This is a genomic window from Rhodococcus sp. KRD197 (assembly GCF_017168235.1).
GTDB lineage: Bacteria > Actinomycetota > Actinomycetes > Mycobacteriales > Mycobacteriaceae > Rhodococcoides.
Window position 1 is genome coordinate 764,975 of the sequence record NZ_JABFAO010000011.1, and the last position, 49,721, is coordinate 814,695.

Here is a 49,721-nt window from a genome sequence, read left to right on the forward strand (position 1 = left end):
CCCACCGGCCTGGGTGGTCGGTCGAGTATTCACGGTGCGCGGCCGCGAAACCCACCAGCGCATCCTTCTTCGAGCGACCGGCTATGGCGTCGCCGATATTCGCTGCGAGTTCACCGAGGGCCAGGGCGGTAATGCCATCCCGTAGGTCAGCGAGGTCCTTGACGTGCGAGTAGAGGCTGGGGGTTTGGACGCCGAACGATCGAGCAAGGGCGGCGAGGCTCAACGAATCGAAACCGGTCGCGTCGGCGAGTTGCGCACCGCGCTCGGTCACCACGGATCGATTGAGAGGAACCCTGTCCATGGCAAGAGCCTATCACCATTAGGTATCTACCTATGGCCATTAAGTGAGACCATGCGCGATCCGCACTCGACCGCAATTGTCTTAACATTCAGACATGCGGTGCTGTAGCCTTCAAGTACATAGTGACACAGCACACACGACGGCCCGCACACCGGACGTCCCGAACGTGGAAGGACACACCCATGTCCGCGTCCAACACACCCGAACTCACACCGGCGCTCGCACAACGAGTTCACCGGCACCGCGTCGTCATTGTCGGCTCCGGGTTCGGCGGACTGTTCGCAGCCAAGCAACTTCGCAAGGCCAATGTCGACGTCACCTTGATAGCCAAGACCACCCACCACCTGTTCCAACCCCTGCTCTACCAGGTGGCGACGGGCATCCTGTCCGAGGGCGAGATCGCGCCGTCGACCCGCCTCATCCTCAAAGATCAGCACAACGCCTCCGTCATCCTCGGCGAGGTGGGTGCCATCGACCTCGAGTCGAAAACCGTCACCTCTCAGTTCCTCGAACGCGTCACCGAAACCCCTTACGACAGCCTCATCGTCGCCGCAGGCGCGGGCCAGTCCTACTTCGGCAACGACCACTTCGCCGAGTTCGCGCCCGGCATGAAGACCATCGACGACGCCCTCGAGCTACGCGGTCGCATCATCGGCGCCTTCGACCAGGCGGAACTCGCCACAGATGAGGACGAGATCGCTCGGCTGCTCACCTTCGTCGTCGTTGGCGCCGGACCCACGGGTGTCGAAATGGCCGGCCAGATCGCCGAACTCGCGAACAAGACACTCGACGGTGCCTACCGCCATATCGATAGTCGCAGCGCACGCGTCGTACTGCTCGATGCGGCACCGAAGGTGCTTCCGCCGTTCGCCGACTCCCTCGGCGAGGCGGCCGCCCGACGCTTGAGAAAGATGGGCGTCGACATCCAACTCGGCGCGATGGTCACCGACGTCGACCTCGGTGGCCTGTCGGTCAAGGATGCCGACGGCACCATCCGGCGCATCGATGCCCGGACCAAGGTGTGGTCCGCGGGCGTCGCCGCCAGCCCTCTCGGAAGAACGCTCGCCGAGCAGTCCGGTGCCGAGATCGACCGCGCTGGTCGCGTCCTCGTTGGACCGGACCTCTCGCTCCCCGGCCATCCCGAGGTATTCGTCGTCGGCGACATGATGGCACTGGACAATCTGCCCGGCGTCGCGCAGGTCGCCATCCAGGGTGGACGCTACGCAGCCCGTGTTATCGAAGACGGTGTCGAAGCCGTGCGGTCCGGTAGATCCGCACCCGAACGTAAACCCTTCCGGTACTTCGACAAGGGATCCATGGCGACTGTCTCGCGGTTCAGCGCGGTTGCGCAGATCGGGCCGATCAAGATCACCGGTTTCATCGCCTGGATCATGTGGCTGCTCGTCCACCTGCTCTACATCGTCGGCTTCCGTAGCCGCCTGACCACGGTGATCTCCTGGCTCACGGCATTCTTCAGCCGTGGTCGCGGTCAGCTGGCCATCACCGAGCAACAGGTCGACGCCCGGAGAGCCATGTTCTACTTCACTGCCCCCGAGGCCAGTGTCGATGTCACTGCACCGGAGCCAGAATCCGCCACGCGCCCAGTGCAAGACATCCGAGCGTGACCAGCAGGAACAGGCCCACCCAGACGATTCCCGGTAGAAACGTCAACCGGGCCAGCTGATCGGCGTCGGAGTCGCGTGCCCGTCCCGCGCTGCGCGAGCGTTGCAGTTCGAGGACGGGACGCGGGCCCGCAATCAGCAGAAAAAGGGTGATGAAGTACGCCGCAGCAACTTGTTGCTCACCGGTGCCCCACCACGACACGACGAACAGCACGGCGCCGACCACCACCAGCGACAACAATCCGTAGAGGTTGCGAATCATCAACAGCATCAGCGCAATCGAGACGATACCGATCCACAGCACCGCCGACGCACGTTGCGTGCCGAGCACGAAGGCCGCCCCGAGTCCCAGGAGCGACGGGCCGACGTAGCCCGCAAAGGTCATGACGATGACGCCGAGGCCCGTCGGCTTGCCCTTGGAAATCGCCACACCCGAGGTGTCCGAGTGCAGGCGCAGTCCCATCAGCTGCCTACCCGTGATCAGCGCGACGAACAGGTGCGCACCCTCGTGCGCGATGGTCACCACGTTGCGCGCGATACGCCACGTCTGCGGGATCAGCACTATCGCCAGCGCGGCCAGCGCTGCTACTTGGACGATCCACACCGGTGGATCAGGACTCACCGCGGATATGCGGTCCCAGAATTCGCTCACACCCGAAGTATGGCGGCTTCGCCGCATGTGAGTGAAACTACATAGAGGGCTATGTATTTCCACTCACATGCGGCGGAGGCGCCTACACCGGTCGTAGCAGCGAGCGCCGGCGTGGCGGCAGCGGTTCCGGGGTCTTGTCTGCCAGCAGTTTGAGCGCACGACGGATCTCCAGCCGCGTCTGCGAAGGCTCGATCACCGCGTCGATGTAACCCCGCTCAGCAGCGGTGTACGGCGTCGCGACATGCTCGTTGTAGAAGTCGATGAACTGCTGCCGCACGCGCGGACCATCGGCCCCCGCCGCCTCGATCTCGCGACGCCGCAGCAATCCGACGGCCCCCTCCGCTCCCATGACCGCAATTCTCGCGGTAGGCCACGCGAAGTTCAGGTCGGCACCGAGATTCTTCGAACCCATCACCGCGTAGCCGCCCCCGTACGCCTTCCGAATAACAACGGTCACCTTGGGTACGGTCGATTCGATCACGGCCGCCAACAGTTTCGCGCCGCGGTAGATGACGCCGGCGCGTTCCTGCTCGAGACCTGGAAGGTATCCGGGGATGTCGACGAGAAACACGACCGGGATGGCGAACGCGTCACAGATGTAGATGAAGCGAGCTGCCTTCTCCGAGCTTGCGATGTCCAACGCCCCACTCAGATACGTGGGCTGGTTTGCGACAACGCCCACTGTCCGGCCGTCCACACGCGTGAACGCCGTGATGACGTTGGGCGCGTACAGCTCACCTATCTCGTGGAAGTCTCCGTCGTCGAACACCCTCATGATGATGTCGTGCATGTCGTATGCGGTGTTGTCCGAGTCCGGCAGGAACGTGTCGAGACCGAGATCGGACTCGGTGATCGCCGGCTCGAGCCCGGGATTGACGAGCGGGGCTTGCTCATGGCAGTTGCTCGGCAAGTATCCGAGCAACGTTTTCACCCACTCGAACGCGTCGGACTCGGACTTCGAGACGTGATGCACGGTTCCGTAGCTTGCCTGCTTCGTCGCTCCACCGAGATCCTCCGCCGAAATGGCCTCTCCGGTAACCGCTTTGAGCACGTCCGGCCCGGTGACGAACATGAAGGACTGATCCTGGACGGCGACGACGAAATCGGTGCACGCAGGTGAATATGCCGCTCCTCCAGCGCATTTACCCAGCATGATGGAGATCTGGGGAACGAGGCCGGAGAGCAACCGCTGCCGTCGGCCGATCTCGGAGTAGAAAGCCAGCGAGGTCACGGCGTCCTGAATACGGGCACCACCGGAGTCATTGATCCCGATGAGCGGGCACGCCGTCCTGGCCGCAAGTTCCATCATCGAGACCACTTTGCGCCCGAACATCTCACCGAGCGACCCCCCGAAGACGGTGTTGTCGTGCGAGTAGACGATCACCGGCCGCCCACCGACCGTCCCTCTGCCCGTCACGATACCGTCGCCGAGCGGATTATCCGGGCTGCCAGGCGCTTTCATCAATGCGCCGTACTCGATGAAGCTACCCGGATCGAGAAGTGCGTCGATCCGGTCTCGTGGGCCCGGCAACCCGGCAGCAGCGCGCTTGGCTATCGCGCGGTCACTGCCCGGACTGCGGGCCGCCTCCAATTTGTCGGTCAGTTCGGCGAGCTTGGTGGCCGTGGTAGTCAGTTCGAACTCCAGTTTTCAGACGAGGCACCCGAGCAACTGCTCTAGGACGCCTGGCGTTCCAGCTTCTTGGCTTCGCGGGCGAGAGAGCGGTCGCGCATCTCCTCGAACTTGGTTGCTTGGCGCTCGAGGTCTTCGAGGAATGCAGCGAGCTCCTCGCGCGTGTTCTCACCGCGAGCGGTGAAGTCCTCACGCTCGAAGATGCGCCACTTGCGCAGGACCGGCCAGACGACGTCCTCGAGGTGCTGACGCAGATCGTAGATGCCGTGCTTGGCCATGAGTACACCGTTGCGACGGAAGTTCGGCATACCGGCACCGGGCATCTGGAAGTTCGTCACGATGTGACTGACCGCCTCGAGCGTCTGGTCCGGTGCGATATCGAGCGCCGCGCCGCAGATATTGCGGTAGAACATCATGTGCAGGTTCTCGTCGGCAGCGATGCGCTGAAGCATCCGGTCCGCGATCGGGTCGTCGCACACCTTGCCGGTGTTGCGGTGTGAGACGCGCGTCGCCAATTCCTGGAACGTCACGTACGACACCGAATGCAGCAACCCACTGTGCGAACCGATGGGCGAGGCGAACCCGTTGGTCATATGGATCATGCGGGCCTGCTCGAGCGCGACGGGGTCGACGCCGCGGGTGACGACGAGGTAGTCGCGCATCACGATGCCGTGGCGGTTCTCCTCCGCTGTCCACCGTCCCACCCAGGTGCCCCACGCACCGTCCCGCGAGAAGTTCTCCGCGATCTCACGGTGGTAGGAGGGCAGATTGTCCTCGGTGAGCAGGTTGGTGATCATCGCGGCCTTGGCGACATCGGAGAGCTTGCTCTGCTCCGGGTCGTAGTCCACCCCACCCAGCGCGGCGAAGTTGCGGCCCTCGTCCCACGGCACGTAGTCGTGGGGGTGCCACTCCTTCGCGGCGGCGATGTGCCGGTTCACGTTGTCCTCCGCAACCGGTACGAGCTCCGTTAGCAGCTCCAGCTGTGTCAGATCCCTGACCATGGACATGCCTCCTCGAATCGAATACCTACGTCAGCGTAGGTCCGCTCGACCGGCTCACAGCGAGATCTGTCGATCTCTGTTAGATGTAGCAAGACCGCCGCGGGAGCTATTGGGGGCGTTCACATGACCGCGGTGTCGCCAACCTGCGCAACGGAGTGAGCCCAGTCCGCGAGCAGCGTGAGCAGCCCGGATACGAGCGGCAACGGCTGATCCAGCATCACATGATGGCCCGCGAGCGGTAGTTCGATCACCGGAGCTGATCTGCCGAACAACTCGTACATGTCCGAAGCCACATCCGTGGTCACCAAGCCCCGCTCGGCGCGGAACACCGCAGCCCGGCAACGCACGGAGCGCAGCAGATCCGGCGTCGGACGGGCACTACCGAAGATCCTCGGGTCGAACTTCCACGACCAGCCGCCGTCGACCTCGCGCAGCGACCCGCGCGCCACATGGTCCATCACGTACGGCAAGGAACCGGATTGATCAGGAACGGTCCGAAAATGCGACACGGCCTCGTCCTGCGTGGCATAGACCTTCAGCGGGCCGAACGCGCGTTTGTCGCGTGCGGCAACCTGCTCCGGCGACAACGATCGCAGCGGCGTGTCGATGGCCGCCACACCGGCGACCCGCGCGGCGTCCGTCGCCGACGCCATCGCGACCCACCCGCCCATGCTGTGACCGATCAACACCGGCGGACGGGCGAAGTTCGCGTGTTCCACCGTCGCGAGCACCTCCGCCGACCACACCTCGAAGCCGTACTCCTCGCGTCGCCCCGAGTCACCGTGACCAGTCAGATCGAGCGCCGCGACGCGATAGTGCCGCGCAAGAAACGGCGCGATGTGATCCCACCACCCCGAATGCGCAGCACCGCCGTGCACCAACACGACGCCAGGCGCATCCTCGGCTCCCGGCGCCGCGCGATCCCAGATACGCACCCGCACCGATGCACCGAGAACGTCGATGTCCGACTCGACCGGTCTCGAACCGACCGCGTCGCAGAACCACTGGGGCGCAGCCGCCGATACAGAATCCGAAGTCACACCGATCAGTCTCACACAGCCACCACACAACCGAAGCAAGTCATTCCGCAGGCTCCACTCCCAGCTTCAATACGGTCATTCCGCAGGCTCCACTCCCAGCCTGAATACGGTCATTCCGCAGGCTCCACTCCCAGCACAAGGGGGTGGGTTCGGCCGGAGGAACCCTGCTCCGAACCGAGCCCCTGCGGATCGGCGGCGCCGGCGAGCGCAATGTCGAGTTCGCCCTCCCATTCCCGCTGGACCTGGGCGTCGAGCGCGTCGAGTCGGGTTGTCAGCGGAGGGTGCTGATCGGGCGGGCACGCGTTGAGCAACGTGAGCAGCAACGATCGCAATCGTCGTTGGACCTGGGTGGAACCCGAGCTGTAGTGCCGAATTTCGTCGGTGGCCACGGTGACATAGTCAGCCCAGGTCCGGCGGGTGCCCCTGATACGAGTCGTTGCCGATCGGTCCGACTCGTGCTGAATCCGAGGGGCGATGATCATCAGTAGGTCTTCGATGTGATCGATGGCCTGCACCGCACGTCCCGGGTCGTTGATGGACGGCGAGAGCGCCTTGAGTGCGATATCGACCAGTGCCTGCAGGGCAGCCGCTGGGCTCACCGTCGGGCTGTGCGTGTCGCCGAAGATCAGGCATGTCATCAACTGATGCGGTCGCACGCGAAGGTGCGGGCCATGCACCTCGAAAAGGACGGCATCCTGTGCGACGAACTCTCCGATGGTCGGTTTCATTTCCACCGTCACACCCCACTTGGTGGTCAGACGTTGGATGCGATCCAGATCCACGGCCAGCAATATCCGCCCGTCCGGAGAAAGGCGTGTCAGCCGCACCGTCGACGATGTCTCCAGTGGACCGGGCTCGCGCGGATCAGCCGCCGGTTCGGAGCTGCCCTCGATTCTCCGCACCACCTGCGGATACATGCGGATGATCGAGGTTCGGCCCTGGGCGGCGATCCACCGGAGCAGACGTGAGGAGTCGAGCACCATCCCCACGCGCGCCACGAGCCCCACGAACAGGAACGCGCTGACGAACGAGAGCAGAATTGCAATCGAGGTGGACAGCACCGGCGCCGTCCATTCACCGGACAGTGCGAGATCCGAGGTGACTATCACCGCGAAGACGAAGGTGGACAGAAACATTCCGATCGACCACCGCATGATCGCATCCTGCTGCAGCATCGGCACCACACGCACGGAAATCTGCGAGGCACCGAATTGCATGGCGAGGGTGATAGCAGTGAACACCAAACCGGTCAGGGTGATCATGCCGCCGGCAATCACTGCGAGCAGCGTCGCTGTCGCACCGATATCGAGGTCGGACTCGAGCGTGACCGATCCGTCTCCCTCTGCGAATTCGGCGTCGAGGATCACCACTGTGATCGCCGATACGATCGACAACGAGACCAGGAGCATCGGCAACCGCCACAACGGGGTTCGCCGCAACCGCCGCCGCGTGCGGTTCCACCGCAGCCGGGAGAGCAACCGGTTGGGCAGTTTCGGCGACGACGCCGCTGTGTGCGCCACGGGTTCGACTGCCGCGGGTATCTCGACGGGAACTCCGAACCGTCCGGACAGCGCCTCCTGCAAGACGATCTTGGCGCGAACGACCGGTTCACGGAGCCGCACTTCGCGTCCCCAGGCTTTGGCCTGCTTCGCAGGCTTGTCGGCGTACCTCCACCGTGCCCACGGGGAGTTGGGGCGTCCCAGCCTGATTGCCCCGACGATCAGCAGCGGGACGACGAACAACCCCACCAGCCCGGTCCACAGTTTTCCTTTGAGCAGGGTGATCGCCGCGAGCGCGAGTTGGACCGCCAGACCGCCGAGTACCAGCGCCAATGTTCCCAGTGAACCGTCCTGCTGGTAGGCGTCGAAATCACCGGTGAAGCCGATGGGGTGCACGCCGAGCAGGTACAGCCCGGTGATCGCGATCGCGGCGAAGACCGCGTCGATCGACGCACGCCCTTCCTCGGCCCAGTAGACGTCGCGCAGATGCAGGATCAGAGCGAACTCGTCGAGCATCAGTGCACTTCCGATGCCGAAGATGCTCGCCAGAATGCAATTGGCCACCGGTGTGTCGTAGTCGGCGATCGCCACGAGCGCCAGACCCGAGATGAGCACCATCACCAAGCCGAACATGACGTGATGAATGTGCATGCCGCCGGGCGTGACATTGCCCGGCCACCACGACACTTCGGCACGAATCATGCGGACGCTGAACCTGATGAACAAGAACGCAAGCAGGAAGGACACGAGCAGAAAGAACAGTGGCAGACGTCCGTTGTCGACGACGGTCTCGGTGAACCACCTACCCATCACAGGCCTCCTCGCTGCTCACGAGCGAGGCCAGCCTATCGCCGCATCGGCACGGGCGGGCGGAGATGCGTTGGGCGAAGACGGGTGGGGTCAGAACACCCAACCGCGTAGGGCGAGGAATCTCATCGCACCGGTGACTGCGCTGACCGCGACGACAGCGAATATCTGCATCAGCGACGACGCTTCTGGCAGGGCGATGTTGACCACCGCGAGGGCGGTGGTGCCGAGCACGAGGGCCGCGAGTGCGAGGCCGCCGGCTTCCCACTGCGTCTGGAGGAAACCGACACGCTCGACGGCGTGGAATGTGACGCGCCGGTGCAGTTCGTTGGCCAGGACGGTGCTGGCAGCGATACCGACGATGTTGGCGACGAAGGAGCCGAGACCGGCGAGGGTGAGGAAGAGGCCGCCGTAGAGGACGTTGCTCGATCCACCTACGAGTACGAAGCGGATGAACTGTGCGGGGAGCGATTCACCTCGCAGGCGTGCCTTGATGGGTTCACGGCCCGCGCAGCGGGGAGGCCGCGTATCAACCGAACCGCTCACGATGTCTCCAGTTGCCCGTCGCCGACGAAGTCGTCCGCGAGGTCCGTGTTACTGCGGAATCGGGACTGATCGTCCCGAACTAAATCCTGTCGCTCTGAGTCGACGAGTCGTTCTCGACCTTCTTGCGAGAGCGACGAGTGAGGTCGAAGTTCATCAAGTCGGGCTTGATCGACGCCAGGAACAGCATCGTGCACCCGATGACAACCACGACGATGGTCAGAACCACCACGACGATTCCGATGAACGCGCCGATACTTTCCATAACTGCAAACCTCCCGTGTCGTCCCTTACCGTACTGGGCTGCCGAAGATCCGGTCGAATCCACCCCGAAACGGACGTTGACGACGGTGTCGCGACGGTAGCGTCCATCCTATGACGTCACGTTTCGAGGGCAAAGTCGCGTTCATCACAGGTGCAGCTCGCGGCCAGGGCCGCGCCGAGGCGGTCAGGCTGGCTTCGGAGGGAGCCGACATCATCGCCGTCGACGTGTGCGAAGAATTCGAATCCACGTCCTACGCCGGTGCGACCGCAGCCGACCTGGCCGAGACCGTCGCGGCTGTCGAAGGACTCGACCGTCGCATAGTCGCCTCGAAGACCGACATCCGCGATTTCGACGCTCTGTCGTCCGCGCTCGAAGCTGGGGTGGCCGAGTTGGGCCGGTTGGATGTGGTGATCGCCAACGCCGGCATCTGCTCGGCGGCGATGTCCTGGAAGATCACGCCCGAGCAGTGGCGGGAGACGCTCGATGTCAATCTGACGGGAACATTCTTCACGGTCAAGGCCGCAGTTCCGATTCTGCTCGAACAGGGCACCGGTGGCTCAATTGTGATGACCAGTTCGGTGGCAGGTTTGCGTGGACTGCCGTTCCTCGCGCACTACGCAGCCAGCAAGCACGGGATCGTCGGACTGTGCAGGTCGATGGCGAACGAGCTCGGCCAGTTCGGCATACGCGTCAATTCGATTCATCCGCACGGCGTCGAGACAGGGATGCAGCCGAACGACATGATGGCTCTCCTCGGCGAATACGGCGCGACGCTGGGGCCGATCTTCATGGGTACGTTGCCCGACCCGATGAGCCAGCCGGAGGACATCGCAGCCGCGGTGGCATGGCTCGCATCCGACGAGGCCCGGCACGTCACGGGGATTCAGTTGCCGGTGGACCTCGGGACGCTGACCCGGTAGCACCGAGAGCCGATAGCGCTGGGCCGGGCAGCGATGCGAGCAGGGCTGTCGCTGGGAATACCTGATCGGGCGCGCTGTTGTATCGAAGGTAGTTGATCAGTCAATCAACTTGAGACTTCGAGGAGATCGATATGCCCGCTGTAACGGTCGAAAACATCCTTGCCCTTCCCCGCCTACCCCTTCCCGACGCCACCGCGGTGGCCCGGCCGGTCCGGTCGGTCACCACGGCCCCCGCAGGGTTCGAGGGTGAGGGTTTCCCGGTTCGGCGAGCATTCGCCGGTATAGACCTCACCTTGCTCGACCCGTTCATTCACATGGATCAAATGGGCGAGGTCGAATACGCACCCGGTGAGCCGAAGGGAACGTCGTGGCATCCGCACCGCGGATTCGAGACGGTGACCTACATGATCGACGGGATCATGGAGCACAAGGATTCGGGCGGCGGCGGTGGCACCATCAGCGGCGGAGACACGCAGTGGATGACCGCGGGCGCCGGGATCTTGCACATCGAGGCTCCGCCGGAGCACCTCGTCCAGTCGGGTGGACTGTTCCACGGTGTGCAACTGTGGGTGAACCTGCCGCGTGAGAACAAGCTGGCGCATCCGCGCTACCAGGACATCACCGGCAGCAAGGTCGCGCTGCTCTCGAGCAACGACGGTGGCGCGCTGGTGCGCGTCATCGCAGGTGAGGTCGCGGGACACCAGGGGCCGGGCTCGACGTACACCCCGATCGCACTGTCCCATACGACGGTCGCGCCGGGGGCTGCGCTGTCGCTGCCGTGGAACCCGAGCTTCAATGCCATCGTGTACGTCCTCGCTGGTTCCGGCACCGTCGGCCCCGAACGTCGACCCGTCGAGAAGGGCCAGACCGTTGTGCTCGGTCGCGGCGACACAATCGAGCTCGCAGCGTCGGAACGGCGGACCGAACCACTGGAGGTGTTCGTGCTCGGCGGCCAGCCGATCCGCGAGCCCATCGCCATGGCCGGACCGTTCGTGATGAACACCAGGTCCGAGGTGATGCAGGCTTTCGAGGACTTCCAGGCCGGCCGACTCGGATCCATTCCCCCCGAATACGCCTGAGATGTGCGGCTAGGCCAGCCTCCTGATGGCGCGCATCGGGATCTCCAGCCAGGTCGGACGGTTTCGGGCCTCGTAGACGGCCTCGTACACAGCCTTGTCCAGCTCGTAGGCGGCGAGCAGGTCCGCCGCAGACCGCGGGTCCCCTCCCGCCACCGAGGCGTAGCCGTCGCAGAACGCGTCCGAGTTGCGCTGTACCCAGCGTGCAGCGCGCTCGTACGTCTGCGTCGAGGCGTCGGCGCTGCCGAGGAGCAGGTGATGGGCGGCGTAGTCGAAGGACCGAAGCATCCCGGCGACGTCCCGCAGAGCGCTGTCCGGCTGCCTGCGTTCCTCCAGAGTCTTTGCCGGTTCGCCTTCGAAATCGATGAGCAACCACTTCGACGGTGTGCGGAGCACCTGGCCCAGATGCAGGTCTCCGTGGATGCGCTGCACTGTGGTGGTGCCCGCAGCCTCCGCACGGGCGATCAGCTCACGGGCGGCGGGAAGGTGATCGGCAAGGGCGGGCACCACGTCGACGGCTGCCTCCACGCGAGCGAGGATCTCGTCCACGGACTTCGCCGAGGGTCGTTCGGACGTGCCGAGCTGCCGCGCGAGGTCGGCGTGGACCTGCGCAACCGCAGCGCCGAGCGCGTGTGCCTCGCTCGCGAAATCCGCCGCCGCGTCCTGCGGTTCGCGATCGCCGGCAAGCAGGTCACGCACCGAGGCCAATGCGGTGGTCCAGCCTTCCGCCGAGTCGGCGACGAAGTCCTGCGCCATACCCAGCATCGTCAGCTCACCGTCCTGCTCCGTCTCCAGCCACCCGCGCAGCGGAGCGACGTTCTCGCAGCCTGTCTCGGCCAGCGCTCGATGCAGCTCGATATCAGGATTGACCCCCGGTGAGACCTGGCGAAAGAGCTTGAGCAGCAGCACTTCGCCCAGAATCACCGAGGTGTTCGACTGTTCCGCGCCGAGGACCCGTCCGAGCATCCCGTGATCGATGGAGTGTGCGACGACGTTCCGAAAGTCGATCGATTCGACGGACTCGGCAGCGGCGAGCGCCTCGCCGTACAGAGCTATGATCTCCGGGTCGCGCAGGCCATCGAAAACAACCGAGACTTCCGAGTCGACCGATGCCAGCGGAAGTTGCCAGCGCACGAGATCGTCGACGGCGTTCGTGCGAAAGCCCAGCGGCACCTGGTATCGCTGCATCCGAACTCCGTTGCCGCCGGGCGAGTCCAATCCGATGTCTACCAGCAGATGTTCCGCCGACACCCCGGGCCGCGAGCCCAGGGGCACTCGGGCAACTACTGCCAGAGAAACAACCCGCGAGCCCTTTGCTGCAAACCATCGTTGCTGCGGAACCCACGCCAGCAGGGCCGCTTCCAGATCGGTCGTTCTCACGCGCGTGGAATCGGTCATAAGAAAGTATCTCGCCTCCGCTTGTTGCTCGGTCTGCTCACACTATCGATCCGGCGCCTGGTCCCGCGCCGGCGAAGCCGAACCGTGTGGCGGTTACCCGAGCAACGACCCCCACACACATTTTCTTTCGTCGCGCGAAAGTTATCCGACCGGGCACCAGCCCCGACCGCCGACTCGTACAGTGGACACATGCCCGCTCCAACTCCCCTCCCACACGACCCGTCGGGGTACACGCCGATGCCCCACATCGACATCCACCGCGCTGGCGATCGCCTCAAAACCCGTGTGGCATGGTTGGACTCGAAGCATTCGTTCTCTTTCGGCCAGCATTACGATCCGGACAACACCCACCACGGCGTCCTCCTCGTCAACAACGACGACATCGTCTCGCCCGGTCAAGGTTTCGACACGCACGGGCACCGGGACATGGAGATCGTCACGTGGGTGACGAAGGGGTCACTGGTCCACCAGGATTCGATCGGAAACTCGGGTGTGATCTATCCGGGACTCGCGCAGCGCATGAGCGCCGGTAAGGGCATCATGCATTCGGAGAAGAACGATTCCTGGCGACTGAACGGGCAAAGCCACCAGGAGCCGGTCAGATTCGTCCAGATGTGGGTCGTGCCCGACTCGCCCGGGCTGGACCCCGGTTACGAGCAACTCGAGATCGACGACGAGTTGATCCGCGGGGGACTCGTTCCCGTCGCCTCGGGCATGAAGAAACATCACGGCCAGTCCGCTATTCGCATCTCCCAGAAATCCGCGGCCCTGCACGTTGCCCGCCTACAACCCGGCGTCGCGGTCACCCTTCCGGAAGCACCGTTCGTGCACGTGTTCGTCGCCCAGGGCACGGTGCAGATGGAGGGAGCGGGCGAACTGTACGAGGGCGATGCAGTTCGGTTGACTTCGTCGGGCGGGCAACGCATTCACTCGGACAGTCCCGCCGAGATCCTGGTGTGGGAAATGCATACCAAGCTCGGACCGTAGATCGCAGCGCTAAACTCGCACGCACTTCGTTCACGCAGAATACGGGGGTAACAGCAGTGTCCGATCAGAATCCGCCGCAAAATCCGCCGCAGAATCCGTCCGGCGACTACCCACCACCCAGCGGCGGCAATCCGCCTCCCGGCGGCGACTACCCACCTCCGGGTAACTATCCCCCACCGGGCGGTTACCAACAGGGCGGTTACCAACAGGGCGGCTACCAACAAGGTGGCCAGCCGGGCGGTTATCCCCAGGGCGGACAGTATCCGCAGGGGCAGCCGGGCGGTTACCAACAGGGCGGCTACCCGCAGGGTGGGCAGTATCCGCCGGCGAGCCCGAACAACACGATGGGCATCGTCGCGCTCGTACTGGGAATTGCGGGCATCCTGTCGAGTTGGACGGTGGTCGGTGGCATCGTCCTCGGCCTGGCCGCGATCATCCTCGGAATCCTCGCGCGATCGAAGTACAAGAAGGGCACGGCCACGAACGGCACGATGGCGATCGTGTCGATCGTTCTGGGTGCGATCGCCGTCGTAATATCCGCCGTCGTCATAGTTATCGGCGTCGGCGTGTTCAACCAGGTCGGTGGCAGCGACTTCATCGACTGCATGAACAACGCCGGCAACAACCAAACACTGCAGCAGCAGTGCGCCGACCAGTTCGAACGCAACGTCGACGACCAATTCGGCGTCACCCCAGGCGGCTACTGACACAGGGGCAACCAGGTCGGTCACCAGTCGGCTGCGATCACCACCTGGTTGCCCCCGCGCCGCTTCGCCTCGTACATCGCCACGTCCGCTCGACGGAGCAGCCCGGTCAGCGCCGTGCCGGTGTCATTGTCGACACCGTGGGTGTGGGCCAGGCCGATGCTGACAGTCAGCGGACACATGTCCTGCGCTGAGTACAACCGCGTGCGCAGCCACTCGGCGACGGACTCTGCCCGCTCGACCCCCACCTTGGCCACCACGGCGAATTCCTCCCCGCCTGTCCTGGCCACGAGCAGATCGTCGACGATCAGGCGTCGCGCCATCAGCTGCAGGGCGACGTCGCCGCACTGATGGCCGAAGCGGTCGTTGATGGACTTGAACCGGTCCACGTCGAGGACCATCACCGACACGTCGGTGGCGCCCCTCAGAAAGCGCGAAAGCTCCTCGTCGAGACCCCGGCGATTATGCAGGCCCGTCAGCGGGTCGATTTTTGCGCCATCGGCATCGACACGCAGGCTGAGCAGCAACGACTGCAGCAGCACCGGGAAAGAGAACATCACCGGGAGCAGCACCGCGAGCTGCGAGACCGCGAGTCCGCGGTCGGACTCTGCGGAGAAGATGATCAATCCGAACATCAGAGCAACCGTGCCCGCCGACCACGCGAGGTGCGCCAGGAGCACCCTGGGGCCGTGGAGGATCTGGACGTACACCCCGACCACCGCAAGGAGTGCGCACCCGGGAAACGACATCTGGGTCGATCCGTAGGCCAGCAGGGACATGGTGGTGCCGACCTCTGCGTACACGATGAACAGCAGAGACGTCCGTTCACTCGGCCACGGGCCGCGGAGCCACCGGGCACCGACGACGAAGGCCGACACCGTGCCCGCTGCGATGAAAACATCGGCGAGTATCGACGTGGGCGGAACTGCGGTGATGTAGGTGGTGACGGCGGCCATTCCGAAGCAGATGCAGCAAACGCCGATACAGACGCGAAGCGCGGACAGCACACCGTGGGTACGGAGATACTGAACCATCCAGTCGTAGCTGAACGACTGATTCCACCAGCTGCGCAGAAATGTCACCGACTGCGCCTTTCCTACGCGTGAATTGCCACGGCAACCCGAAGCGCGACCAAACCTCACGGTCGGGTTGTCGTGGCCATGCTAACCGACAGCGGTCAGCTTCGAAGGTCTCGCCGTCGAAACCCGGCAACGCCCACCACGCACCCCAGCGCCGCGATGGCCACCAGAACCACCAACGGCGTCGGCGCAACCGATCCGCCCGGCAAGTGCGGTAGGTGCGTGAACGGCGACAGGTCGAGCCAGATCTGAGGCAGACCCATGACCGCGCCGACCTGACCCAGCATCACACACGCGGCGAGCACGCCCCACACCATCGGCGCATACTGCGGGAGCAGCCCGAACAAGAGAACTCCCGTCGCGGTGAACACCCACACTGCAGGAATCTGAACCAGCGCGCCACCGAGTACACCCGGCAGAACCGAGCCGATGTCTCCGACGGCCAAGCCGTACGGGATACCGGCCGCAAGACCCACCACCAGCATCGCCGACGCCGGGCCGGCGGTGGCCCAGAGCAGATGGCTCCCCAGCCACCGGGAGCGGCTCACGCCCGTGGCCAACACGGGCTCGGCGAGCGACGCCTCCTCCTCGGCGTGAGCTCGCAGGATGGCCGAGATCGAGTACGCTGCAGCCCCGATGCCGAGCAGGCTGATCGAGCTCGCCAGGTAGGACTCGACCAGCGTCGTTCCACCGAATGTGCTCAATATGTCCGACACGGCTTCGCTACCCCCGAGTTGCCCGCCGACGCTGTCGGCCGCCGCCCCGAGAACCAGCGCAGTCACGCCGAGGCCGATGGTCCAGGCCAGGAACGAACCGCGGTGGGTACGCCAGGCGAGACCGAACACTCCACCGAGCGACACCGAGGCGTACGCGGGTCCGAGGCGTTCCGCGACGAGTCCGGACCCGAGGTCGCGTCGAGCAGCCAGAGCGAACGCCAGTGAGATGAACATCGCCGACGCGGCGGCCGAGAGCACGAGAACCCACCATCGCTCGTCGGCGAACGGCCTCAGCTGCGCCGACCACCCGATGGGCGAGAACCAGGACAGCATCGAGTACCCGGTGGAGGACACGGCGTCGCCGATTGCCCTGAGCACGAAGGCACCCGCCAAAACAGCCAACGCGTATCCGCGCGCGCTGCGTGCTCCCGACCCCAGCTGGGCAGTGACGGCGGCGATACCGGCGAACACCGTCCCAGCGGCAAGGATCGACAGCCCGAATGCGATGCTCCCCGCCGCCGCCAGCCCGAAGGCCATGAGAGTGACCGCACCGAGGACCGAGGTGATCACCGTCCCGCCGACGGCGACGACGAGCGCGGCAGCGAGGCCGGCGCTGCGCCCGACTGCGGTCGAGCCCACCAGCTCGGTCCGCCCTGCGTCTTCCTCGACTCGCGTGTGACGGATGACGGTCAGGATCACGGCGAGGGGAACGATCGTCAGCAAGACGCCCGAACGCCAGGTGACGAGTGCGCCGAGGTCGCTGCCGAAGATGGGCCCGACCATGGCCAGTTGGGCCGGGATCTGGCTCGTCGCCGCGTAGAAGCTCTCACGTTGCTGGTCGGTGGCGTAGAGACCGTCGAAACTCACTGCGTACAGCAGCGGAAGCAGGCCGATCACCACAACCCACAGGGGAAGGACTACGCGATCCTTGCGGAGGTAAAGGCGTACCAGTCCGAGTGTGCCGGTCATGTCGGGCTCGCGTAATACTTCAGGAACAGATCCTCGAGCGTCGGCGGCGCGCTGACGAGACTGTTGATGCCGGCGGCGGCGAGCATGTTCATCAGTCGCGGCAGCTCGGCCCGCTCGACGCGGCAGGTGATGGTGTTTCCGACGACGGTGGTCTCCCCAGGCAGCGTGGACACATCCACCGGAACACGCTCGACCTCGGCGGTGACTGTGGTGTACGTCAGATGTCGCATCTGCGAGATCGCGCCGGACTCGACGGCCCGGCCCTCACGCACCACCGTGACCCGCTCGCAGAGCCTCTCGACCTCCGACAGGATGTGCGAGGACAGCAACACGGTTGTTCCGCGCGCCGCGGCGTCGGTGACGCAGGCCGAGAAGACGTGCTCCTTCAGAGGGTCGAGTCCCGAGGTCGGCTCGTCGAGCAGAAGCAGTTCGGCGTTGGACGACAGCGCGGAGATCAACGCGACTTTCTGACGATTGCCCTTCGAGTAGGTGCGGGCTTTCTTGCGCGGGTCGAGCGAGAACCGCTCGATCAACTCGTCGCGTCTGCCGGTGTCGATCCCCCCGCGCATGCGTCCGAGGAGATCGATGACCTCGCCACCGGTCAACGACGGCCACAGGGTGACATCGCCTGGTACGTAGGCCAGCCGCCGATGCAGTGCGACGGCATCGTTCCACGGGTCTGCGCCGAGCATTTCGATCCGGCCGGACGTGGCTTTGATGAGCCCGAGCAGAATGCGAAGCGTCGTCGACTTTCCTGCGCCGTTCGGACCGAGGAAGCCGTGTATCTCACCTGCTTCGACGGTCAGGTCCAGTCTGTCGAGGGCGGTGACCTGGCCGAACTTTTTCGTCAGTCCCCGGATCTCTATGGCGCTCATGTCGTCTCCCGGTGGTGAAGGTAGGCGGTGAGGGTGGCGTCGTCGGTGAACAGTCCTTCGGTGTAGAGCTCGAGGGCGGGGAGGGTGATGCTCTCGGCCAGGTCACGCAGCGCGCTCTTGAAGTCGGTGCCCCCCGGAGCCATGCGCATGTGCAGAAGCATTCCGCCGACGTTCTGCTGCGTCAGGAATTTTGCGCGCGCCCGAGGGTCACGGCTGGGCTTCAGGCGTCCGTTGGCGACGCCTTCTTCCAGGTAGGCGGCGGTGTCGTCGACCATGTTCTCGAACATTTGTTTCGCGAACGTGCCTCCTGTGGTGAAGCTTTGAGCGATATAGGCGACGTACGGCGCGTACTCGTCGATCTCGGCCAGTTGCGCGATGGTCCCGGCGGGAGAGGCGGACATGGCGCCTGATTTGCTCTCGCGCACCACATCGAGGACGTATCCGTCGCACACCTGCCGTAGGCCGTTCTTGGAACCGAAGTGATGGTTGACCAGCCCTGGCGATACACCTGCTGCGGTGGCGATGGCGCGCACTCCGGTGGCGAAGCCGTCCCGGCCGAACACTTCGATCGCGGCGTCGCGTATACGAGCCCGTGTTGTTTGATCGTCCACCCTGATCGAACGCATGAACAAGATACTAAACAGTTGTTCAGTGCCTGACAAGAACCCCGATGTCGCACCGGGGTGTAAAGATGGAATGCATGACAGCATTGGACTCGGAACGGGCGAAATCAGGCATCGACCTCAGCCACCGCGACGAGGGCACGCGCGCACAGGACGACCTGTTCGTCCACGTCAACGGCAAGTGGTTGGACGAGTACGCCATCCCCGCCGACCGCGCCGTGGACGGCGCTTTCCGCACGTTGTACGACAAGGCCGAGGAAGATGTCCGGGAGATAATCCAGGAGGCTGCGGCGTCGAAACCGCCGGTCGGCACCGATGCGCAGAAGATCGGTGACCTCTACTCGAGCTTCCTCGACACCGACGCCGTCGAGGAAGCCGCCTTGACGCCCATCGCCGGCGAGTTGGCTGCCGTCGCCGACGCGGCCGACCTGGCCACCCTCGCCGAGGTCCTCGGCTCGCTGCAGCGCACCGGCGTCAGTGGCGCCATCGCGCACTACGTCGACACCGACGCCAAGGATTCCTCCCGCTATCTGGTGCATTTCTCCCAGTCGGGCATCGGTCTGCCGGACGAGTCCTACTACCGCGAGGAGGGATACGCGGAGATACGCGAGGCCTACATCGCCCACATCGCCGCGATGTTCTCGCTCGCCGAACTACCGTACGACGCGCAGCGCGTGTTCGACCTCGAGCGCAAGCTCGCCGCCGGCCATTGGGACGTGGTCGCTCGCCGGGACGCCGAGAAGAGCTACAACCTCACCGAGTTCGACACGCTCGCATCCGGTTTCGATTGGCAACCATGGATTTCCGGGTTGGCCGGCACCACCGAGCAATTCGCGGAGATCGTGGTTCGTCAACCTCCGTTCATCAGTACTTTCACGGACCTGTGGATCTCGGAGGACATCGCCGACTGGAAGGCCTGGCTCGCCTGGCGCGTGCTGCACAGCCGCGCCCCCTATCTGTCGGCGGCTTTCGTGGACGAGAACTTCGCGTTCTACGGCGCCAAGCTCACCGGTACCGAGGAGAACCGCGAGCGGTGGAAGCGCGGGGTCTCCCTGGTGCAGGACGTGTTGGGTGAAGTGGTCGGCAAGCTCTACGTCGAGCGCCACTTCCCCGCCGACTCCAAAGCACGGATGCAGGTCCTCGTCGCCAATCTGCAAGAGGCATACCGGCGCAACATCTCCTCCCTCGAATGGATGAGCCCGCAAACACGCCAGAAGGCGCTGGACAAGCTCGACAAGTTCACCCCCAAGATCGGCTACCCGGACCGCTGGCGTGACTACTCCGCCGTCGAGATCGACGCAGGCGACCTCGTCGGCAACTATCGACGCGGATACGCCGCCGACTATCAGCGCGATCTCGACAAGCTCGGTGGTCCCGTCGACCGCGACGAATGGTTCATGACGCCGCAGACGGTCAACGCCTACTACAACCCAGGCATGAACGAAATCGTCTTCCCCGCAGCCATTCTGCAGCCACCGTTCTTCGACGCCGAGGCCGACGACGCCGCGAACTACGGCGGTATCGGTGCCGTCATCGGCCACGAGATCGGCCACGGGTTCGACGATCAGGGCGCCAAGTACGACGGCGACGGCAACATGGTGGATTGGTGGACCGACTCCGACCGCGCCGAGTTCGGCACGCGCACCGCCGCGCTGATCGATCAGTACAACAAGTTCGAACCGATGGCTCTGCCCGGACATCACGTCAACGGTGAGTTCACCATCGGAGAGAACATCGGCGACCTCGGCGGACTGTCCATCGCCGTCACCGCGTACGAGATCGCACTCGGCGGAGAGCCTGCCCCGGTGCTGGACGGCCTCACCGGGCTGCAGCGGGTGTTCTTCGGCTGGTCGCAGGTATGGCGCACCAAGGCTCGCGACGAGGAGGCAATCCGCCGCCTCGCAGTGGACCCGCACTCGCCGCCAGAATTCCGCTGCAACGGGGTAGTGCGCAATCTGGACAGTTTTCACGAAGCGTTCGATGTCCGACCCGGAGATGGGTTGTACTTGGAACCGGACCAGCGCGTCAAGATCTGGTAGCTCGACAAAACAAGGGGTGGGGAAATGAAGGCACGGATCAGGTGGATCGCAGCACATGCGGTGGTGCGGTACGGAGCGAAGAAGGCCGCCCAGGCCGGTGACCCGCAGGCAATGTTGATCGCGGACCCGGCGACGCGCGCCAACCCGCGCCAGGTCTACGAACGGATACGGGCAACCGGGCCGCTGGTGAAGACACGCATCTCCAACATCACCGTCGACCACCAGCTGGTGCACGATCTACTGCGATCCGACGACTTCCGCGTCACCCAATTCGGTGGTGCCCTCCCCGGCCCGCTGCGCTACATCGAGAGCAAGACCAGATCCAAGGCGCTGCACCCGCTCAAGCCGCCGTCGCTGCTGTCGGTGGAACCACCCGAACACACTCGCTACCGCAAGCTCGTGTCCTCCGTCTTCACCCCCCGGGCGGTGGCCCGGATGCGCGAGATGGTCCAGGAGAAGGCCGACAGCCTGCTCGACGAGCTCACCGTGGGGGGCCGTGAGGTGGACATCGTCGACACGTACTGCGCCCAACTGCCCGTCGCCGTCATCAGCACCATCCTCGGGGTCCCGGACAGCGAGCGCCAACGGGTGCTGGAATTCGGCGAGATGGCCGCGCCGAGCCTGGACATCGGACTGACCTGGGAACAGTTCAATCTCGTCGAAAAGGGCCTCGAACAGTTCGACGCCTGGCTCGCCGGTCACCTCGCCGAGCTTCGACGCAATCCCGGCGACGACCTGATGAGCCAACTCATCCGGGCGAAGGAGGATGGCGTCGGGCTGAACGACGAGGAACTGCGCGCCACCGCCGGCCTCGTCCTGGCTGCGGGGTTCGAGACCACCGTCAACCTCCTCGGTAGCGGTATCCGCCTGCTACTCGACCATCCCGATCAGCTGGAGGTTCTGCGCAACGAGCCCGAACACTGGCCGACTGCCGTCGAGGAGATGCTCCGCCTGGAGTCGCCGGTTCAGCTGACGGCGCGGGTGGCCAAACATGCCATGACGGTCGAGGGTGTGCCGCTGAAGGAAGGCGAGCTCGTACTCCTCGTCCTCGCCGGCGCCAACCGCGATCCCGACGTATTCGAGGATCCGTACCGATTCGACGTCACCCGCCAGAACGCGAACAAGCACCTTTCGTTCTCCGGCGGACGCCACTACTGCCTCGGCGCGGCACTGGCGAAAGCCGAAACCGAAGTGGGACTGAAGACTTTGTTCGACCGATTCCCCCACCTGCAATCCGCAGGTGAGGGAATCCGCCGCGACACCCGAGTCCTGCACGGCTGGGCGTCGCTGCCCGTCGACCTCGGGCAACCGGCGGCTACAGGCGCGCCCCGGTAGTACTCGAAAAGAAGAACACCTCGTCGAGGGTGGGGACCAGCCGAAGGGTCTGGGCGAGACCGAGTGCACGTTTGCGGTCCACCCGGACCGCAAGGCGACCCGATCCGGTCGTCCAATCGGCGCCCGGGGCGGGTGTGCCGTACACGAAGGACTCGGCACCGAGTTCCTCGATCAGCTCCACCGTGACGGCAACCGAGCCGACTGAATCGTCGGCCGGTTCCCGCAAGGTCCACGACTCGGGCCGTATACCGACGGTGACCCGCGCATCCGACGTGGGGGCCGGGATGCGAACGTCGCCGATGACAGCTGCACCGTCGATGACCGGGGCGTCGATCAAGTTCATCCCCGGCGACCCGATGAACCCTGCCACGAACGTGTTGACCGGGTTGTCGTACAACTCGCGCGGCGACGCGATCTGCTGCAGCTTGCCGGACTCGAGTACGGCGACACGATCTCCCATGGTCATGGCCTCGACCTGGTCGTGGGTTACATACACCGTCGTCGTGCCGAGCCGCTTCTGCAGTCCGGCGATCTGCGCTCTCGTCGAGACGCGGAGCTTCGCGTCGAGATTGGACAGCGGCTCGTCCATGCAGAACACCTTGGGTTGGCGCACGATCGCCCGCCCCATCGCAACACGCTGCCGCTGTCCACCGGACAGCTTGCCCGGCTTGCGATCGAGCAGCGGTTCGAGCTCGAGCATCTTCGCTGCATCCAACACCCGAGCTGCAGTGTCGGACTTGCTCATTCCGGCGTTCCGCAATGCAAAACCCATGTTGTCCCCAACGGTCATGTTGGGGTACAGCGCATAGCTCTGGAACACCATTGCCACGTCACGTTCTCGCGGCGCGAGTTCGGTGACATCGACGCCGCCGATATCGATGCGTCCGCTCTCCACGGCTTCGAGGCCCGCGAGCATCCGCAGCGACGTCGACTTCCCGCACCCCGACGGCCCGACCAGCACGATGAACTCGCCGTCGGCGATGTCGAGATCGAGCGTGTCGACGGCGAGCGCATCGGACCCCGGGTAGCGGTGCGAGACACCCGAATAGTGAACGGCCGCCATTACGAGGGGAGGTTCGGGGTGATCTGGCGGTCGATGATCTGCTGGAGCTGATCTGCAACTCCGGCGAATGTGGTTGCCACGTCTGCGTTCTGCAGCGCGATCTGCTCGAGGCCGGTGCCGATGATCTTGTCCCCACCGGGAACGAACACACGGGCGTAGTCCTGCGAGCGTGTCACCGCCAGCTGATCGACGGCGGTCTTCGCGTTCGGGTTGGCCTCGAGGAAGGCGATCTCGCTCGGATCCTCCTGTGCCGACTTGCGGACCGGCATGTAGCCGGTGTTCTGCGAGAAGTACGCGGTATTGCTGCCGTTGGTGATGAAGTCGATGAACTTGAGTGCGTTGACTTTTCGCTCCTCGGAGATCTTCGCGGGGATGGCGAGACCGGCGCCGCCCGTCGGGCATCCGGGCTTTCCTTCGGTTGCAGGCAGGAACGCGGTGCCGAACTCGAACGACGCGTTCTGCGTGATGGTCGACAGGTCGCCGGTGGAGGCGATGGTCGAGGCCAGAATTCCCGCACCGAAATCGTTGGCGATGTCCTGGGAGACGCCAGCGTACTTCTTGGTGTGAATCATGTTCTTGAGAAACTCGCCCGCGGCGATCGTGTTGGGGTCGTCGAACTTCAGCGTGAACTCGTCGGAGTAAGCGCCGCCGAATGTCCAGATCGGGCCCTCGAACGTCCACCCGAGATAGTCGACGGCATTGCCCCAGCCGTGCGCCAGCTTTCCGTTGCCGACGACGGCCTGGATGCGCGGGCCCCACTCGTCGAATTCCTGCCAGGTCGCCGGTCCGCGATCGGGCAGTCCCGCCTGCGCCCACACCTCTTTGTTGTAGTAGAACAGCGGAGTCGAGCGAGCGTACGGCAGTGCCCAGTGGTTGCCGTTCCAGTTGTAGTCGGCCAGAAGCGAATCGACGTAGTCACCCGAGTCGACACCAGCGGCCTCGAAGTGTCCGTCGAGCGGCTCGATGGCACCGGTGAGGGCGTAGTTGAACCACCACACGTCCGAAAGCACCACGACGTCGGGCACATCGTTGCCCGAGAGTGCCGCATTGAACTTCTGCGAGACCTCCTCGTAGTTCTTACCACCGTCGATCAGATTGACCGTGAGACCGGGGTTCTCGGCCTGGAACCGGGCGATGAGCTCCTCCTCGAACGCCTGAGACTTGCCCGGGTGGTTCGACCAGAAGTTGATCGTGCTCGCGTCGCCCGATGCCTCGGATCCCGATGCCGACGAGCTCGAACCCGGACCGCTGCATGCGGCCAGCGCCGCACCGGCAGCGACTGTGCCGGTCAGCGTGAGGAAGCCGCGACGAGTGAGGTGTGCCATGAGTGTTCTCCTAGAAGAAATCGAGTCAGCCTTTGACCGCACCGGAGGTGAGGCCCTTGATCATGTGACGTTGCAGGGCAAGAAATACGACGAGAATCGGCAGAATGGTCAGTACGGTCGCCGCCATGACGGCGCCCCAGTTGGTGTAGCCCTCGCTGTTCTGGAGCAGCGTCAAACCGACGGGGAGCGGTGCGACGGAGGAGTCGTCGGACATCAGGAACGGCCAGAGGTATTCGTTCCACTCGTTGACGATGGTGATGATCGCGAACGCCACCATCGTCGGCCCCGACAAAGGCAGCACCACGCGGAACAGCAACCGGAAGGGGCCCGCGCCGTCCATACGTGCGGCTTCGATGATCTCCGCAGGTATCGACAGGAAGTGGTTGCGCATCAGGAACGTGCCGAACGCGACGCCGGCGAGCGGAAGAATGATCCCCTGGAACGAATTTCGCCAGCCCAGGTCGGAGATGAGCGAGTAGTTGGAGATGACGGTGATCTGGTTGGGCACCATCAACGCCGCGATGATGACCAGAAAGACGATGTTCTTACCGGGGAACCGCAGGAACACCAGGCCGTAGGCGCTGAACACACCGAGAGCGAACTTGATGACAGCCAGCACGCCCGTGATGATGATCGAGTTGCGCATGTAGGTGAAGAACGGCACCTCCGTCGTCGCCTCGGAGTAGTTCTGAGGATGGAAAACCCCCGGCCACCACGTGACCGGCTGGACATAGATGTCGCCGCGCTCCTTGAAGGACGTAATGAGAATCCAGAACAGCGGCAGACCGATCATGATCAGCACCAACACCATCGCGATGTAGCCGAACACGGTGGCCAGGCTGCGCTGACGCCCGGGATCCTTCGGACGAGTGCGCGACGGCTCGGCAGTGTCCTGTTTGCGAGCTTCGGTCAGTGTCATCGCGCATCGTCTCGATCCATCATGCGAACCTGCACCAGAGTGACGATCAGCAGGACCACGAAGAGAATCGTCGCCACCGTCGCCCCGTAGCCGGCCCGGAAGTTGCGGAACGTCTCCTCGTAGACCTGATAGACCATCGTCGTGGTGCCGTAGCCGAGCGGGCCGCCGCGCGTCATCACGTTGATGATGTCGAACACCTGCAACGAGTTGAGCAGCACGGTGATGGACAGGAAGAACGTGGTCGGACGCAGTTGCGGCAGCAGCACTTTACGGAAGGTGGTCCACTTGCCTGCGCGGTCGATCTCGGCTGCTTCCATCAACTCCTTGCGCACACCCTGCAGTGCGGCCAGGTAGATGACGAAGGTGTACCCGAGGTTCTTCCACAGGTAAGTCACCGTGATCATCAGCAGCGCCCAGTCGGGATCCTGGTAGAAGTCCGGTGAAGTCAGCCCGACGCGCTGCAGCAGATCCTGGACCAGCCCGAAGTTCGGGTCGAACACGAACTGGAACGCGATACCGATCGCGGCACCGGAGATGACGAAGGGTGCAAACACCGCAGACCGGACGAAGTTGCGGCCCCGTAGCTTTCGGTCGAGAAGCATGGCCAGGATGAGCCCCAACACAAGGCTGCCGACGACGGCGGCGATGGTGAAGATGACCGTGTTGGATACGACGACCCACGTGTCGTCGCGAGAGAGCCATTCGCGATAGTTCCCGAACCCGATGAAAGTTGCTGTAGGCGAAGAGAGATTCCAGTCGTAGAACGAGAACTGGACATTCTCCACGAGAGGCCGGTAAGTGAACACCGCCAGCAGAGCCAGGTTCGGCCCGAGGAGGATCAGGAAGAGCGCGTAGTCACTCCACGGCCTGCCGAAGAATCTCCTCCGGCCCGCTGTGGGCAGCACTCGTTCCGTCGATGTCGTCACCGCGGGGACTGTGCTCACCCGCGGCGAACGTGCGGTGAACTAGACCCCAACCCCTAAGAAAATTGAAACCAAAACCTTGCTATGTGAGCGGAAATACGTGCCCCACTATGCATTTCCGCGCACATGCGGCGAAGCCGCCTAACGGTTCCAGTCACCCAATCCGTCGGCGCCACTGAGGGTTCCGCCTGCGGTATTGACCACCACGACAGGATCGCCCTTGCGTGCGTTCTCGTAGAACCACTTGCCGTCCTCGGTACTGACGTTGAGGCAACCGTGGCTGACGTTCGCATAGCCCTGCGAGCCGACGGACCACGGCGCGGCGTGCAGGAAGATGCCGCTGTAGGACATCCGTGTCGCGTACTCGACGTATGTGCGGTAGCCCTCGGGCGCATCGACAGGAACGCCGTACGTGGACGAATCCATGTACATTTCCCGGACCCGCTCGCCGACGATGTACGTGCCGTTGGGGGTTTCGTACCCCGGCTTGCCGAACGAGGTCGGCATGGTGCGCACCACCTCGCCGTTGCGGGTGACGGTGATGGTCTTGGTCGCGTCGTCGGCGGTGGTGATCAAGGAGTCGCCGGTGGAGAAATCGGCGCGCGCACCGCCTGCGGCGACGGTGACCTGGGTGTGCGCCGGGTAGAACTCGTTCGGCAGCCAACGCACCTGGGTGTCGTTGATCCAGTAGAAGTGACCGTCCACCTTCGGCGTCGTGGTGATCTCGATCGCTGCTTCGGCAGCCGCACGATCACCGATGGTGTCGGAGAAGGAAATCTTGATGGGCTGCGCGACGCCGACGATCTCGCCCCCGTTCGGTGTGATCGACGGATCGGCGAACGGCGCGGGCATCAGGCGCTGCATCTGCGGCTCCGGTGCCGGAACGGGCAGGGCAGGGATCGCTGGAACCGCGGGGGCGGAGGAACCGAGACCCGGCACATCGGGACCGCCTGGCCACAGCGGCGCGGCCTGAGCCGGAGCAATGACGACAGCGGCGCCGAAAGCGGCGATCATCGTCGCTGCGGTCAGTCGCCCTACCAGTCGACGCGGTGAACGAGGTGCCATGACCATCGGATCCATCCTTCTTCTGCAATAGTTCATCTGCTTAGTCCTGCTGCACGGTCCTCAACCTCGGACGAGGTTGAGGACCCTGTGATCAGTGCAGCCGAAACCAGCTGTCATTAACACACACCACTGCTGAACATAGCGAATCGATCAGAAGTCGCGGTCAGAGCACGCCTGCCTTTTTCGCCTCCGAACGTACGGTGAACGCGGACACGACGAGCACCAGTCCGAACAGCAACGCGAACACGCCGATGAGCCAGACGATGCTCAGAATTCCGCTGACCGGGAAGAACACGAGCACGAGCCCGAACACGAGCTCGAGCAGGCCCGCGACGAGGAGCATCACCCAGTGCGAGGCGCCGCCGACGGAGCGCAGGCGCAGCGCACCGACGATTTCGAGCAGGCCGCCCAACACGGCCCAGATTCCGATGACGAAGACGGCCGCAAGAGCGGTGATCTCGGGCCAGACGAAGGCGACGATGCCAGCGCCGAGAGAGACGATTCCGCCGAGTAGCCACCACACCCAACTGGAGTCGACCTTGCGCGCCTGGATCGATCGAACGATCGCAGAGATACCGTCGACGACGGCATAGGCACCGAAGACGAGGACGAGCGCCCAGACGGTGACCGAGGGCCACGCCAAAGCGACGATGCCGAACACAATGGCGAAGACGCCGCGCAACAGCACCGCCCACCAGAGGTCTTTGCCGATGCGCAGCAGCGCATCCTCGCTGCTGGAGAATTGTGAGGTCATCGCCTGTACCTACTTTTCTTCGATGTGTGATCAGGGCAGAGCTATGCGTGTGCTCCAGCTGTTGATTCCATCGGACAGACATACCTGCCCAGTAGTGAGATTGACGGCCATTCCCATACCGGCATCGCAGCGGACGCCCTCGTCGACGGTGCCGACGAACGTCTGTCCACGAGTCATCGACATCGCCACCGCGATCGCGCCCGGATCGGCCGAGATGATCGACACCGAGTCCGCGCCCAGCGATACTGCTCCGACCCCGCCGGATTCGGTCTCGGCTGCCGCGACCCCACCTGCCTGAGCGAGGCTCACAGCCGTTCCACCGAGGACCGCCCGCGAGAACGCAACACCGTCCAGCGCGCGAGAGATGGCCCGGGAGGCTTCGTCGGCGCGGACGCCGCACGCACCGGAACCGTCCACCGCGATGGATTCGGCTCCTGCGGGCGCCGCACAGTTCAGCTCTGCCGCACTCGCCGTCCCCGGCGACATCGCCGCCGTACACAGACCGACCGCAGCCGCGGCCATCGCCAGCGGGGTCTTGCGCCTGATGCCGCGCGTACCGAATGTGCTCACGCCGTGCCCTCCCGAGTCGAGCAGTGCAGTCGCAGGCCACCTCGACGATGGCGATGTTTGGATTGTGCCATTGTGGGGCATCACATGCCGGGTTCATCAACCACTTGTTCACCCCCTGTATATCCCGTCGAGCCACCGGCGGCCGGAACATTCGCCGATTCGGTTGCGAAAACGATGCACTCCTGACGCCGACACACCACGGTCTGGAGTTTTGCAGCCAGCTGATCAGGCCCCGCGGAAGTTGGACGTGCAGTGAACGAATCGCAGTCGGGTATCGAACGCGCAGTCGTCGTGGTACCTGTTCACAACGAGGAGCCGCTGCTCAGCAGCTGTCTGTCGGCAATCGCGAACGCGATGACGCAGGCTCCTGTGCCCACCGAACTGATCATTGCGCTCGACGCGTGTACCGATGCCTCCGCCGATATCGCCTCTCGATGGGCGCGGGAGATCGGTGCTTCGATCATCGAACTGAATCGCCGCAATGTCGGCGCCGCGCGGGCTGCGGGGTTCCGTTCCGCGGCACACGCGCCCAGAACATGGTTCGCGACGACCGATGCCGACAGTGTGGTTCGTCCCAATTGGCTCGTATCGCAGCTCGCGCACGCGCACCGCGGCGCACACGTCGTCGCCGGGACGGTCGTGGCCGAGTTCGATCCCGGCAACCAGGCGCTGAAAGTGGCGTACGAGGCCGACTATCGCAGCGTTGCCGGCCACGGTCACGTACACGGCGCCAATCTCGGGATGCGCGCCGACGCGTACTGGTGCGTGGGCGGCTTCGGTGCCGTGGCGAGCGACGAGGACGTCGACCTCGTCCGGCGTTTCGCCGACGCCACGATTCCGGTGCTGTACGCCGCGGATGCCCCGGTGACCACGTCGACGCGTTTGTTCGGTCGCGCGCCGAGCGGTTTCGCCGGGCATCTTCGTTCCCTCCACCTGGCGGCTGCCCAGTGACTCAGGCACCGAGGATTTCAGGATCGGGCATTCAGGCCGAGAGTCTCACCGCTCGGCTGCTGAGCTGGATCAACGATGACGCGGCAGATCTCCCCTTGCCCGGCGCCGGGCGTACCGAGTCGCGCTGGAGGTCGTTGGCGGCGCTCGGCCGCGAGGACACGGTGCTCGGCCGACTCGCCGAGGCGCACGCCGATGCGGTGGCGATCCTCGCCGAGCTGGGCGGCCCCGTCCCCACGGCCGGAAGGATCTGGGGCGTGTGGGCCGCGGAACCACCGTCACCGGTTCTCGAAGCCGAGTGCGGCGACGACGGCTGGGCGCTGACCGGCGTCAAACCTTGGTGTTCCGGGGCGAGCCTGTGCACCGATGCATTGGTCACCGCACGGGTGGGAGATCAGTGGCAAATGTTCGCGGTGGATCTGACCCAGCACTCCTGTACTCCAATCCCCGACACCTGGCACGCCGTCGGCATGGCCAGAAGCGACTCGGGGACGGTTCGTTTCGACGGCGCCCGTGCCGTGCCCGTCGGCGACGCCGGTTCGTACGTTGCTCGCCCGGGTTTCTGGCACGGGGCGATAGGCGTGGCCGCGGTGTGGTTCGGGAGCGCCTGCGCCGTCGCGGATACGTTGCACACGGCTGCCAGGTCGGGTCGCGACGCCCATGCCATGGCGCATCTGGGTGCAGTTGCGGCAGCGCTGAGCGCCGCGTCGAGCGCACTGTCCACAGCTGCCGCCGAGATCGACGCCGACCCGACCGATTCTTGCGGATACGGACGCATCCGGGCGCGTACCGTGCGGGCAACCGTCGAACACGCTGCGACCGAGATCGTCGATCGTGTCGGACGCGCGCTCGGAGCGGCCCCGCTCTGCGCCAACGGCGAACACGCCCGTCGTGTCGCAGACTTGACCGTGTACCTGCGTCAGAGTCACGCCGAGCGTGATCTGGCAGCACTCGGTGAGGACATCTCGAAGGAGGACCACCCGTGGTAGCAAACAGCACAGATACAGGCACGATCGACACCGGCAAGATCGACACCGAAGAGCTGGGAACGCCGGAGTCCGAATGGGCTTGCTGGGACCATGTCTATCCCGCGCTGGACCTCAGCCGGTGCCGCGAGATGATCGTGGTGGCGCCGCACCCCGACGACGAGGTTCTCGGTGTCGGCGGCCTGATGGCCATAGCGGCAGCGACCGGCATCACCGTCACCGTCCTCGCTGTCACCGACGGTGGCGCATCGCATCCGGGTTCTCCCACCGTCACACCGGACCAACTCGTAGCCGAGCGTTCACGAGAGACGCGCCGCGCACTGAGCCAACTCGGACTCGATCTCGATCCCATCCGCCTCGGATTCGGCGACGGCGAGGTCCCCGCGCACGAGGAGGAGCTCACGCATGCCCTGACCGAATTCCTCTCCAACGAACCTGGGACGTGGTGCCTGTTGCCGTGGCGCGGTGACGGTCACCCCGATCACGAGGCCACCGCTCGCGCGTGCCTGACTGCGTCGGAGCGGCTCGGCATCACGGCCGTCGAGTACCCGCTGTGGATGTGGCACTGGGCTCGCCCCGGTGATTCTTCGGTGCCGTGGGACCGCGCGTTCGCCGTCGAACTCGGCTCCGACCTAACCGAGGCGAAACGACGCGCCGCCGCGCAGTTCGTCACCCAGACCACGGCGCTGTCCTCCGATCCGGCCGATCGTCCTGTTCTGCCCCCACACGTACTCGAGCGGCTGCTGCGGCCGTACGAGGTGGTGTTCGCGTGACGGTCTTCGGATGACACTTGGCAGGGAGTATTTCGCGAGCGTGTACGGCGAGAGCCCCGACCCGTTCCGTCTCGACGACAACTGGTACGAGGAGCGAAAGTACGCGCTCACCCTGGCCTCGTTACCGAAGCAGACGTATCGGCGAGCACTCGAACCCGGTTGCTCGATCGGCATCCTGACCGACAAGCTCGCGGCGCGCTGCCAATCGCTCGTCTCGACCGATATCGCCCCGGCGGCGCTCGCCGCTGCGCGCGCCCGCGTCGAGTCACCCCACGTGAGCTTCCTCGAATGGTCGCTGACCGACGAATGGACTGCGGTGTCGGCCGGCGGTGATTTCGATCTGATAGTCCTCAGCGAGGTCGGGTACTACCTGGACGAGGCCGACCTGCGCGCGGCATCGACCGGGATCGTCGAGCATCTCGAGGATGGTGGCACGCTGATCGCTGTGCACTGGCGACATCCAGTGGCGGACTACCCGCAGACGGGCGACCGAGTCCACGCGGTGATCGGCGAAACCGATGGGCTCGTCCGAATTGCCGGGTACTCCGATGATGATGTGATACTCGAAGTGTTCGTGGCTTCGACTGGGGCAGTGGACTCGGTAGCGGGAATCGAGGGGTTGGTATGACTGGCGAGTCATCGACGCGCGCTCAGGGCAGCGGTGCGGGCGACGGTGCGGTCGGCGGCGGACTGGAATCGATCCTCGGCCCGAACAGCCTGCACACCGATTTTGCACCGATAGTCGACCTGCTGACCAACGAGGTCATCGGCTACGAGGCCAACGTCAGTGGTCCGGAGAACTCGGCATTTCGTGATCCGTCCGCGTTGGCATCTGCTGCCCGGGCCATGGACATGACGGTCGATCTCGATCTCGTCCGCTGGGCAGGCGCCGTCGACGGTGCAGCCAAGATGGAGTCGGTGCAGGATCTCCCCCTGTTCATCGCCATCGACCCGGACACACTGCCGCATCTGCCCGACCGAGGCGCTCAGGGCAGCGGCAACGGAACCGGCACAGCCGTCCTGCAGCTCGACGAGACAGCGTTGATCCGCCGCCCCGCTCAGCTGCTGCGCGCCGTCGCCGACGTTCGCCGACTCGGCTGGGCGATCGCCGTCGACCATGTCGGTGTGCGCCCGGAGTCGCTCGCACTGCTCCCGCTGCTGGAACCGGACGTGGTCAAACTCGACCGTAGTCTCATCACCAGATCACCCGGCCGGTTCACCGCACGGGTGGTCAACGCCGTCGCCGCCTACACCGAGCGCACCGGGGCCATCGTCATGGCCGAGGGAATCGACACCGAGGAGGGTGTGAGCGTCGCGCTCGCACTCGGCGCCAGAGTCGGCCAGGGACGGTACTTCACCGAGCAGAACCCGACGCCGGTGAACTCCGCGGAACGCACGTCTCCGCTGAACTTTCGGACGTCACCCGATCGTGGTTCGATGCTGCGCACGTCGCCGTATCAGCTGGCGGTTGCCGGCCGGGACTCCAAGCCGTCGACGAAGCGCCTGCTGGTCGAGGTGAGCAAGGGCCTCGAATCGACGGCCGCGCAGAGCTTGCAGACTGCAGTGATCCTCGGTTCGTTCGAGCAGAGCAAACACTTCACCCCGCTCACCGCGCACCGCTGGGAGGTCATGGCGACACGGGCAGCGCTCGTCGGAGCTTTGGCCGTGGGCATGGATGCCGAGCCCGCGCCCCGGGTGCGGGGAGCGAACCTGGAGCCGAACGACCCGGTGCGCGACGAGTGGGTGGTTGTGGTGCTGTCTCCGCACTTTTCCGCGGTTCTGGCAGCGAAGGACCTGGGGGACACCGGGCCGGAGATGCAGCGACGCTTCTCGTACGTGCTCAGTCACGACCCCCAGTTGACGGTCGACTGCGCGCGCAGCCTGATGCTCAGGTTGCCCGTGGAAAGGACCGGGCTCTAGCGGCTCGCCTCACGTTCGGCGTCGGCGACGACCTGGTGGGCGATGTCCGCGAGCTTGATGTTCGACTCCTGTGACAGCTTCGCCAGCATCGCGAAGGCCGCCTGCGCGCCCAGCTTGTAGCGCTCCATCAGCATGCCCTTGGCCTGCCCGATGACATCGCGCGTGGTGAGCGCGGCACGTATCTGCTGCTCCTCTCGCGCCGAGGAGAACGCGATGGCTGCGTGCGCCGCGAACAGCGCCCCAATGGACTCGGCGTCCTCGCCGAACGCACGAACACCGGTGGAGTGCAGGTTGAGGGCGCCGAAGTTGAAGCCCTCGACGTAGAGCTGGAAGCAGATCATGCTCTTGACGCCTAGGCCCGAGGCCTCGGTCGCGAAGCGCGGCCACCGCAGGTCAGCGTCCATGTCGTCGATGCGAATGGTTCGCTGCTCGATCGCCGATTCCAGGCACGGACCCTCACCGAGCTGCCCCTGGATGGCGTCGCACTTGGCACCGAGGTCACCGGCTGCGGCCGCGCTGTGCACGTACTTGCCCTGCAGCACCGTGGTGATGCTGGCGTCCTCGGCTGCGGCCACATTCAATACGGCGGACTCGGTGATGGCGGCGAGGGTGGCATCGAGATCGCTGTGTGCGCGGCGCAGTTCGCGGGCAACCGCAGCCATCCGCTGACTCAGGTCGGCATCGGGTTGCCTGGCCTGCGAGATTACGGGCGGCGGAGCCTCGGCCCTGATTCTCCGTTCAGCGAGTGCCTGATCACGCGTTCGATCGTCGACTGTTCGGTCACTGATGGGAACCACCTCCGCACGCTGTGCCGAAAGGACAGCTCGAACCACGACAATACCTCCATTGTGAGCGTGTCCAGAACGGACCGACGACTCGAGGATCAGAGCGTGCTGGGTGCGATCAGTCGATGAACGAATCGCATCTTGTCCATCACTGTCGGAGGAAGCACGAACGGGTACAGATCCTGATGGCCCATCGATCGATTGATCTGATTGAGCGCCCAGGACAGAGGCAACCACCATTCGATGATCTGGTCGAACCCGACATCGCCCGGAAGCGGACTGTCCAGCGTCGACCCGGCCTGTGCCATGCCGAACGCGGCAGCGGTGTCGAGTGTGTCGCGAATGTGCAGGTAGTGCGCGAAGGTCTCGGCCCAGTCCTCCGCAGGATGCATCGTCGCGTACGAGGAGACGTAGTCGTCTTCCCAGTTCTCCGGTGCGCCCTCCTTGTAGTGCCGGTCGAGCGCGCCCTGGTAGTCGGTGTCCGGGTCGCCGAAGAGTTCCTCGAACCGTGCGCGATGTTCACCGGCACCGACCAGCACCATCTGGTAGTAGTGGCCGATCTCGTGACGGAAATGCCCGACGAGAGTGCGGTACGGCTCGGACATCGACACGCGAAGCTGTTCGCGGTGGACGTCGTCACCCTCGGCCAGGTCGAGCGTGATGAGCCCGTCGGCGTGCCCTGTCAACACCTGCTCATCGGCGCTCGAGAGCAGGTCGAATGCCAGACCGGTTTGCGGGTCCTGGTCACGGCCGACGATCGGCAGGCCGAGCTCGGTCAGTTCGAGGACCACGCGCCGCTTGTTGGTTTCGGCTTCGGCGTAGGCCGCCATCGCGTCGAGGTCGTCGTCGGCGGGCCGGATGCGCGTGAGCTTGCACGAGGAGCAGAGCTCTTCGGCATCGGTCGTGTTCACCAACCAATTGCACCGGGCGATGTGCAGGTTGGCGCACGTCCTCCATGTCGTGCCGTCGATGTCGACCTCGGCTGCTCCGTGATCGGCGCGGTCGGGCAATACCAGCAGCGACCGCGACGGCAGGTGAAAGCCCAAGGCGCTGTGACAATTGAGGCACAGCGAATTCTCGAACGACAACTTCTGACCGCACTTGCGGCAGATCAAGTCACGCATGATCCCGACTTTCGTTTTTCCGACGATGGCACGTCGGCTCGGAGGCTGACCTCCGTGCATCAATGCCCTGTTGCGAATATGACGGTAGCTCTGTACCCATAGCAGCGAATAACTAACAGAAACGAATGATCGACACCACGACCACGATCGAGGGGATCTTCACACCGATGAGCACGCAGCTGTCCCCAGGAGCTCGATCGTTCCCAGGAACCACGTGATGGCCCCCTCGACATCGACGCCGGCGATGACACCCGCGGCGTCACCGATGCAGCGTTTCTCGGCATCTTCCGCTCGACGACTACCACCCGCATGCGCGTCACGCTGCGCAGGCCAGCGAGGCTGCAGCTGCTCAGGGCAAGTTCTGGGAGATGGCCGACATACTGTTCGCGCACAGTGACGCCCTGGAACCGGACGATATCGACAGGTACGCAGTCGAATTGGATCTCGACATCGACAAGTTCGACGATGACCTCCGCACCGGCGACTACGTCATCCGAGTGGAGGACGACGAGTTGGACGCAAACAGCAGTGACGTCGAGGGAACCCCTACCTTCTACCTCGGCCGCGGCGACACCAACTTGGTTCGGCACACCGGCCCGTACGACGCCGCCTCGCTGATTCGGGCGTTGGAGCAGGCCTGAGCTACTCGATTCGGTTGCCCTGGGCGTCCCAGTGTTCGGCCACCTTCTTCGACGGTTGCACACGGGGCGGCTCGCCGGGCATCTTGGGATAGTCGGGCGGAAAGTTGAGTTCGCCACCAGGCAATGATTCCCACAGCTCGAGGAGTGGGTCGAGCGAGTACGCCTGCGCGTCCATGTCCTCCCAGGGATCACCGTCGCCGAGTCGGTCGAGGACGGTGACGAGGTTGAACTCCCGCGGGTCGGTCACCTCGGCGAGCTGCGCCCATGTCATCGGCGTACTCACCGGTGCGCCCGGCCGCGCGCGCAGGCTCCAGGCACTGGCAATGGTTCGGTCTCGGTTGTTCTGGTTGTAGTCGATGAAGATTCGCTCGCCGCGCTCCTCTTTCCACCAGTTGGTGGTCACGCCCTCGTCGCGACGTTCGAGTTCGCGGCCGAGTCCGATGGCCGCGTGTCGTACCTGCTCGAAGGTGTACTCGGGGCGGATGCGGACATAGATGTGAATGCCCCGGTTGCCGCTCGTCTTGGGGTAACCCCGCAGCCCCAGTTCCTCGAGCAGCTCACGTGTCACGTCCGCCACCCGTTGCGTATCGGCGAACGTGGTGCCGGGTTGCGGATCGAGGTCGAGTCGAAGCTCGTCGGGGTGGTCGACATCCGGTCGCCGCACGGGCCACGGATGGAATGTCAACGTGCCCATCTGAGCTGCCCACACCAGCGCGGCGGCTTCGCTCGGGCACAGTTCGTCGGCTCCGCGGCCGGACGGGAACGCGATCTTCACCGTTTCGATCCAGTCGGGGGCACCCTTGGGGAGCCTCTTCTGATAGAAGCCGTCGCCCTCACGATCCTGCGGTCCGGTGGCAAGCCGCATCCCTTCGCGGTAGCCGTCCGGCCAGCGCTCCATGGCGGTCGGACGCTCTCCGATGGCACGCACGAGTGGCTCGCCGACCGCGGCGAAGTACTCGCACACCTGCAGCTTCGTGATGGGCGGAGTGCGCTCGGTGGCCTCGTAGATGACGCGGTCCGGGCTCGATACCCGCACTTCACGGCCACCTGCTTCGACGAATGCGGGCGGAGTCTTCGTTGCCATCAGGACTCCCCGGCGGGGCTGTCGGGGCCCCCGGCGAGCACGTCGGCGACGTCGTAGTCGACCGGGACCTCCAGCTGATCGTAGGTACAACTCTTCGGGTCGCGATCGGGGCGCCAACGCAGGAACCGCGCGGCGTGCCGAAGCCGTTGCCCTTCCATCTGGTCGTACGCGACCTCGACGACGCGTTCGACGCGCAGCGGCACCCAGCTGCGATCTTTGTTCGAGGTCCATCGGTTGGCCTCGGCGTCGGAGACGACATCCTCGCCGATACGAAGGGGTTGCAGTTCCTCGAGGATCTCTACGCGTCGCTTGTCCGTGAACGCCGAGGCGCCACCGATCATTCGGAGCTGATCTCCGTCGTACAGTCCGAGGAGGAGCGAACCGATTCCGTTGCCGGACTTGTGCACTCGATAGCCGATGAGCGCGCAGTCGGCCGTGCGGGCGTGTTTGATCTTGACCATTTCACGCTTGTTCGGCAGGTACACGCTGTCCAGCTTCTTGGCGATCACGCCGTCGAGGCCGGCGCCTTCGAAGCGCTGAAACCAATCCTGGGCGGTGGCGGTGTCGTCGGTAGTACTGGTGATCTGGCACCGATCACCGCCGACCATCACCTCGAGCAGCTTCGCTCTGCGAGCAGCGAACGGCTCGTTCATGAAATCGGTGCCCGAATGCATGAGCAGATCGAAACCGACGAACATCGACGGAGTCTTCTCCGCCAGCATCTGCACACGTGAATCGGCGGGATGGATGCGCTCGGACAGCGCATCCCAGTCGAGCCGAGTGCGTCCGTCGATCTCGCGCGGAACGACGATCTCGCCGTCGACGACGACGCGCTCCGGTAACTCGCGACGTATGGCCTCGACCAACTCGGGAAAGTACCGCGCGAGGTCCTTCCCGCCACGCGACCCCAGCCGCACCTCGTCGCCGTCGCGGAAGACGATGGCACGGAAACCGTCCCACTTCGGCTCGTACGACCACACCGGCGGGCCGTCGCCCGGCTGCTCGGGCACGGTTTTGGCCGCCTTGGCGAGCATCGGCGCGACTGGCCACTCGATGGGTAGGTCCACAGCACCCATAGTGCCTCATCTGCTCTGTGTTTCATCGCTGGTCGGATGGAAAACTGTCTTGCTCGTGCACCCGTCGATCGCACCGGGTATTTTCGAATCTCTTCCGATCCGAGACCAGACATCGAAGGAACAACCGTGATGGCTCCCAATTTCGCAAGGCCGCGCTCGGCAGCGCTGGCCGTCATCGCCTGCGCTGCAATGATCGTTGCGGGGTGCGGAACAGACATCACCCCGACCGCGATTCCGGAGCAGGATCCCGTCGCCTCGTCGCAGCAGAGTACGAGCGAGCCGAGCACCCCCAGCCAGGACCCCGCCCGCGAAGGTGAGGATCTCGGCGGCGACGTCGATATCGATGTCGAGATCGGCGACTGTGTTCGGTTGGGCGGCACCCAGGCGAACGCGACCATCGACAATGCCGAATGCGGCAGCGCGGAGTCGAACTTCGTAGTGATCGCGAAGGCACCCTCACAGGAAGAATGCCCCACCGATATCGACCAGTCGTACTACGAAACGTTCGGTGGGATCGAGCAGGGCGCGCTCTGCCTCGACGTCGACTGGGTGGTAGGAGGGTGTATCGATCTGGGATCGGAGGATCCACAGCGCATCGAATGCCGCGACGCCTCAGCCGCCGAGCCGTCGACCGATTCGTATCTGATAACCGACATCCTGGCCGATACCATCGACGTCGAGCGATGCCCCGATCCAGCGACCGGCGGGTTCCGCTACCCCGAGCGCAACTTCATCGTCTGCTTCGAGGAGCTGTAGTCCGCACGTCGATACATCGTCCCCGGCGCGGACGCCGCACGGTGGCGATTAGGCTGACCGAAGGATACAGCCCATATCCGTGCACAGGTCAGGAGTGTCATGTCGACCGAGAACGAATCGCCGGACGTCAAGCCGAGGAGCCGCGACGTCACCGACGGCTTGGAGAAGACCGCCGCCCGCGGCATGCTGCGTGCGGTCGGGATGGGTGATGACGATTGGGGCAAGTCCCAGATCGGCGTCGCATCGTCGTGGAACGAGATCACCCCGTGCAACCTCTCCCTGGAGCGGCTTGCCAAAGCCGTGAAAGTGGGCGTGCACGCCGCAGGTGGCTTCCCCCTCGAATTCGGCACCATCTCTGTCTCCGACGGCATTTCGATGGGTCACGAGGGCATGCACTTCTCGCTGGTCTCCCGTGAGGTCATTGCCGACAGCGTCGAAACCGTGGTCAGTGCCGAGCGCCTCGACGGATCCGTGCTGCTGGCCGGCTGCGACAAATCGTTGCCCGGAATGCTCATGGCCGCGGCAAGACTGAACCTCGCGAGCGTCTTTCTCTACGCGGGCTCCACGCTGCCGGGATTCGCGACCCTGTCCGACGGTTCCGAACACCAGGTCACCATCATCGACGCCTTCGAGGCCGTCGGCGCGTGTTCGCGCGGATTGATGTCGCGTGCCGACGTCGACACCATCGAACGCGCCATCTGCCCCGGCGAAGGCGCCTGCGGCGGGATGTACACCGCCAATACGATGGCCAGCGCTGCAGAGGCATTGGGAATGTCGTTGCCCGGCAGCGCTTCTCCACCAGCTCCCGACCGGCGGCGTGATCAGTTCGCTCACGCCAGCGGTGAAGCGGTCGTCGAGATGCTGCGCCGCGGCATCACCGCCCGCGACATCATGACGAAGGAGGCGTTCGAGAACGCCATCGCGGTCGTCATGGCATTCGGCGGGTCGACCAACGCGGTGCTGCACCTGCTGGCCATTGCCCACGAGGCCGAGGTGGAACTGACTCTCGACGACTTCACCCGGGTCGGTTCCAAGGTCCCACACCTCGCGGACGTCAAGCCGTTCGGCAAGCACGTCATGACCGACGTCGACGCGATCGGCGGAGTCCCCGTCGTGATGAAGGCGCTGCTCGACGCCGGCCTCATGCACGGCGACTGCCTCACCGTCACCGGCAAGACAGTCGCGGAGAATCTCGCGCACATCGCACCGCCCGATCCCGACGGCAAGGTGCTTCGTGCGATGAACGAGCCCATCCACCCCACCGGCGGCATCACGATCCTGAAAGGTTCGCTGGCCCCGGGCGGTGCGGTGGTCAAGTCCGCCGGTTTCGATTCCGACGTCTTCGTCGGTACGGCAAGGGTTTTCGAGCGCGAGCGCGCCGCAATGGATGCGCTCGAGGACGGCACCATCACCGAAGGCGACGTCGTCGTCATCCGCTACGAGGGCCCCAAGGGCGGTCCGGGTATGCGCGAGATGTTGGCCATCACGGGTGCGATCAAGGGCGCCGGTCTCGGCAAGGACGTCCTGCTTCTCACCGATGGGCGCTTCTCCGGCGGCACCACCGGCCTGTGTGTCGGTCACGTCGCCCCCGAGGCCGTCGACGGTGGTCCCATCGCTTTCGTTCGGGACGGTGACCAGATTCGCTTGGACGTCGGAAAGGGCACCCTCGACCTGCTGGTCGACGAATCCGAACTCGAATCCCGCCGCGAAGGCTGGGCGCCCCTACCGCCCCGCTACACCCGCGGCGTTCTCGCGAAGTACGCCAAGCTCGTCGGCTCGGCGTCGAGCGGCGCTGTGCTCGCTTAGCGGGAATCGCTACAGGTGCATCACTACAGGGGCATCGCCCACGCCGGGCTCGACCGCTCCTCGAGTTCGGTGTGTAGGCGAGCGTGTATGGGATGGCCGGAATCGGCGAACTGATAGATGTTCAGCCTGTCCTGCGACGAGGTCGAAGTGCTCGATTGAGCTGCCGCCGGTCGTTCCATCAGACGTTCGAGCTCTTCGACCTCACGCGCTGCAGCTGAATCGAACACAGCACGATCGAACGCCGGCGGCAACATGAGCGCGACGATCACCGCACCCACGCCGAATACGACGGCTGCAATCAGCGATGTCTCCACGACGGCGCCGACGAAGGAGCTGATCGCGTTGAGCTGCAGGTTGTCTGCGTAGCCGGTGAGAAAGGGGTTCTCGCGCAGGATGTCCGCGACGATGACGGCTCCCGCCACCGAATCCCCGGATGCTTCGATGGCCTGTGCCGCTTGCTCGGTCGGCTCGCCTCCTGGCCCTCTGCCGGGGAAGCCGGTGAGGAACTCGGCGATTCCGTTGCGGTAAGAGGTTGCGAGAACCGAGCCGAGTATGGCGATTCCGAGTGATCCACCCAGTTCGAGTGCGGTGTCGTTGAGTCCGCCGGCGACGCCGAGTTTGTTGTCGGGAAACTCGGCCATGATCGCGTCGGTGCACGGGGACACGCTGAGACCGATGCCCAGACCAAGGAGGATCAACACCGGAAGGAAGTCCGAATAGCCTGCACCGGTTTCGATTCCGAGCATAGAGACCATCGCGAGGGTGCCCACCACCATGCCGGCAGTGACGGTGTACCTCATGCCCAGTTTCGGCGTCAGCCACTGGGTGATGCCGGATCCCACGAACACCGCGACGGCGAGGGGCAGCAGATGCACGCCGGTGGATACGGGCCCGAAGCTCAGCACGAACTGAAGGTATTGCGCGACATAATAAATGGCGCCGAAGGTGACGAGGAAGAACAGCAGCACCGCCAACACGGCTCCACTGAGCGCGCGGGAGCGGAAGGATCGAACGTCCAGCAGCGGGTTGGGGTGGCGGAGTTCCCAGGCAACGAAAGCTGCACCGCTCAGCAGTCCCACGACGGCGAAGTACGTCGGCGCGATCCCCCAGCCGGAGTGCATTCCCTCGATGATCGCGTATACGGCTGACGAGACGGTCAGCACCGACAGCAGGCCACCGAGCCAATCGATAGGTCCGGGATCGACGGCCCGCGACGGCGGTACCAGCGCGATGGCGGCGCCGATGGCGAAGAGCGTGATGGGCACGTTGATGAGGAAACTCGAACCCCACCAGTAGCTTTCGAGCAGCCATCCCGCGAGCAACGGGCCCATCGCGATCGCCAGACCCGAGGTGGCAACCCAGATGGTGACTGCGGTGGCGCGCTCACGCTTGGGGAAGGTCGCGACCAGGAGCGACAGTGTCGCCGGCATGACGATCGCGGCGGCGACGCCCATCACGATGCGCGCCAGAATCACCCCGAGAGTGACGTCGGTGAGGGCGCCGGCGATCGAACCGGCTGTGAAGATCAGCAAGCCGATGATCAGTGCTCCACGGCGACTGTACCGATCGCCGATCACGCCGAACAGCAGCATCAATGCCGCGTACGGAACGGTGTATCCGTCTATCACCCACTGTAAGTCACTGCTGGAGAGCGCCAGATCCATCGTCATGGCCGGCGCAGCAACGAGTAGTGACGTGTTGGCCATGACGACGACCAGCAGGCTCAGGCACAGCACCCCCAGTGCGGCCCAACGTTTCTTGTACGGCCTCTCCATCTCTTGGACAGGCGTCATCGCGAGCAATGTCATGTGTGTTCCCCCCTATGGCACAGTGCAACACCGCAAGCGAAGCGAGCAGTGCAACACACCGAGCACAATGCTGTGCAGCCTAGGAACGTTGAACTAAGGTGCGCAAACCGATGTGGCGGCAGTTACATCTTGGGCCGGTGCGCTCGAGGCCCGTCACGAATGATTGTCGATAACACTGTGATCGAGGGGAGTCAGGGCGTCTATGCAGAGAAAAATGCCACCGTGCCGGTTATCCGACACGGTGGCATTTTTCTCGCCTTGCTAAGCGATCAAGCTGGGGCGATCAAGCTATCGGGGTGAAACCTGCTCCGACGGCATTGCCGTTATCGATATGGCGCAGGATGGCATCGATATTGGTGCCCACCTGGGGGCCGAAGCATGCGACACCGAGGTACGCGTTGACCATGCCGACGAGTGTGGTGCCGACGACGACCGGGCTGCCAGAGTCACCCTCGACGACGCACAGTTGCGACCAGGTCTCCTGCGACTGCAGAACATCGCCGTACGCGACGCCGCACGTGTTTCCGGTGGTGCGGCCTTCCTTGCAGACGATGTTCGGGAACAGGGCCGGGGGGCCGAGCTGGGTGATCGAGACGTTGCCGATCCGGTTGACCGGGATGACCTTGGCGCGGTCGAACTCGATGACCGCGTAGTCGTATTCCGGGTTCGAGAACGCGATGCGTCCGACGACACCGGCCGAGGGGTCGTACTCGGGCACGATCGTCGCGCCCGCGCCACCGCAGTGGCCTGCGGTAATCCCAATGAGGCGCCCCGCGCGATCGTTGCCGATCGTGGTCAGCGTGCACTCCGAGGCGTTGCCGACGATGATGCCGGAGCCACCCCCCAGTACCGCCGGAGCCGCAGCGGATGCGGTGCCGACGCCGAAGCTTGCAGCAACAGCGGCTGCCGCGACGACGACGGTCATGAACTTCTTCAACATTTAATCCCTCTCCAGCGGTGTCCGCAGAACCCTAGCAACAAGTTGCACCAATGGACGAGTACCTAGGCTAAGTGCTTCACTCAGGGATTCTCGCCGTCGAGCGCAGCGAGCATGGACTGCGCCTCTTCGAGTTGACGCCTCAACTCCGCAACGCGCTGCGACGCTTCCTCCCGCGCGTGCGTGATGACTGCCTCGACCGCCTGAACAGCGGAATCGTCGCCGAGTTCTTTCACCGCACGCGAGACCGACTCCGGAGACACGGGCTGGGCCTTTCCAGGGCGCCGAGCGCCGTGTGTGACCGTCACGGACCAGTCGTTGTCCACTCCGGCGTGAATGGTGACGCTGACACTGTCCGGGCCTTTCCGCGCCTTCCTCGCCGCAGGCTTCGGGGCGGGCGAGGGCGTGACAACGGCAGGGGCGGCAGGCGCAGGTGCGGTAGGCGAAGGCGTAGGCGTAGGTGATGCAACCCTCGGGGCCACCTTGGCGGCAGGCCTGGAGGCCGGCTTAGATGCGGCAGGCTTGGCTGCAGATGGCTTGGCCGGGCTGGCCGGCGGGTTCCGGGTGATCCGGAGTTCGTCGGCTTCGAAAGGTAGTTCGTCGTCGACGCCCTTGGGCCTGATGGTGACGGTGTTTCCGTCGATCGAGACCACCTTCGCCGACGTGCCCTCGGGCAGCGCGAGGCTCGGCGTCGGCTCGATGAGATAGACCGTGGCGCGTTTGCCCTCGGCAAGGGCGTGGGCCAGTGACTCGAGATTCTCGGGCGTGAGAGAGCCTGTTGGCGTCGAACGTCTACGCGGTGGCATCGTGGCAGCCTTCTGGTCGAAAGTATTTGCGAATACTGTCCCACATCGGTCTCTCGCGCAACCCGATCGGTGTGGGATAACGGATGTGAAACTCGTATATCGGTCGTGCTGCACAAGTAGCCTGACTCCCGTGCCTGTCGGACGGGTACGTGAACGGGAGGGCTCGATGTATCACGTCGATTCGAATGCGCAGACCACGGACAACGGACAGCAGGTGTATTTGCTCGACGCTGCGTCGACCCTCGAAGTGCAGGCACTGAACCAATGGATCGATGCGACGACGCCCGACGGTGAGCTACGACCACCGTCCGTTGTGCTCTCCGGTGAAGCCTCGCTTCAACTCGCCGATCATGTCCGCGGTCTCGCCGAGGATCCGCTGCTGATTCCGCTGCGGGTGACGCTCACTCAGCGCAAGCGCGGCGGCATCGTGCGGCGCTTGCTCGCGCCGCGCGGCAACTCGATGCCGACGAAAGCGTGGCAACGGTGGGTCCAGAACGACGATCCCGAGCACTCGGCGGTGCTCGTCGGCGAACCGGCCACACTCCGCGACCTCGAGAGTCGGTTCGATCGCGCCGGCGCCAACTCCCTTTCCTCGTTCATTCACCGGCAGGCGAGCTTGGCGCTCGATCGCGCAGAACGCGACGTGATCGGGTCCGAGTACAAGATTCCTCGCTTCGTCGTCGAGGACATGACGGATCAGAAGAAGTTTCGCGACGGTATGGCGGAACTCGCCGAGCAGGTCGGCGAGGACGTACCCGAGGTCGAGCGTCGCGTGCACGGGATCCTGCACGAGATGGTCGCCACCGAGACGCGCCGCGCCGTCGAGATGTGGGGCACGCTCGGCGCCTACTTCTCTCGCGCCTACCACGTCGACGTCGATCGAACCCAGCTGCAGAAGGTTCGCGAACTCAACAAGAACTATCCGCTGGTGTTCCTGCCCAATCACCGTTCCTATCTGGACCCGCTGGTGCTGCGGCCTGCGCTGTTGACCGAGGGCCTCCCCCTCAACCATGTGATGGGCGGAATCAACGTCGGCTTCTGGCCGCTCGGCCCCATCGCCAAACGCAGCGGCGTGGTGCTGATCCAACGCAAGTTCTCGGACGAGATCTACAAGTGGACGCTGCGGCAGTACATGAGCTTCCTGCTCAGCAAGCGCTTCAACCTGGAGTGGTACATCGAGGGCGGCCGCAGTCGCACCGGCAAGCTGCGCCCCCCGCGTTTCGGACTGCTGTCGTACCTCGTCGACGCGTTGGAGAACAGCGACGCCGAGGACGTATATCTCGTCCCGACGTCCATCACCTACGACCGCCTGCACGAGGTCGGCGCCATGGCCGCGGAGTCACACGGCGCGCAGAAACAGGCCGAGGGCATTCGGATGCTCATCGGCTACATTCGCGCGCAGGGCAAGCTTCGCGGAAATGTCTTCCTCACATTCGGTGAACCGATCTCCGTCAAGTCGGTCGTCGAGGACAATCCCGACAAGCGGGTTGCAGTGCAGAAGATCGCGATCACCGTCGCGCACGCCATCAACAACACCACCCCGGTCACCCCCGCCGCCCTCGTCACGATGGCGCTGCTCGGTATCGAGGACCGCGCCCTGAACGTGCACGAGATGTGGGCGATCATCTCCCCACTGGCGCGCTACATCAACAAGCGTGGGTTGCCTACGGCGGGCGGTTGCGACATCAGCGAGGTCGACGTCGTGCGTTCCGCGGTGATCGCCCAGGTCAATGCAGGCGTCGTCAAGCGTTTCGACGAGGGACCCGAACCGGTCTTCTACCTCGCCCAGGACAAGCATCTGGTGGCGGCGTTCTTCCGCAACAGCGCCATCCACTACTTCGTCATGCGTGCGATCGGCGAACTCGTCGTACTGCCCGATCGCGACCAGAGCGCGGAGTCCACCCCTGAGTCCATGTGGCAGGCCGCGCTCCAGCTCCGAGACCTGCTCAAATTCGAGTTCTTCTTCGGTGACAAGAACGACTTCGGTAGCCGGCTCGAGGACGAGGTTGCCCTGATCGATCCCGATTGGCGTACCAATCTCGCCGATCCCGAATACGCCGCCCGGCAGCTACAGTCACAGGACCTGCATCTCGCGCACCGCGTTCTGCAACCGATTCTGGAGGCGTATCAGGTGGTGGCCGACCAGCTGATGATGCAGCCGGTGGACTCACCTTTCGACAAACCTGCGTTCGTCGCGCAGTGCCTCGGCGCCGCGCAAGCCAGACGCCTCCGTCAGCAACTGGACCACAGCGAGTCCATCTCAGGCGAATTGTTCGACACTGCACTGCAATTGGCCGAGAATCGAAACCTCGTCGATCCGAGTAGTGACAATCTCGCGCAGCGCCGCCGCGACTTCGCCCAGGAGATCAACGAGTGGGCGAGGAAGGCAAGACTGATTCGCGACATGGCACACCGCATGCTCGACGAGGTGGACCCGCTGACCGTGCCCAGCAAGGCAACCAGCACCGACGATCACGAGGACGACGCCTGATGATCGACCTGCAACACCAACTGGATGCGATCGCAGCCGCACCCACCGGACCGGACATCACTGCATTCTTCGACTTCGACGGCACACTCATCGATGGGTTCTCCGCCAAAGCCGTCTTTCTCGAACGGCTCAAGACGCTCGACGTGACAGTCCGAGAGCTGTGGGAGATCTCCAGCGCCGTGGTCGAGATGCGCATGCGAAATTCACCCGTCGACAACTTGATGGGTAAAGCCGTCAGGGGGTTGGAGGGGCGCCTCGAATCCGATCTGATGGATCAGGCCTACACCCTCTTCCGCAACGAGATCGCGTCGATGATCTACCCGCAGGCACGCATCCTCGTCGAAGCCCACCGCCGCGCCGGTCACCGACTCGTGATTGCGACCTCGGCCACCCCGTACCAGGCGATCCCGGCGCAGGAAGACCTGATGTTCGACGACTTGCTCTGCACCACACCGGTGGTCGTCGAAGGTGTGCTCACCGGTGAACTCGTCGGCAGCTCACTGTGGGGCCCGCGCAAGGCCCAGGCCGTCATCGACTACGCCGACCGTGAGGGTCTCGACCTGGCCGTCTGCTTCGGCTATTCCAACGGATTCGAGGACGTGCCCCTCCTCGAATCCGTCGGGCACCCGCTTGCGGTCAATCCCGACGATGCACTCGCCCGCCACGCCGCCAAGGTGGGCTGGCAGACACTGCAGCTCGAGCGGCCCAAGCGCGGCACCGACATCACCTCGGTGGTGCGCAGCACGGCTGCGCTCGGCTCCGTCCTCGCCAGCGCCGGATTCGGCCTCGGGCTCGGGCTGCTGACCCGCAGCCGCCGAACGGGCGCCAACATCACCTCCTCCATCGCCCCGGACATCGCCCTGACGATCGCCGGCATCGATCTGGACGTGACAGGGACCGAGAACGCGTGGTCCGCGCGGCCTGCCGTCTTCATGTTCAACCACCAGAGCAGCGCGGATTCCGTCATCGTCGCCTCGATCCTGCGACGTGACATCACCGCCGTCGCCAAGCGCGAACTCGAACACGACCCTCGGTTCGCCCTCCTCGGGAAGATCTTCGACGTCGCCTATATCGACCGTGGTGATCCCGCCCAGGCTCGAGAAGCGCTGCGCCCCGCTATCGAGAAGCTGCACTCGGGCGTCTCGGTCGCGATCGCCCCCGAGGGCACGCGGATGCCGACCTCGCGACTCGGCCGGTTCAAGAAGGGCGGGTTCCACCTGGCGATGCAGGCGGGGGTACCGATCGTGCCCATCGTCATTCACAACGCCGGCGACGTAATGTGGAAAAGAGACTTCATCGCGCATTCCGGTACCGTCAAGGTCACCGTCGGTGAACCCATCTCCACTGCGGACTGGGTGCCAGAGAAGATCGACAACTACATCGACGACGTCAGATCATTCTTCGACAGAACGTTGGGACATGCCTGAGCACGACATCAGCTCTGTCGTACAAGCCGAGATCGAGAGCAACCTCCTCGGTGGACGGCCCAAGTACACCCGTGCGGAAATCGTGGCCAAATCAGGGTTGGCACGCGAACGAGTGCAGCAACTTTGGATCGCCATGGGCTTCCCGATCAATACCGACCCCGATGCGCTCGCCTACACAGACGCCGATCTCGATGCCCTGAGGATGATCACCGGCCTCACCGAGCAGAACGTGATCAGACCGGAGATGGAGGTCGCGATCGCCCGAACTCTCGGGCAGACGATGTCGCGGCTGACCGAGTGGCAGGTCGGGGTCGTCAACACTCACATTCACGACCGAGTGAGCGAGGGCGCCGAGGGCGCCGAGGGCGCAGACCTCGAATCCATTCGACGTGATGCCAGAGCCATTGCCGCACAAACCGTCCCGACGCTCGAAGCGCTGCAGTCGTACACTTGGCGCAGGCACCTCGCCGCAACGGCAGGCCGTTCCATTGCCGACCCGAACGAGGAAACCACCAGTCCCACGCTGGCCGTGGGTTTCGCGGACATGGTCGGTTATACGAGCCTCACGCGAAGAATGGCGATCGAGGAACTCACCGCCCTCCTCGAAGAATTCGAGTCGGGGGCATCGGACATCATCGCTCGTGGCCGTGGATCGATCATCAAGAACGTGGGCGACGAGGTGATGTTCAGCGCCCAGACCCCCGAGGATGCCGCCCACATCGCCTTGGACCTGCAGGACGCGTTCGCCGCCAAGGAGGACATGCCCGAGCTCCGCGTGGGTCTCGCCTGGGGTCCAGTCCTCGCTCGATACGGCGACCTGTACGGATCGGTGGTCAATATGGCTGCGAGGCTGACCAGTTCGGCGTATCCGGGAACAATACTGATGGACAGCACCATGGCCGAGGCGCTGGAGGACGACTCCGAGTTCTACCTCAAAGCGCTACGTTCGATGCGAGTTAGAGGGTTCCACAAACTCAGACCGCATGCCCTGCGCCGCAACAAGGACCATCGCCAGCGGGATCAGCCCACGGAACGGTAGAACTCCAAGTGGCGCTGTGCGGCTGCGTCCCAGGTGAGACTCCGCGCCAGCGCACGGCCGGCGGCGCCGTCGTGTCGCCGATCCAGGGCGGCCGCCAAGCTCCGCGACATGCCTACATGGTCGGCTGCATAGGCGACCGTCTCGCCGAAGACCTCACGGAGCACCGGCAGATCGCGCGCGACCACGGGCGTCCCGGCAGCGAGCGCCTCCATCGCCGCGAGCCCGAAGCCTTCCTTGGTCGAGAAGAACGGCAGCACCGACGCCTGCGCCAGCAGGAACGGTAGATCGTCATTGTCGACCGTTCCGAGCACGATCGGTTCGATGCCGAGTTCTGCTGCGCGCCTGTCGAACTGACACCGATAGTCACGGTAGTCGAACAGAGTCTCTCCACCGGCGAAGACCAACGCCAGCTCCGGCCTGTTCAGCAACGCGAACGCCTCGAGCAGATCGATCGAACCTTTGCGTGGCTCGATACCGCCGACAGCCAGCACGTACTGTCCGAACTTCCGGCGCCATCGGTCACCACCGCCCACGGAAGCAGCCTCGAAACGCGCCGACTCGACGCCGTTGGGGATGACGGTCGGATTCAGACCCCACCCTCGACGAACCTCCCC

Annotated in this window: 45 protein-coding genes and 1 pseudogene; 18 read left to right on the plus strand and 28 right to left on the minus strand. The window is 64.5% G+C overall.

The features are described 5' to 3' along the window. Nucleotides 1–301: TetR/AcrR family transcriptional regulator (locus J1M86_RS19375; protein WP_368857270.1), on the minus strand; the 301-nt coding region annotated here is incomplete at its 3' end. A 182-nt stretch (nt 302–483) separates the two neighbouring features. On the opposite strand from J1M86_RS19375, the gene J1M86_RS19380 reads away from it, so the two are divergent. Then, entirely contained in the window at nt 484–1,926 is a 1,443-nt protein-coding gene (locus J1M86_RS19380; protein ID WP_206511004.1) for an NAD(P)/FAD-dependent oxidoreductase, read from the plus strand. Here the strand turns inward: J1M86_RS19380 and J1M86_RS19385 are convergent. From J1M86_RS19385 to J1M86_RS19415, 7 genes are all read right to left on the minus strand, one after another. Then, on the minus strand, nt 1,871–2,602 hold the full coding sequence (locus J1M86_RS19385; protein ID WP_206511005.1) for a M50 family metallopeptidase: 732 nt from the start codon (nt 2,600–2,602) through the stop codon (nt 1,871–1,873). The two genes, J1M86_RS19380 and J1M86_RS19385, sit on opposite strands and share 56 nt — an antisense overlap. Nucleotides 2,603–2,657: 55 nt before the next feature. Beyond that, nucleotides 2,658–4,208 carry an acyl-CoA carboxylase subunit beta gene (locus J1M86_RS19390; RefSeq protein WP_075837815.1) on the minus strand — a complete coding sequence of 517 codons (1,551 nt, stop codon included), beginning with the start codon at nt 4,206–4,208 and terminating at the stop codon, nt 2,658–2,660. Nucleotides 4,209–4,249: 41 nt separating this feature from the next. Beyond that, complete coding sequence (locus tag J1M86_RS19395) at nt 4,250–5,206, minus strand: acyl-ACP desaturase (RefSeq protein WP_075837816.1); 957 nt, start codon at nt 5,204–5,206, stop codon at nt 4,250–4,252. A 119-nt stretch (nt 5,207–5,325) separates the two neighbouring features. Continuing rightward, a complete protein-coding gene (locus J1M86_RS19400) occupies nt 5,326–6,252 on the minus strand; it encodes an alpha/beta fold hydrolase (RefSeq protein ID WP_206511140.1) in 927 nt (308 codons plus the stop codon). A 104-nt stretch (nt 6,253–6,356) separates the two neighbouring features. Further along, a complete protein-coding gene (locus tag J1M86_RS19405) occupies nt 6,357–8,555 on the minus strand; it encodes a DUF2254 family protein (RefSeq protein WP_206511006.1) in 2,199 nt (732 codons plus the stop codon). 90 nt (nt 8,556–8,645) lie between these two features. Beyond that, the gene (locus tag J1M86_RS19410; RefSeq protein ID WP_206511007.1) at nt 8,646–9,098 is read right to left on the minus strand and encodes a GtrA family protein; all 453 of its coding nucleotides are present in this window, start codon (nt 9,096–9,098) and stop codon (nt 8,646–8,648) included. 79 nt (nt 9,099–9,177) lie between these two features. Continuing rightward, entirely contained in the window at nt 9,178–9,360 is a 183-nt protein-coding gene (locus J1M86_RS19415; protein WP_075837818.1) for a hypothetical protein, read from the minus strand. A 110-nt stretch (nt 9,361–9,470) separates the two neighbouring features. On the opposite strand from J1M86_RS19415, the gene J1M86_RS19420 reads away from it, so the two are divergent. Both J1M86_RS19420 and J1M86_RS19425 read left to right on the plus strand, forming a co-directional pair. Beyond that, complete coding sequence (locus tag J1M86_RS19420; protein WP_206511008.1) at nt 9,471–10,280, plus strand: mycofactocin-coupled SDR family oxidoreductase; 810 nt, start codon at nt 9,471–9,473, stop codon at nt 10,278–10,280. A 131-nt stretch (nt 10,281–10,411) separates the two neighbouring features. After that, a complete protein-coding gene (locus tag J1M86_RS19425) occupies nt 10,412–11,359 on the plus strand; it encodes a pirin family protein (protein ID WP_206511009.1) in 948 nt (315 codons plus the stop codon). A gap of 9 nt (nt 11,360–11,368) precedes the next feature. Here the strand turns inward: J1M86_RS19425 and J1M86_RS19430 are convergent, their stop codons facing one another. Next, complete coding sequence (locus J1M86_RS19430) at nt 11,369–12,754, minus strand: hypothetical protein (RefSeq protein ID WP_206511010.1); 1,386 nt, start codon at nt 12,752–12,754, stop codon at nt 11,369–11,371. 189 nt (nt 12,755–12,943) lie between these two features. On the opposite strand from J1M86_RS19430, the gene J1M86_RS19435 reads away from it, so the two are divergent. After that, nucleotides 12,944–13,741: a pirin-like bicupin family protein gene (locus J1M86_RS19435; RefSeq protein WP_230556148.1), complete on the plus strand. Its 798-nt coding sequence runs from the start codon at nt 12,944–12,946 to the stop codon at nt 13,739–13,741. A gap of 56 nt (nt 13,742–13,797) precedes the next feature. Further along, nucleotides 13,798–14,448, plus strand: a complete 651-nt coding sequence (locus tag J1M86_RS26880) for a DUF4190 domain-containing protein (protein WP_206511011.1) — start codon at nt 13,798–13,800, stop codon at nt 14,446–14,448. A 20-nt stretch (nt 14,449–14,468) separates the two neighbouring features. Here J1M86_RS26880 and J1M86_RS19445 read toward each other — a convergent pair whose 3' ends face one another. The 4 genes from J1M86_RS19445 to J1M86_RS19460 all read right to left on the minus strand — a co-directional run bounded on the left by J1M86_RS19445 (nt 14,469) and on the right by J1M86_RS19460 (nt 18,710). Further along, nucleotides 14,469–15,527: a GGDEF domain-containing protein gene (locus tag J1M86_RS19445; protein WP_307786682.1), complete on the minus strand. Its 1,059-nt coding sequence runs from the start codon at nt 15,525–15,527 to the stop codon at nt 14,469–14,471. Between the two features lie 95 nt (nt 15,528–15,622). Continuing rightward, nucleotides 15,623–17,209, minus strand: a complete 1,587-nt coding sequence (locus J1M86_RS19450; RefSeq protein WP_206511012.1) for an ABC transporter permease — start codon at nt 17,207–17,209, stop codon at nt 15,623–15,625. Beyond that, nucleotides 17,206–18,084: an ABC transporter ATP-binding protein gene (locus J1M86_RS19455; protein ID WP_206511013.1), complete on the minus strand. Its 879-nt coding sequence runs from the start codon at nt 18,082–18,084 to the stop codon at nt 17,206–17,208. The genes J1M86_RS19450 and J1M86_RS19455 overlap by 4 nt, the downstream gene beginning before the upstream one ends. Then, nucleotides 18,081–18,710: a TetR/AcrR family transcriptional regulator gene (locus J1M86_RS19460; protein WP_206511014.1), complete on the minus strand. Its 630-nt coding sequence runs from the start codon at nt 18,708–18,710 to the stop codon at nt 18,081–18,083. Before J1M86_RS19460 ends, J1M86_RS19455 begins: the two co-directional genes overlap by 4 nt. 74 nt (nt 18,711–18,784) lie before the next feature. On the opposite strand from J1M86_RS19460, the gene J1M86_RS19465 reads away from it, so the two are divergent. Both J1M86_RS19465 and J1M86_RS19470 read left to right on the plus strand, forming a co-directional pair. Next, nucleotides 18,785–20,746, plus strand: coding sequence for a M13 family metallopeptidase (locus J1M86_RS19465; protein WP_206511015.1), 1,962 nt, complete (start codon nt 18,785–18,787; stop codon nt 20,744–20,746). A gap of 24 nt (nt 20,747–20,770) precedes the next feature. Then, nucleotides 20,771–22,081, plus strand: a complete 1,311-nt coding sequence (locus J1M86_RS19470; protein WP_206511016.1) for a cytochrome P450 — start codon at nt 20,771–20,773, stop codon at nt 22,079–22,081. On the opposite strand, the gene J1M86_RS19475 is transcribed toward J1M86_RS19470, so the two are convergent. From J1M86_RS19475 to J1M86_RS19505, 7 genes are all read right to left on the minus strand, one after another. Continuing rightward, nucleotides 22,062–23,144 carry an ABC transporter ATP-binding protein gene (locus J1M86_RS19475; protein WP_206511017.1) on the minus strand — a complete coding sequence of 361 codons (1,083 nt, stop codon included), beginning with the start codon at nt 23,142–23,144 and terminating at the stop codon, nt 22,062–22,064. The genes J1M86_RS19470 and J1M86_RS19475 overlap by 20 nt on opposite strands. Continuing rightward, complete coding sequence (locus tag J1M86_RS19480) at nt 23,144–24,469, minus strand: ABC transporter substrate-binding protein (RefSeq protein WP_206511018.1); 1,326 nt, start codon at nt 24,467–24,469, stop codon at nt 23,144–23,146. The genes J1M86_RS19475 and J1M86_RS19480 overlap by 1 nt, the downstream gene beginning before the upstream one ends. A 25-nt stretch (nt 24,470–24,494) precedes the next feature. Further along, a complete protein-coding gene (locus tag J1M86_RS19485; protein ID WP_206511019.1) occupies nt 24,495–25,388 on the minus strand; it encodes a carbohydrate ABC transporter permease in 894 nt (297 codons plus the stop codon). After that, nucleotides 25,385–26,314 (minus strand): carbohydrate ABC transporter permease, encoded by a 930-nt coding sequence (locus J1M86_RS19490; protein WP_187346688.1) that lies wholly within the window; start codon nt 26,312–26,314, stop codon nt 25,385–25,387. Before J1M86_RS19490 ends, J1M86_RS19485 begins: the two co-directional genes overlap by 4 nt. 138 nt (nt 26,315–26,452) lie before the next feature. Beyond that, entirely contained in the window at nt 26,453–27,325 is an 873-nt protein-coding gene (locus J1M86_RS19495; protein WP_241260388.1) for an Ig-like domain-containing protein, read from the minus strand. A gap of 214 nt (nt 27,326–27,539) precedes the next feature. Next, nucleotides 27,540–28,130, minus strand: coding sequence for an HdeD family acid-resistance protein (locus J1M86_RS19500; RefSeq protein WP_206511020.1), 591 nt, complete (start codon nt 28,128–28,130; stop codon nt 27,540–27,542). Between the two features lie 30 nt (nt 28,131–28,160). Further along, the gene (locus tag J1M86_RS19505) at nt 28,161–28,700 is read right to left on the minus strand and encodes a DUF6764 family protein (protein WP_083667317.1); all 540 of its coding nucleotides are present in this window, start codon (nt 28,698–28,700) and stop codon (nt 28,161–28,163) included. A gap of 252 nt (nt 28,701–28,952) precedes the next feature. On the opposite strand from J1M86_RS19505, the gene J1M86_RS19510 reads away from it, so the two are divergent. The 5 genes from J1M86_RS19510 to J1M86_RS19530 are packed head-to-tail and all read left to right on the plus strand — an operon-like array spanning nt 28,953 to nt 33,327. Next, nucleotides 28,953–29,651: a glycosyltransferase family 2 protein gene (locus J1M86_RS19510; RefSeq protein WP_075837828.1), complete on the plus strand. Its 699-nt coding sequence runs from the start codon at nt 28,953–28,955 to the stop codon at nt 29,649–29,651. A 29-nt stretch (nt 29,652–29,680) separates the two neighbouring features. Beyond that, complete coding sequence (locus J1M86_RS19515; RefSeq protein ID WP_075837891.1) at nt 29,681–30,637, plus strand: acyl-CoA dehydrogenase family protein; 957 nt, start codon at nt 29,681–29,683, stop codon at nt 30,635–30,637. Beyond that, nucleotides 30,631–31,407: a PIG-L deacetylase family protein gene (locus tag J1M86_RS19520; protein ID WP_206511021.1), complete on the plus strand. Its 777-nt coding sequence runs from the start codon at nt 30,631–30,633 to the stop codon at nt 31,405–31,407. The genes J1M86_RS19515 and J1M86_RS19520 overlap by 7 nt, the downstream gene beginning before the upstream one ends. 10 nt (nt 31,408–31,417) lie before the next feature. Then, a complete protein-coding gene (locus J1M86_RS19525) occupies nt 31,418–32,035 on the plus strand; it encodes an SAM-dependent methyltransferase (protein WP_206511022.1) in 618 nt (205 codons plus the stop codon). Further along, on the plus strand, nt 32,032–33,327 hold the full coding sequence (locus tag J1M86_RS19530; RefSeq protein WP_206511023.1) for an EAL domain-containing protein: 1,296 nt from the start codon (nt 32,032–32,034) through the stop codon (nt 33,325–33,327). Before J1M86_RS19525 ends, J1M86_RS19530 begins: the two co-directional genes overlap by 4 nt. On the opposite strand, the gene J1M86_RS19535 is transcribed toward J1M86_RS19530, so the two are convergent. Both J1M86_RS19535 and J1M86_RS19540 read right to left on the minus strand, forming a co-directional pair. Beyond that, on the minus strand, nt 33,324–33,989 hold the full coding sequence (locus J1M86_RS19535; RefSeq protein ID WP_206511143.1) for a GAF and ANTAR domain-containing protein: 666 nt from the start codon (nt 33,987–33,989) through the stop codon (nt 33,324–33,326). The two genes, J1M86_RS19530 and J1M86_RS19535, sit on opposite strands and share 4 nt — an antisense overlap. A 221-nt stretch (nt 33,990–34,210) precedes the next feature. After that, nucleotides 34,211–35,236 (minus strand): putative zinc-binding metallopeptidase, encoded by a 1,026-nt coding sequence (locus J1M86_RS19540; RefSeq protein ID WP_075837892.1) that lies wholly within the window; start codon nt 35,234–35,236, stop codon nt 34,211–34,213. 272 nt (nt 35,237–35,508) lie between these two features. Here J1M86_RS19540 and J1M86_RS19545 point away from each other — a divergent pair. Beyond that, nucleotides 35,509–35,877, plus strand: a pseudogene (locus J1M86_RS19545) (DsbA family protein); the annotation flags it as partial. A gap of 1 nt (nt 35,878) precedes the next feature. On the opposite strand, the gene J1M86_RS19550 reads toward J1M86_RS19545, so the two are convergent. Both J1M86_RS19550 and J1M86_RS19555 read right to left on the minus strand, forming a co-directional pair. Beyond that, nucleotides 35,879–36,961 (minus strand): DNA polymerase domain-containing protein, encoded by a 1,083-nt coding sequence (locus J1M86_RS19550; RefSeq protein ID WP_206511024.1) that lies wholly within the window; start codon nt 36,959–36,961, stop codon nt 35,879–35,881. Then, nucleotides 36,961–38,028 (minus strand): ATP-dependent DNA ligase, encoded by a 1,068-nt coding sequence (locus J1M86_RS19555; RefSeq protein ID WP_206511144.1) that lies wholly within the window; start codon nt 38,026–38,028, stop codon nt 36,961–36,963. Before J1M86_RS19555 ends, J1M86_RS19550 begins: the two co-directional genes overlap by 1 nt. 138 nt (nt 38,029–38,166) lie before the next feature. On the opposite strand from J1M86_RS19555, the gene J1M86_RS19560 reads away from it, so the two are divergent. Both J1M86_RS19560 and ilvD read left to right on the plus strand, forming a co-directional pair. Then, a complete protein-coding gene (locus tag J1M86_RS19560) occupies nt 38,167–38,793 on the plus strand; it encodes a hypothetical protein (RefSeq protein WP_206511025.1) in 627 nt (208 codons plus the stop codon). Nucleotides 38,794–38,892: 99 nt separating this feature from the next. Beyond that, a complete protein-coding gene (ilvD, locus tag J1M86_RS19565; RefSeq protein ID WP_206511026.1) occupies nt 38,893–40,599 on the plus strand; it encodes a dihydroxy-acid dehydratase in 1,707 nt (568 codons plus the stop codon). Nucleotides 40,600–40,622: 23 nt separating this feature from the next. Here ilvD and J1M86_RS19570 read toward each other — a convergent pair whose 3' ends face one another. The 3 genes from J1M86_RS19570 to J1M86_RS19580 all read right to left on the minus strand — a co-directional run bounded on the left by J1M86_RS19570 (nt 40,623) and on the right by J1M86_RS19580 (nt 44,150). Then, nucleotides 40,623–42,407: an MFS transporter gene (locus tag J1M86_RS19570; RefSeq protein WP_241260211.1), complete on the minus strand. Its 1,785-nt coding sequence runs from the start codon at nt 42,405–42,407 to the stop codon at nt 40,623–40,625. A gap of 283 nt (nt 42,408–42,690) precedes the next feature. Continuing rightward, a complete protein-coding gene (locus tag J1M86_RS19575; protein ID WP_075837833.1) occupies nt 42,691–43,347 on the minus strand; it encodes a peptidase S1 family protein in 657 nt (218 codons plus the stop codon). Nucleotides 43,348–43,427: 80 nt separating this feature from the next. Further along, nucleotides 43,428–44,150, minus strand: coding sequence for a DUF6319 family protein (locus J1M86_RS19580; protein WP_206511027.1), 723 nt, complete (start codon nt 44,148–44,150; stop codon nt 43,428–43,430). A 130-nt stretch (nt 44,151–44,280) separates the two neighbouring features. Here J1M86_RS19580 and J1M86_RS19585 point away from each other — a divergent pair, with 130 nt between their 5' ends. Genes J1M86_RS19585 through J1M86_RS19595 form a run of 3 tightly spaced genes read left to right on the plus strand, consistent with a single transcriptional unit; the run spans nt 44,281 to nt 49,107 of the window. After that, on the plus strand, nt 44,281–46,641 hold the full coding sequence (locus tag J1M86_RS19585; protein ID WP_307786683.1) for a glycerol-3-phosphate 1-O-acyltransferase: 2,361 nt from the start codon (nt 44,281–44,283) through the stop codon (nt 46,639–46,641). Then, nucleotides 46,641–48,068: an HAD-IB family hydrolase gene (locus J1M86_RS19590; protein WP_206511028.1), complete on the plus strand. Its 1,428-nt coding sequence runs from the start codon at nt 46,641–46,643 to the stop codon at nt 48,066–48,068. Before J1M86_RS19585 ends, J1M86_RS19590 begins: the two co-directional genes overlap by 1 nt. Further along, nucleotides 48,061–49,107, plus strand: coding sequence for an adenylate/guanylate cyclase domain-containing protein (locus J1M86_RS19595; protein ID WP_206511029.1), 1,047 nt, complete (start codon nt 48,061–48,063; stop codon nt 49,105–49,107). The genes J1M86_RS19590 and J1M86_RS19595 overlap by 8 nt, the downstream gene beginning before the upstream one ends. On the opposite strand, the gene J1M86_RS19600 is transcribed toward J1M86_RS19595, so the two are convergent. After that, nucleotides 49,089–49,721 (minus strand): glycosyltransferase (locus J1M86_RS19600; protein ID WP_206511030.1); only part of this gene is annotated, 633 nt, incomplete at its 5' end. The two genes, J1M86_RS19595 and J1M86_RS19600, sit on opposite strands and share 19 nt — an antisense overlap.

Bases quoted from the DNA above. Each gene is read 5' to 3' on its own strand.
- J1M86_RS19570 (WP_241260211.1), bottom strand. From the start codon at position 42,407: ATGACATTGCTCGCGATGACGCCTGTCCAAGAGATGGAGAGGCCGTAC.
- J1M86_RS19385 (WP_206511005.1), bottom strand. From the start codon at position 2,602: ATGCGGCGAAGCCGCCATACTTCGGGTGTGAGCGAATTCTGGGACCGC.
- J1M86_RS19580 (WP_206511027.1), bottom strand. From the start codon at position 44,150: ATGCCACCGCGTAGACGTTCGACGCCAACAGGCTCTCTCACGCCCGAG.
- J1M86_RS19575 (WP_075837833.1), bottom strand. From the start codon at position 43,347: ATGTTGAAGAAGTTCATGACCGTCGTCGTCGCGGCAGCCGCTGTTGCT.
- J1M86_RS19460 (WP_206511014.1), bottom strand. From the start codon at position 18,710: ATGCGTTCGATCAGGGTGGACGATCAAACAACACGGGCTCGTATACGC.
- J1M86_RS19535 (WP_206511143.1), bottom strand. From the start codon at position 33,989: ATGGCTGCGGTTGCCCGCGAACTGCGCCGCGCACACAGCGATCTCGAT.
- J1M86_RS19425 (WP_206511009.1), top strand. From the start codon at position 10,412: ATGCCCGCTGTAACGGTCGAAAACATCCTTGCCCTTCCCCGCCTACCC.
- J1M86_RS19560 (WP_206511025.1), top strand. From the start codon at position 38,167: ATGGCTCCCAATTTCGCAAGGCCGCGCTCGGCAGCGCTGGCCGTCATC.
- J1M86_RS19550 (WP_206511024.1), bottom strand. From the start codon at position 36,961: ATGGCAACGAAGACTCCGCCCGCATTCGTCGAAGCAGGTGGCCGTGAA.
- J1M86_RS19525 (WP_206511022.1), top strand. From the start codon at position 31,418: ATGACACTTGGCAGGGAGTATTTCGCGAGCGTGTACGGCGAGAGCCCC.
- J1M86_RS19435 (WP_230556148.1), top strand. From the start codon at position 12,944: ATGCCCGCTCCAACTCCCCTCCCACACGACCCGTCGGGGTACACGCCG.
- J1M86_RS19475 (WP_206511017.1), bottom strand. From the start codon at position 23,144: ATGGCGGCCGTTCACTATTCGGGTGTCTCGCACCGCTACCCGGGGTCC.
- J1M86_RS19530 (WP_206511023.1), top strand. From the start codon at position 32,032: ATGACTGGCGAGTCATCGACGCGCGCTCAGGGCAGCGGTGCGGGCGAC.
- J1M86_RS19595 (WP_206511029.1), top strand. From the start codon at position 48,061: ATGCCTGAGCACGACATCAGCTCTGTCGTACAAGCCGAGATCGAGAGC.
- J1M86_RS19500 (WP_206511020.1), bottom strand. From the start codon at position 28,130: ATGACCTCACAATTCTCCAGCAGCGAGGATGCGCTGCTGCGCATCGGC.
- J1M86_RS19465 (WP_206511015.1), top strand. From the start codon at position 18,785: ATGACAGCATTGGACTCGGAACGGGCGAAATCAGGCATCGACCTCAGC.
- J1M86_RS19395 (WP_075837816.1), bottom strand. From the start codon at position 5,206: ATGGTCAGGGATCTGACACAGCTGGAGCTGCTAACGGAGCTCGTACCG.
- J1M86_RS19450 (WP_206511012.1), bottom strand. From the start codon at position 17,209: ATGACCGGCACACTCGGACTGGTACGCCTTTACCTCCGCAAGGATCGC.
- J1M86_RS19540 (WP_075837892.1), bottom strand. From the start codon at position 35,236: ATGCGTGACTTGATCTGCCGCAAGTGCGGTCAGAAGTTGTCGTTCGAG.
- J1M86_RS19420 (WP_206511008.1), top strand. From the start codon at position 9,471: ATGACGTCACGTTTCGAGGGCAAAGTCGCGTTCATCACAGGTGCAGCT.
- J1M86_RS19470 (WP_206511016.1), top strand. From the start codon at position 20,771: ATGAAGGCACGGATCAGGTGGATCGCAGCACATGCGGTGGTGCGGTAC.
- J1M86_RS19485 (WP_206511019.1), bottom strand. From the start codon at position 25,388: ATGACACTGACCGAAGCTCGCAAACAGGACACTGCCGAGCCGTCGCGC.
- J1M86_RS19430 (WP_206511010.1), bottom strand. From the start codon at position 12,754: ATGACCGATTCCACGCGCGTGAGAACGACCGATCTGGAAGCGGCCCTG.
- J1M86_RS19455 (WP_206511013.1), bottom strand. From the start codon at position 18,084: ATGAGCGCCATAGAGATCCGGGGACTGACGAAAAAGTTCGGCCAGGTC.
- J1M86_RS19405 (WP_206511006.1), bottom strand. From the start codon at position 8,555: ATGGGTAGGTGGTTCACCGAGACCGTCGTCGACAACGGACGTCTGCCA.
- J1M86_RS19590 (WP_206511028.1), top strand. From the start codon at position 46,641: ATGATCGACCTGCAACACCAACTGGATGCGATCGCAGCCGCACCCACC.
- J1M86_RS19415 (WP_075837818.1), bottom strand. From the start codon at position 9,360: ATGGAAAGTATCGGCGCGTTCATCGGAATCGTCGTGGTGGTTCTGACC.
- J1M86_RS19380 (WP_206511004.1), top strand. From the start codon at position 484: ATGTCCGCGTCCAACACACCCGAACTCACACCGGCGCTCGCACAACGA.
- J1M86_RS19480 (WP_206511018.1), bottom strand. From the start codon at position 24,469: ATGGCACACCTCACTCGTCGCGGCTTCCTCACGCTGACCGGCACAGTC.
- J1M86_RS19495 (WP_241260388.1), bottom strand. From the start codon at position 27,325: ATGATCGCCGCTTTCGGCGCCGCTGTCGTCATTGCTCCGGCTCAGGCC.
- ilvD (WP_206511026.1), top strand. From the start codon at position 38,893: ATGTCGACCGAGAACGAATCGCCGGACGTCAAGCCGAGGAGCCGCGAC.